Source organism: Nonomuraea polychroma (genome assembly GCF_004011505.1).
GTDB classification, from domain to species: Bacteria; Actinomycetota; Actinomycetes; order Streptosporangiales; family Streptosporangiaceae; genus Nonomuraea; species Nonomuraea polychroma.
Genome location: NZ_SAUN01000001.1, coordinates 5,986,392 through 6,042,932, shown reverse-complemented (window position 1 = coordinate 6,042,932; position 56,541 = coordinate 5,986,392). Strand labels below are relative to the sequence as shown.

Genomic DNA, 56,541 nt, shown 5'->3' with positions numbered 1-56,541 from the left:
GCGGGCCCAGCCTGACCGTCGTGTCGCCGACGGTCAGACTGAGGGGCCCGCCGCGGTGCCACAGCCACACCTCGTCCGACCTGACCATGTGCGGCACCGACTCCTCGCCCGGGTTCAGCAGGAAGTAGATGCCGGTGGCGCTGGCCCGCGGTCCGTCGTATCCGTCCGGGTGGAACGTCACCGCCGACCTCCACGTCTCCCGGAACCAGCCACCCTCGGGGTGGGGGAGCAGGTCGAGGGCGGCGGCGACGGGCGGCCGCTCGACGAACGCCACCGGGGCGCCCGTGACGTCCCGGCGCAGGAAGCGGGTGCCGTCGAGGACGAGTTGCCCCTCCAGCGGGCTGGCGAGGGCCGCGGCCTCGTCGGGCACCTCGATGGCCGGGCCGTCGGGATAGGTCTTCAGCTCCACTCAGCCGATTTTAGGGATAGAGATCGGGAAGGGTGGCACCTGCCCGTCTGCGGCGGCCGGCCGACGGTCAGAGCTTCACCGAGGGGATGTCCCCGACTTGCGGCGAAATGTCGGTCGGGCTGGTTAGTCTGCGGCAGGTGGTCGAACGGTGGAGCCGGGATCAGGTGCTCGCTCTCGCCCCCGACGCCTCCTCCCAGAAGGCTGCCCAAGGGGTCGCGGCGCCGGGGAAGTGGTCGTCGCGCGGCGCGACGGGCACGGTCGTGTACGGCGAGTGCAAGGGCAGCGGGGCCAGGCCTTACCTGGCGTGCGTCGACCTGACCGAGCCCGCCTACCGGTGCAGTTGCCCGAGCCGGAAGTTCCCCTGCAAGCATGCGCTCGGGCTGCTGCTCATGTGGTCCGCCGACGGGGTGCCGGAGGCGGAGGCGGCGCCGCAGTGGGTGACGGAGTGGCAGGAGGCGCGGGCGGAACGCGCGGACAAAGCGGCGGCCCGCCTCGATGCCGCCCGGGCCAAGGCCGCCGGCTCACCAGCGGACGCCGAGCCGGCACGTCAGGGCCAGGCCGGTTCGAGCGCCGAGCACGCACGTCAGGGGCGCGCCGAGTCCCCGCGCCACGCGCGGGTCGCCTCCGGGCTGGCCGAGGTGGAGCGGTGGCTGGCCGACCAGGTGCGCCAGGGGTTGGCCGGGGCCGCCGAGCATGACTGGGACGGCCTGGCCAAACGCCTCATCGACGCCCAGGCGCCCGGCGTCGCGGGCGCGGTCTCGCGCCTGGCGCAGGTGCGGGCGGAGGACGACTGGCCGGGGCGGCTCCTGGAGGAATACACCCTGATCAACCTGCTCGCCGTCGCCTACCGGCGGCGCTCCGAGCTGCCCGGCCCGCTGGCCCAGACCGTCCTCATCCGCACCGGCTTCCCGGTCACCAGGGAAGAGGTGCTGGCCGGTCCCGCGACACGCGACCAATGGGACGTGCTGGGCAGGCGGGACGAGGTGCAGGACCGGCTGACAGCCCGCCGCGTCTGGCTCCGTGGCCGCGCCACCGGCCGACCGGCGCTGATCCTGTCCTTCGCGCCGCAGGGCCAGCCCTTGGACGCCTCCCTGGTCACCGGCACCACCATCGACGCCGACGTGACCTTCTACCCCGGTGCCGCGCCGCTGCGCGCTCTGGTCGCCGCCCGCCATGACGCCGTCCCCGCGGCCGTACCGGCCGGGGTGTCGCCGGAGGAGGCGCTCGACGAGGTGGCGGGGGCGCTGGCCGAGGACCCGTGGACCGAGTCCTGGCCCCTCGTCCTGGCAGGAGTGGTTCCCGAGCGCACCACACTCGGAGGTCTCCCGCTGCACCCGCGGTCCCGTGACCCCTGGCGGCTGATCGCCGTCTCCGGAGGACACCCGCTCACGGTGGCCGCCGAATGGACGCCGCAGGGCCTGCGCCCCCTGACCACGTGGGACGACGAGGGAACGGCGGTGATCCTGTCATGAGCACGTGGGAGGAGCTGGCGTCGGCGGCGCTCGTGGGCACCGACCGCAGGCCTTACGACGGCGTGCTGCTGGAGGACGCGGCCGTCGAGGTGGCCAGGCGGCGGGCCGGGGGCGGGCTCCGGCGCCCGGGCGAGGTGGCGCCGCCGGCGCCCGCGCCCGAGGAGGAGCGCCCCGCCGTCGCCAGGCGCGGGGCCGAGCGCCTGGTCAGGATCCTGGGTGGCGAGCACGAAAGACTGCTGCCCGAATGGCTGGCCGCGGCGGCCGGGACCGGCCGCCGAGTGCCTCCTTATGTGCTGCCGGAGCTGCTCGAACGCGGCCGCCGCGACCGCTCCATCCGGGTCCATCTGGGCGTGCTGGCCGGGCAGCGCGGCAGGTGGCTGGCCGGGCAGAACCCGGCGTGGGCATACCTGCTGGAGGAGCCGACGGGGGAGACGTGGGAGCTGGGCGGCGCGGCTGACCGGCGAGCCCACCTGCGTGCACTCAGGGCGGCCGACCCCGCCCAGGCCAGGCGGCTGCTGGAGAGCACATGGGAACGCGAGACGCCTGACGACCGGGCCGAGTTCGTGGACGTGCTGGGCGACGGGCTGAGCATGGACGACGAGCCGTTCCTGGAGTCGGCGCTGGACGACCGCCGCAGGGAGGTGCGCCAGGCGGCCGCCAACCTGCTCGCCCGGCTTCCCGGCTCGCGCCTGTCCCGGCGGATGGCCGAGCGGGTGCGGGCGTGCGTCGCCATCAGCGGCAACCTCATCGCCATCGAGGCCCCTCGCGCGTGCGACAAGGCCATGGAACGCGACGGCGTCCGGCCCAAACCGCCCAGGGGCATCGGCGAGCGGGCCTGGTGGCTCCAGCAGGTCATCGCCCGCGCGCCGCTCGCGGTGTGGGGCCACCCGCCCGCCCAGTTGCTCCGGATGCGGATCCCGGACTGGGACGCCGACGTGAAGGCGGCCTGGGTACGCGCCGCCGTGCTGCAGAAGGATCCCGAGTGGGCGCGGGCGATGTTCGGATGGGACCCGATCGCGGACCTCCTGGAGTCCCTCCCGCCTGACGAGCAGCAGGAACTCGCCGCCGATTTCGTACGAAATCATGATCTGGACAGCCAGCTCATCATGGTCCTGGGCGGGGTGTCGTCCCACTGGCGCGAAGGCCTGGCCACGGCCGTGCTCCGCAAGATCGTGAAAGTGGCCACCACGCAGCCGTGGAACCTCGGCGAGCTGGTCAAGCTGGCCGGCGAGCGCATCGACCCGGCGCTGTTCCCGCTGGCCGAGAGCTACTCGCCGGTCGAGTCCATCCAGCAGGTCGCCGCGCTGCTGCGGTTCAGGGCCGACATGTACAGGGAACTCAAGGAGACTTCATGACCGTTCTGCGCCCGCACGCGGAGGACCAGTACGCCGAGGAGCTGGCCCTCCTGGCCAAGGACGACGACCGGCCCAGACCTCCGGGCTGGAAGTTGTCGCCGTGGGCCGTCACCACGTACATCCTGGGCGACGGCGACCGTGTCACCCCGAAATACGTGGGCGCGCGCCGCATCGTCGAGGTGGCCGTCGCCACGTTGGCGACCGACCGCGCATTGCTGCTGCTCGGCGTGCCCGGCACGGCCAAGACGTGGTTGTCGGAGCACCTGGCCGCCGCCATCAGCGGCGACTCGACGCTGCTCGTGCAGGGCACCGCCGGCACCGCGGAAGAGGCCATCAGGTACGGCTGGAACTACGCCAGACTGCTGGCCGAAGGCCCCTCGTTCGAGGCGCTGACCCCCTCGCCGGTGATGCGGGCGATGGCGGAGGGCCGCATCGCCAGGGTCGAGGAGCTGACCCGCATGCCGTCGGACGTACAGGACGCTCTGATCACCGTCCTGTCGGAGAAGACACTGCCGATCCCCGAGCTCAACCGCGAGGTGCAGGCCGAGCGCGGCTTCAACGTCATCGCCACCGCCAACGACCGCGACCGGGGCGTCAACGAGCTGTCGAGTGCGCTGCGCCGCCGGTTCAACACCGTGGTGCTGCCGGTGCCGGCCACCGCCGAGGAGGAGGTGGACATCGTGGCCCGCCGCGTCACCCAGCTCGGGCAGGCGTTGCAGCTGCCGGAGACGACGACGGGGCACGCCGAGATCCGGCGGGTGGTGACGGTGTTCCGTGAGCTGCGCATGGGCGTCACCGAGGACGGGCGCACCAAGCTCAAGTCGCCGAGCGGCACCCTGTCCACCGCCGAGGCCATCTCCGTCCTCACCAGCGGCATCGCGCTGGCCGCCCACTTCGGCGACGGCGTGCTGCGCCCGGCCGACGTGGCGGCCGGGATCGTGGGGGCGGTGGTGCAGGAGCCGGTGTCGGATCGGGTGGTGTGGCGCGAATACCTCGAGACCGTCGTGCGGGAGCGTTCGGACTGGCGTGACTTCTATCGCGCGTGCCGCGAGGTCTCATGAGTGTGCACGTTCTGGGCGTACGGCACCATGGGCCGGGGTCGGCGCGGGCCGTCCGGGCGGAGCTGGAGCGGCTGCGCCCCGACGCGATCCTCATCGAGGGCCCGCCCGAGGCGGACCCGCTCGTCTCGCTCGCCCCGGAGCTGGAGCCGCCCGTCGCGCTGCTCGCGCATGTGCCGGGCGCGCCGGCCAGGGCAGCCTTCTGGCCGTTCGCCGGGTTCTCGCCGGAGTGGCAGGCCATCCTGTACGGCACCGCCGCCGGCGTCCCCGTGCACTTCTGCGACCTGCCCGCGGCCCACTCCCTGGCCGATGACCGGGATGAGGAAATATCCGATATGCGCGCCGACCCGATCGGCTCCCTCGCCGCGGCCGCCGGATACGACGACCCCGAACGCTGGTGGGAGGACGTCGTCGAGCACCGCGGCGACACGCCTTTCGAGGTGATCGCCGACGCCATGGCGGCCGTACGCGAGGGCTACGAGCCGGACGAGCGGGAGGCCAGGCGCGAGGCGTACATGCGCAAGACCCTCCGCACGGCGCTCAAACAGGGCCACGGCCGGATCGCGGTGATCTGCGGGGCCTGGCATGTTCCGGCGCTGGCCGGGCCGCTGCCGCCCGCGACGGCGGACAACGCGCTGCTGCGCGGACTGCCGAAGGTGAAGGCCGAGCTGACCTGGGTGCCGTGGACGTACGGGCGGCTGGCCTCGTGGAGCGGCTACGGCGCGGGCATCACGTCGCCGGGCTGGTACCACCACCTGTTCACCGCGCCCGACCGGCCCGTGGAGCGGTGGCTGGCCCAGGCGGCCGCGGTGCTGCGCGACGAGGGGCTGGCGGTGTCGTCCGCGCACGTCATCGAGTCCGTACGCCTCGCCGGCAGCCTGGCCGCGCTGCGCGGCCGTCCGCTGGCCGGGTTGAGCGAGGTCACCGAGGCGGCCAGGGCCGTGTTGTGCGAAGGCGACGACCTGGCCGTGGAGCTGATCCAGCGGCGCATGGTCGTGGGCGACCGGCTGGGCCACGTCTCCGACGGCACGCCGATGGTGCCGCTGCAGCGGGATCTGCGCGACCAGCAGCGGCGGCTGAAGCTGAAACCGGAGGCCCTCGACCGCGAGATCGATCTCGACCTGCGCAAGCCCCTCGACCTCGATCGCAGCCACCTGCTGCACCGGCTGCGGCTGCTCGGCATCGGCTGGGGGACACCGGGGCAGGCGCGCGGGAGGGGAACGTTCAGGGAGACGTGGACGCTGCGGTGGCGCCCGGAGCACGATCTCGCCCTCATCGAGCACGCCGCGCTGGGCACCACCGTCGACGCCGCGGCCGCGCAGCGGGCCAGAGACGTGGCGGGGGCGCCGGTGGCGGCGCTGGCGGACCTGACGTCGCTGGTCGAGCAGTGCCTGCTCGCCCACCTGCCGCAGGCGCTGCCCGAGGTGCTGGCCGCGCTGTCGGCCAAGGCTGCCCTGGACACCGACGTCACCCACCTGATGGCGGCGCTGCCCGCGATGGTGCGCGCCCATCGGTACGGCGACGTGCGCGGCACCTCGGCCGAAGGGCTGGCGGCGATCGTGCGCTCGATGCTGGAGCGGATCTGCGTCGGGCTGCCGGTGGCGGTGACCGGGCTGGACGACGAGACGGCGGCCGACCTGCTCAAGCACGTCGACGCGGTCCACGCCGCCGTGGCCCTGCTCACGGAGTCGGATGCGGGCGCGGCACCGAGAGACCGGTGGCTGGTGACGCTCCGGGATCTCAGCGACCGGCAGGACCTGCACGGGCTCATCGAAGGCCGGCTGACCAGGATCCTCCTGGACTCGGGCGAGCTCCAGGACGCCGGTGACCGCATGTCCAGGGCCATGTCCAGAGGCCATACGCCATCCAGGGCGGCGGCCTGGGTCGAAGGCTTCCTGGCCGGGGGCGGGCTGCTGCTGGTGCACGACCCGCGCCTGCTGGGCCTGGTGGACGGCTGGCTCTCCGGGCTGTCCGGCGATCAGTTCACCGATGTGCTGCCGTTGCTGCGCCGCACGTTCGGGAGTTTCGCCGTACCGGAGCGCCGGGCCGTCGGGGAGCGCGTCCGCTCGGCCGGGCGCACGGAAGCGCACGGGGAGCAGGGCGTGGACGAGCGGCGCGCGGCGGCGGCCGTCGCCACCGTGCTGGCGATCCTCGGGAAGGCGGACGGATGAGCGCGGCAGACGATGAGCGGATGCGGCGGTGGCGGCTGGTGCTGGGCGGCGGGGACGCCGACGGCACCGGGTGCGGGCTGCAGGGCGTGGACGTGCGGATGGACGCGGCCCTCGCCGCCGTCTACGGCCAGGACGGCCGGGAGGGCGGGCTGGGCGCGTCGGCGCCGCGGGTAGCCCGCTGGCTGGGCGACATCAGGACCTACTTCCCCTCCACGGTCGTCCAGGTCATGCAGAAGGACGCGATCGAGAAGCTCAACCTCACCAGGCTGCTGCTGGAGCCGGAGATGCTCGAGGCGGTGGAGCCCGACGTGCACCTGGTCGGCACCTTGCTGGCGCTCAACAAGGTCATGCCCGACCAGGCGCGCGAGTCGGCCAGGGCCGTGGTGCGCAGGGTGGTGGACGAGCTCGAACGCAGGCTCGCGCAGAAGACCAGGGCGGCCGTGACGGGCGCACTCGACCGCGCGGCCAGGACACACCGGCCCAAACGCGTGGCCGACATTGACTGGGACCGGACGATCAGGGCGAACCTCAAGAACTACCTGCCGGAGCACAACACCATCGTCCCGTCGCGGCTCATCGGCTACGCCCGGAGGCAGCGGTCGGTGCAGCGCGAGGTGGTGCTGTGCATCGACCAGAGCGGGTCGATGGCGGCCTCGGTGGTGTATTCGAGCGTGTTCGGGGCAGTGCTGGCGTCGATGCGGTCGCTCAAGACGTCGCTGGTGGTGTTCGACACGGCTGTGGTGGATCTCACCGAGCGGCTGCACGATCCGGTCGAGCTGCTGTTCGGCACGCAGCTCGGCGGCGGCACCGACATCAACCGGGCCATCGCCTACTGCCAGGGGCTCATCACCAGGCCGGCCGACTCGATCTTCATCCTGATCAGCGATCTGTACGAGGGCGGCGTCCGGCAGGAGATGCTGCGCAGGGTGGCCGCGATGACGCAGGCCGGCGTACAGGTGATCGTGCTGCTGGCGTTGTCCGACGAGGGCGCGCCGTTCTACGACCACGACAACGCCGCCGCGCTGGCGGCGATGGGCGTGCCGGCGTTCGCGTGCACACCGGACGCGTTCCCCGACCTGATGGCGGCGGCCATCGAGCGGCGCGACATCGCCCAGTGGGCCGAGCGGCACATGAGCGCGTGAGACCGCGACCCCGCATCGGGGCCGCGGTCTCATGACGCTCAGTGGGCGGCCTGTTCCGGCCGGGCCCGGCGGGGCAGCAGGAACGACAGCGCCAGCGTCAGCATCAGCAGTCCGGCCTCGACCCAGACCGTGACCTGCATCGACGCCCCGAAGCTCCATTCCCTGGCGAGCAGGTTGAAGAACAGCGTCCCCAGCACGGCGGTGCCGAGCGCGCCGCCCAGTTGCTGGATCGCGGTCAGCGTGCCGTTGGCGGAGCCGGACTCGTGCGGCTCGACCCCGGCGAGCACGATGTCGAAGAACGGCGCCATGGTCAGGCCCATCCCGATGCCGACGAGGCCGAGACCGGGGGCGAGCTGCCAGCCGGTGACGTCGACCCCGGCCAGGTGGATGGTCAGGGCGAGCACGGCCGCGCCGGCCGCCATGACGACGGTGCCGATCTGCAGCAGGCCGCGGCCGAGCTTCTCCTGCAGGCCGGACATCGCCAGGCCGAAGCCGAGCACGCCCCCCACGGCCTGCGGCAGTCCAGCGAGACCGGCCTGCAGCGGCGTGAACCCGAGTCCCACCTGGGTGTAAAGGCTGAAGACCAGGCCGAAGCCCATCATGCCGGAGAAGAACGCCAGACCGGCCACCAGGCCGCCGGTGAAGGCCCGCTTGCGGAACAGCCCCGGCGTGACCAGCGGGTCCTTGCCCGCTTTGGCGCGACGCGACTCGTAGCGGCCGAACACCGCGAACAACACGATCGAGGCCGCTATCGAGGCGAACGTCCACGCGGGCCAGCCCAGCTCGCGGCCCTGGATGAGCGGGTAGATCAGCAGGAACGCGGCCACCGACACCAGTGCCACGCCGCCGAGGTCGAGCCTGGTGGCGTTCGAGAGGCGGAACTCCGGCAGGAACCGCATCGCGGCCAGCGCGGCGGCCAGTCCGATCGGCAGGTTGATGAGGAAGATCATGCGCCAGCCGGTGCCGAAGAAGTCGGCGTCGACCAGCCAGCCGGCCAGGATGGGGCCGCCTACCGACGAGATGGCCATGACCGGGCCGAACAGGCCGAACGCCTTGCCCAGCTCGCGCGGCGGGAACATCTCCTTGATCAGGCCCAGGCCCTGCGGGATCATCACGGCCCCGAACAGGCCCTGCAACACCCGGCTGCCGACCAGCATCGCCGGGCTGACCGCGACCCCGCACAGCAGCGAGGCGGCGGTGAAGCCGAAGGCGCCGATCAGGAACATGCGCTTCCTGCCGTACAGGTCGCCGAGCCGGCCGCCGGTGATCAGGCCGACGGCCATGGCCAGCGTGTAGCCGGCGCTCAGCCACTGCACGAGGCTGTCGGAGCCGCCGAGCTCCTTCTGGATGGTGGGGGCGGCGATCGTGGTCACGAGCGCGTCGAGTAAGTCCATGACCTCGGCGGCCAGGATCACGAAGAGCGCGACCCAGCGCCAGCGATATGGCTGCACCTCGGTGGCCGCCACGGAGGCGGTGGTCGTCATAGGGACTCCTTAGGTGGAAAACGGTGTTCTAGAGACGAACGCTGTTCGTTACGAACACCGTTTTAGTGACGAACCACGTTCGTGTCAAGTACGCTGTTCGTATGGATCGTGAGAGGACAGAAGGCGTGCCGGCGCCGCCATGGCGTAAGTCGCGCAGGTCGGCGCCGCCCAAGCGGCAGCTGAGCCAGGAGCTGATCGTCGAGGCCGGGCTCCGGATCCTGGACGCCGAAGGGCTCGACGCGCTCAGCATGAGACGCGTCGCCCAGGAGCTCGACACCGGTCCGGCCTCGCTCTACGCGCACGTGGCCAACAAGGACGAGCTGCTGGAGCTGGTCTATGACCGGGTGCTCGGCGAGATCCGGCTGCCCGAACGTGATCCGGCGCGATGGAAGGAGCAACTACGCGCTTACGCCATGGAGGTGCACCGCGTGCTCGCCGCCCACGCCGACGTGGCCAGGGCGGCGCTGGCCAACATCCCCACGGGGGAGAACTCGATCCGCAACGGCGAGTTCGTCTTCGGGCTGCTGATCGAGGCCGGCATGGCCCCGCGTCAGGCGTCCATGGCGATGGACCGGCTCTCCCTGTACGTCGTGGGCGACGCCTACGAGGGCTCCCTGCACTACGCGCGGATGCGGGAGGCCGGGCTGACCGATCCAGGGGAGTACTTCGAGCACTTCGCCGGGCAGATCGCCGCCTACTACCGGGAGTTGCCGGCGGAGCGGTTCCCCACCGTGAGCAAGTTCGTCGACGATCTCATCGCCGACGACGGCGAGGACCGTTTCTGTTACGGGCTGGAGCTGCTGCTCGACGGCATCGAGGCGCGCATGCCTTAGGGCGAAGGGCCCAGGACCGCCTAGGTCCCCCGCCCGATGTGCCGACCGGTGGCCCGGCCATAGCGTTCCCGCCATGACGACGACTGTTGAGAGATCGGAAACGGCGGGCGTGGTGTCCGCTCCCTACCGGGCACTGAGCTTCGGGCTCGTCGCGATCGTGACGTTGCTGGCGTTCGAGGCGATGGCGGTGGCCACGGCCATGCCCGTGGTGGCCCGCGAGCTGCGCGGCATGCACCTGTACAACCTGGCCTTCAGCGCCACCCTGGCGGCCAGCGTGATCGCGACGGTGCTCGGCGGGCGGTGGAGCGACCGGCGGGGCCCGGTGGAGCCGATCGCGGCCGGCGTGGCGACCTTCGTGGCCGGGCTGCTGCTGGCCGGGTTCGCGCCGAACATGGAGATGTTCGTCGCCGGCCGGTTCGTGCAGGGGCTCGGGGCCGGGGCGACCCAGGTCGCGTTGTACGTGCTGGTCGCCCGGGTCTATCCGGGCGCCCTGCATCCCAAGGTGTTCGCCCTGTTCTCGGCCGCGTGGGTGGTGCCGTCCATGGTCGGGCCCGCGATCGCCGGGTTCGTGGTCGAGAACGCCGACTGGCGGTGGATCTTCCTCGGCGTCTCACTGATCGTCGTGCCGTCGGCGCTGCTGCTCTGGCGCGGCATCACCGGACGGGACCTGCGAGGCGGCACCGCCGGGCGCGATCTGCAGGGCGGCACCGCCGAGCCGGCCCCCGCGCCCGGCCTTGGCCGCAAGCTCGTCTGGGCCTCGCTGACCGCCGTCGCCGCCGCCCTCATCCAGTACGGCAGCGCGCTGAAGCTCGCCGGCCTGCCCCTCCTCGCCGCCGGCGTCGTCCTGCTGGCCGTGGCCCTGCCCAAGCTGCTCCTGCCGGGTTCGCTCAGGGCCGCCCCCGGCCTGCCCACCGCGCCCGTGCTGCGCGGCCTCGCGTTCGGCTCGCTCACCGCGGCCCAGGTGCTCATCCCGCTCATGCTGATCAACGAACGCGGGCTCAGCGCCACGGGGGCGGGCGTCGTGCTCACCGTCGGCGCGCTCGGCTGGTCCACCGGCTCCTGGATCAAGGGCCGCGGCCGCATGAGCCATATGACCGCCATCCGCGGCGGCGCCGCCCTGCTCACGCTCGGGCTCGCACTGGTGACGCTCGTGCTGATCGACGCGGTTCCGCTCGCGCTCGCGTACGTGGCCATGCCCCTGGCCGGGCTCGGCATCGGCGCGCTGCACCCGACGGTGTCGGTCCTGGTGCTGGAGATGTCGCGAGAGGGCGAGGAAGGCCACAACAGCGCGGCCGTGGGCGTGGGGGAGTCGGTGTTCACCGTGGTGGCCGTCGCGGGCAGCGGCGCCCTGTTCACCGCCACCTCCGAGAACTACGCGATCGGCCTGGCCTCCACCGTCGCGCTCGCGTTCCTGGCCTTCCTTCTGGCCCCGCGTTTGGTGCGATCCGCGCGAGCAGGCACTATGGAATGAACGCGTCATAAAAGGGGGGTACATGCCGCGAGTGCGGGAGCTTGAGGTCTTCCGGCTGGTCCTGCCGTACGGCAAGAGGTCGGAGACCCTGCTCGTGAAGCTCACCGACCACGGCGGTATGACCGGCTGGGGTGAGGCGATATCCCCCCAGCCCAAGACCTGGTCGAGGCTTCAGGAAACGCTGGCCGCCCTGTTGATCGGCGTCGACTGGGAGCACCCCGACGCCGTGCCGAGCGGCGACTCCGCGGTGGACATGGCCTGCTGGGACCTGTGGACCAGGATGCGGGGGGTGCCGCTCGCGGAGGCGATCGGCGGCACCCGCACCTCGCTCATGGCCACCGTGCGCCTGGCGCCCGACCCGTCGCCCGAGAGCCTCGTCTCCCGGGTCAACCAGCAGGTCTGCGCCGGGTACGGGCACGTCACGCTGGACATCAGGCCCGGCTGGGACGTCGAGCCGGTGCGGGCGGTGCGGCAGGCGTACCCCGCGCTGACCCTCGCCGTCGACTGCGGCAACGCCTACACCGACCTCGGCCAGCTGGTCGCGCTCGACTCCTACGGCCTGGAGGTGATCGAGCGGCCCTTCGCCGCCGGCGACGCCTACACGCACGCCGCGCTGCAGGACCGGGTGGCCGCGTCGGTCGCCGTCGAGGTCGCCTCGACCGCCGAGCTGGACGACTACCTGACGTTGCGCGCCGGCCGCGTCCTGCTGCTGCGGCCGACGGCGTTCCCGTCGCTGACCGAGGCCCGCCGGGCGCACGACCGCGCCGCGGCCGCCGGCTGGGACATCCAGTGTGCGGGCGGCCAGGGGGCGGGGCTGGCCAGGGCGGCGACGGTGGCCGTCGCCAGCCTGCCGGGCTGCACCCTGCCCTGCGACGTGACGCAGCCGCCCCGCCAGAACCAGATCGTCACCCCGATCGTGGGCGCCAACGCCGGCGTCATCGCCGTCCCTCTGACCCAGTCCGGCCTCGGCCACGACGTCGACGATACGCGGCTACGGCGGATGGCCAAGGAGTCCTTCCACGCCTAAGGCTCCTACCCGGTCGATTGGCGGGTGAGCGGACCGCACGCGTCGGCTGCGGCTATCGGTTTTCTGTGGCGGACGCGCTGGAAAGCTCATCGATCCCATCAGCAAGATTCCAGCCGTCACCGTGTTCAGTGACATCAAGGACGACACCTATAGGACGATCTTCAAAGTGGACATGGGAACATCGATCAAGCTTCCCGCCCCGGTCGATTTCGAGCTGGACACCTCCATCTTCAAGGTCTGACCGCGAAGCTGCACCCTGCCCTGCGACGTGACGCAGTCGCCCCGCCAGAACCAGATCGTCACCCCGATCGTGGGCGCCGACGCCGGCGTCATCGCCGTCCCTCTGACCCGGTCCGGCCTCGGCCACGACGTTGACGAGATGCGGCTACAGCGGATGGCCAAGGAGTCGTTCAACGCGTAAGGTTCCTACCTGATCATTTCAAGCCGTACCGGGTCCTGCTGGGGGATGGATGACGGGGAAAGATCCGGACGAGGACGCCATCAGGCTGGCCGGCGAGTCGCTGGCCTCGGGGGATCCGGTGGGCTGGTTCGAGCGGCTTTACGCCGAGTCGGCGACCGGGGACGCGATCGTGCCGTGGGACTCGCGGTCACCGCACTTCCTGCTGACCGAATGGGGTGTGCCTGGGACCGGGCGGGCGCTGGTCGTGGGGGCCGGGCTGGGGGACGACGCCGAGTATGTGGCCGAGCTCGGCCACGAGACCGTGGCCTTCGACGTGAGCGAGACGGCGGTGCGGCTGGCGAAGGAACGTTTTCCGGACAGCGCGGTGCGGTATGAGGCCGCGGACCTGCTGAACCCGCCCGCCGAATGGCGGCAGGCCTTCGACCTGGTCGTCGAGATCATGACCGTGCAGGCGCTGCCCGAGGAGTTGCATGCCCCGGCCATCGCCCGAATCGCCGAGTTCGTCCGCCCTGGAGGTACGTTGCTGGTGATCGCCTCCGGGAGGGACGAAGGCGGCCCGGTGTTCGCGCCGCCATGGCCGCTGACCCCGTCGGAGATCGCGGCGTTCGCGACGGACGGGTTGAAGACGGGGACGATCGAGGACCTGCGTGACGGGGAACGGCACCGCTGGCGCGCCACCTTCCACCGCCCCGCGTGACGGGCTTCGCCCCAAATGGGCGCGCCGACACGCTGGCCGAGCTCACCCACAGCCACCGGCCGCTGCGGCACCTCTCGATAGCCTGAAGTACGAAGCGGGTCAGGCGCGTCGCTTCCGTCCGTCTCAAGATGCGAGGTGAGGATGTCCGTGCCGTCGCTCCGTAACCTTTTCCAGGCCAACCGCTATCCGGGCCGGAGTGTGGTGTGGGCGAGAACGCTCGACGGCGCGATGTGCGGCGGCTACCTGCTGACCGGCCGCAGCCAGGCATCGCGGGCGCGTGCCCTGCGTCTGCGCGATCACGAGCTCGTCGTCGGCCCCACCGAGCCGGCCGAGAACGATCCGCTGCGGCATTACGTCGCCGCCGCGCAACGTGACGGCTGGCTCGTGTTCGGCAACGGCGAACAGGTGGCCACGGTCGCAGATCGCCTGTTGGAAGGGCAACCGGCAGCGGTGGCGCTGGACGGCCTGAACTACGAGCCCGATCCGCCGATCTTCACGCCGCGCATCACCGTGATCGTGGACGTGAGCGCTCCGGCGAACGCGTGGTTCGGGGCGGCCCGCCGCAGTCTCGGCGACAGAACATCGACCAACGTGCTCACCCTCTCCGTCCGGGATCTGGCCCCCGGTGACGCCGTGTTGATGACCACGTACGTCTCCGACGGCCACCGCATCCTCACCGGAGAGCCTTTCCTCGAGGGCCTGACCACGGCCGCTGACCAGGAGGAGTTGCTGGACGAGCTCTGGGAGGCGCTCGATCCGTACTATCGGGTGGCGGCGGCGACCTTCACACCCCACGGCCTCGCCAAGGCGACCCTGCGCCACCAGGGTTGAGGCGCGTACGTCCCGCCCGGGCGGCCAGGAACGGCACCTCAGCCGGTGAGGACGGGGGCCTCCTCCTGGCCGAAAGTGATCACGATGTACCTGCCGTTGGCGTAGCTGACCACCGGTCGCCCGAGCATGTCACCCACCCTGCGGGCGACACCCTGGAACATCTCCACCATCTCCGGAGTGTCGGCGGACACCCTGAACCGTCCGTTGGCGAGGAGTTGCTCGGCGACCAAGGGGGAGAAGTTCATCTCGGCCCGGACCTTCTCCTCGGGGCTGAGAGGGGTGCGCCGGGGCGCGGGCTGCGTGCCGAAAGAGTGGGACATTGATGATCTCCTCTTGATCGCCGTCGTTCTAGGATGCCATCCGCTCCTCCCGCCTGGACCGCCATTCAGCAAGTAGTGAAAGGGTCTGGGAGAGCGGCAGGGTGGCCGCGACCGCGATGTGCCACCAGAACAGGCCGTCCAGGACGACCTTCGGCCAGTCGACCGTTTTCTCCAGCCGCCAGGGATTCGCGCGCAGCGCCTCGATCTGCTCCATGGTCTCCGCGGAGGCGCCGCTGTCCAGCCAGCCCCACGGATAGCCCATTCCGCGGTGGTAGCCGAACATGCAGCACACGGTTTCGCGTACCACCAGCAAGCTCAGGAACAAACCGGCCGTACCCAGAGCTGCCGTGACGGCCCAGGCCACCCAGCCGGCCCGGTGGCCGGTGAACCCGAGCCAGGCGAGCACCAACCCTCCCGCGCACGTCGACGCGCCGAACGCCAGATAGTGGCTCTGGCCGCCGGAGGCCGACAGTGCGAGGACGCCGAGGAGCATGCTTGCCGTGCCGAAGAATCCCACCACGTAGGGGCGCCGATTCGGTAAGGGCATGCCGCCGAGCATCGCACGGTTCACGGGCGTGCTCCATATCGCTCGATCTCTGCCCAGGATGAGAATGTCGGCATGTTTCGCGTATATCTACGCCTTTCAGCGTGAGGAAAGAACGATGGCATCGACCGTCTTCGGGATACTCGCCGTGCTCGCAGTGATCGTGGGCGTGGTGCTGTTCCTCGTGCTGAGGCGGCGGCCACACACCCGGGTCGGGGCGTACGCCACGGGGGTGTTCTCGCTCCTGGCCGCGGGGGTACTCACCATGGGCTACCTCTCGTTCGCGGGCCTGGAATCCGCCGCGCTGAACACCTTCACGCCGGCGGAGCGCGCGGCCGCGCTGCCGTGCGACGCGGCGGTCCTGCAGGCCGACAACACGGACAACAAGCTCAACGGACGCTACATCTGGTGGTTGCGGCTCCGGGTGACCCCTCGGGCCGGCAGCCCGTACGAGATCGAGCGTACGGCCCGGCTCACCTCGTCCATGGGGGAACGCCTGGAGCAGGGGAATATCGTCCTTCCCTGCCTGGTGGCCCCCACCGACCGCACCCGGATCGAGATCGCCGCACTCGCTGAGTGACACGAAGGCTGAGAACCGACATAGTTCCCATCGCGCGGAGCGCGCCCCTGCGGAGGACCATGCGGTCAGGGGTGGGTGAGGGCGGCCTCGAGGAGGAGGGCGCCGGCGCCCAGCAACGCGGCGTCGCGCCCTGCTCTCGCCGGGGCGATCTCCAGGTCTCTGGTGGCCAGGGGGAGGCAGCGTTCCCAGACGGCCGCGCGGATCGAGGTGATCAAGGGTTCAGCTGCCGACAGGCTGCCGCCCACCGCCACCACGTCCGGGTTGAAGAAGTTCACCAGGACCGTCAGCACCTCGCCTATGCGGCGGCCGGCGTTGCGGACCAGGCTCGTCGCCTCAGGGACGGCGTCATGCACCAGGCTTACGATGTCGGCCGGGCGGGTCACCTCGATGCCGGCCTCCGACAACGCCGTCATCAGGGCGGCGCCGCTCGCGTACGCCTCCAGGCAGTCCGGGTGGCCGCAGGCGCAGATGACGGAGGAGTCCGAGCGGACCCGGACGTGGCTGATGTCGCCGGCCGCGCCGCGGCCGCGATGCAGGCGGCCGTTGACGATCACGCCGCAGCCGATGCCGGTGCCGGCCTTCACGACCATGAGGTTCTCGTGGTCCGGCCACCAGCGGGCCTCGCCGGCCGCCATCAGGTTCGCGTCGTTCTCGACGAGGATGGGCAGGTCGTAGCGGGTGGCGAGGTGGTCGGCGACGGGGAAGTCGTTCCAGCCCGGCATGCGGGAGGGGGTGACGACGCGGCGGGTGGCGGGGTCCACCGGGCCGGGGATGCCGGTGCCGACCCCGCGGAGCGGCACTCCGGCCGGTACGTGCGCCGCCACCATCTCGTCGAAGCCGTCGGCGATGCGGTCGAGCGTGGCCCGCGGGCCGTCGGCGATCTCGCACGGCCGTTCCTCCACCACCAAAGGGGCGCCGCTCAGGTCGAGCAGGCCGAGCCGAACGTGGTGGGCGCCCAGGTCGGCGACGGCCAGCACGCCGGCCCTGGCGGACAGGCGCAGCAGGCGCGGGCGGCGGCCGCCGCGGGAGGCGCCGGAGCCCTCCTCGGCGAGCAGGCCCGCGTCGATGAGCTCCTCGACGCGGAGCGACACGCTGGACGCGGCCAGGCCGGATAAGCGTGCCAGGTCGGCGCGGGACTCCGCCTTGCCGGTGGCGACGAGTCGCAGCAGGTCGCCCTGTGCCCCCTGCACGGGCAGCCGCTGGTTCATGTGAGATACCTACCATGCAGGACTTCTGACGACAACGTATTGACTTGCTACGAAATATCCCACTACGGTCCGGACTATCTTCGAAATCGAAGGAAGTGACCGTTCATGAAGTGGTTTGTCGCTGCCGCCGCAGTCTCCCTGTTAGCCCTGTCGGCCTGCGGTGAGTCGAGCAGCCCAGCCGTCCCCGGGGCCACGTCCCCCCAGAGCGACATCCTGGCCAAGGCGCCGGTCGCGACGGCGGCCGAGATCCTGCCCGGCTCCACCATGGAGAAGATCAAGCAGCGCGGCGAGCTCCTCGTGGGCGGCTCGCTGGACGCGCCCCTGCTCTCCCAGCAGAACCCGGCCACCGGCGAGGTGGAGGGGTTCGACGCGCAGATGGGCAAGGCCCTGGCGAAGTACATCCTGGGCGAGCCCAAGGTGAAGATCGTCAACTCGGCGTCGGAGACCAGGGAGGCGTTGCTCGCCAACGGCACCGTCGACGTGGTGTTCCAGACGTACACGATCACGGAGGAGCGGGCGAAGCAGGTCGCGTTCGCGGGCCCGTACTACACCTCCGGTCTGACGATCGCGGTGAAGAAGGGCACGACGGGCATCACCAAGCCGGAGGACCTGAACGGCAAGAAGGTCCTCGCGGGCGCGAACACCCCGGCCATCCCGGCGATCAAGAAGCTGGCGCCGCAGGCCGAGATCATCACGTTCGGCAGCGACCCCGAGTGCATCCAGGCGCTCAAGCAGGACCGGGGTGTGGCGTACGTGCAGGACGAGACGATCCTCATCGCCGACGCCAAGAAGGACCCGTCGATCGAGATCGTGACGAAGCCGTTCACCACTGACCCGTACGGGATCGGCCTCAAGCACGGTGACGACCAGATGAAGAAGTTCGTCAACGACTGGCTCAAGAAGATGCAGGACGCCGGGGTCTGGCAGGAGATCTGGAAGACCTCCATCGGCACCGTCGTGACCGGCGATGCGCCGGCGCCGCCGCAGATCGGCTCCGTGCCGGGGTCCTGATGGGAGTCCTTCTCGAGCACCTGCCCGAGTTGTGGCAGGGGCTGATCGTGACGCTCCAGCTCACCGCCGCGTCCTTCGCGGGCGCGGCGGTGCTGGGCGTGCTGGTCTGCGCGCTGCGCGTCAGCCCGGTACGGGTGCTGCGCGCGCTGGGCACGGCCTACGTCGAGACGCTGCAGAACCTGCCGCTGCTGGTGCTGCTCGTGCTGGTGTTCTTCGGCCTGCCGGAGATCGGGATCAAGGCCGACCCGCTGGTGACGGCCATCGTGGTCATCGCCGTGTACGAGGCCGCCTACATCGGCGAGGCGCTGCGCTCGGGGGTGAACTCGGTGTCGAAGGGGCAGGGAGAGGCGGCGCGGGCCATCGGGCTGACGTTCGGCCAGTCGCTGCGGCACGTCGTCCTGCCGCAGGCGCTGCGCACCGTGGTGCAGCCGATCGGCAACATCTTCATCGCCACCACCATGAACACGGCGCTGGCCGGCGCTGTTAGCGTCGTCGACCTGACGGCGAGCGCCCAGCGGGTGAACCTGGTCGAGGCCCAGCCCATCCCGATCTTCGTGGGCGCGGGGATCGCGTACGGGCTGATCGCCGCCGCGGCCGGCTTCGTCACCGGCAGGCTGGAGCGCCGGCTGGTGATTCTCCGATGAGCACCGTCCTGTTCGACGAGCCGGGGCCCAAGGCACGCCGGCGCATCCGGGTCGCCACCGTGCTCGGCACGCTGGCCGCCCTGGCGCTGGCCGCGCTGGCCGTGCGGCAGTTCGCGGCGAACGGGCAGCTCGACGCCGCCCGGTGGCAGCCGTACGCGACCTGGCCCATGTGGCGGTACCTGCTGGACGGGCTGTGGTCGACGTTCCTGGCGGCCGTCGTGGCGGCGGCGTTGTCGATGGCGTTCGGGCTGCTGCTCGCGCTGGGGCGGGTGTCGCCGCGGGCATGGGTGCGCGGCCCGGCCGCCACCTACGTCGAGGTGGTCCGGACGATCCCGGCGTTGCTGCTGGTGTACGTAGTGCTGTTCGCGCTGCCGCGGTACGGGCTCGACCTGCCGTTGTTCTGGAAGCTGGTCGTGCCGCTGACGGTGTCCAACGCGGCCGCGTACGCGGAGATCTTCCGCGCCGGGATCAACTCGATCGAGCGCGGCCAGACCGAGGCGGGCCTGGCCGTCGGCCTCACACGGCTCCAGACGATGCGGCTGATCGTGCTGCCGCAGGCCGCCCGCCGGGTGCTGCCGTCGCTCGTCAGCCAGTCCGTCGGGCTGCTCAAGGACACCTCGCTCGGCTTCGTCGTCAGCTACGGCGAGCTGCTCTACAGCGGCAAGGTCCTGGCCGCCTACAACGGCCTGCTCATCCAGACGTACCTGGTCGTCGCGCTGATCTACCTGGTGGTCAACATGTCGCTGTCCAAGCTGGCCCGCACGCTGGAGGCCCGCCAGCCCGCGGGCTCCGTCACGTTGAGAAGGAGAACCGCACGTGCCTGAGCTCGCCGTCCTGGCCGAGGTGATCCGCTCGGGATTCGTCGAGAGCGTCCACTACGGCAGCGCCGTCGGGCTCGACCCGTCGGGGCGGGCCGAGGTGGCGCTGGGACTGGTGGACGCGCCGGTGCTGCCCCGCTCGTCGGCCAAGCCGTTCCAGGCGCTGGCCTGCCTCACCGCGAGCGCCGGAGCTCGCGCGCCGGCGGGGCCGCGCCTCGCGATCGCGGCCGGCAGTCACACGGGCGAGGACTTCCACGTGCGGGTGGTGCGCGAGGTGCTCGCCGACTACGGCCTGGACACCGAAGCGCTGCGCTGCCCGCCGTCCTGGCCGGAGGATCAGCCGACGATGCACGAGCTGATCAGGCAGGGCGCCGGCGTCTCCCGCGAGCGGATGAACTGCTCGGGCAAGCACGCCGCCATGCTCGCCGCCTCCGTCGCGAACGATTGGGACGTGCCCGGCTACCTGTCTCCCGAGCACCCCCTGCAGCTGCGGGTGCGGTCGGTCACCGAGGAGCTTGCGGGCGAGAAGGCCGTGCACGTGGCCGTGGACGGGTGCGGGGCGCCGCTGTTCGGGCTGTCGCTGACCGGGCTGGCGCGGGCCGTGCAATCCCTGGTGCTGGCCGCGCCGGGCAGCGCGCCGCGCCAGGTCGCCGACGCGATGCGCGCCCACCCCGAGTACGTCGGCGGCACCGGCCACCAGAACACCGAGCTGATGCGGGCCCTGCCGGGCGCTCTCGTCAAGGGCGGCGCCGAGGGCGTGCTGGTGGCGGCACTGGCGTCGGGGCACACGGCGGCGGTGAAGGTCATCGACGGCAGCCCGCGCGCCACGACGGCCATCGCGCTGGGCGTGCTGCGGCGGATGGGCTGCGACGTCACGTCCGCCGCGGCGTTCGAGCACGTGGACGTGCTGGGCGGCGGCGTCCCCGTGGGCCGGATCGCCATCACCTCGAGCCTGCCGGCTGAGACGGTCTGACGGGAGCGAGCAGGACTCGCGCGTGCACGACGCGCCGGGCCGGCGGGCGGCTCAGGCCGCCCGCGGCAGGTCGGCGGTCAGGGCGGCACGGAACTCCTCGTCGGCGTGCTCGATGGCCTGCAGTTGCACCGCCTCCCGCCGGAAGATCATCGACAGCCCCCAGTCCGTCAGCACCCGGGCCTTGTGGTGGAACGTCGGCACCCACGCCAGGTGGTACGCCCGATGCGCCAGCCACCCAAGGAACCCGGTCAACCGCAGCCGATACACCTGCGCGACCCCTTGGTGGTGCCCGAGCCCGGCGACCGACCCGAGATAGGCGTGACGGTACGCCTTGAGCCGCCGCCCCCTGACATAGGCGACGAGGTTCCGCCCGAGCAGCTTGGCCTGCCGGACTGCGTGCTGGGCGTTGGGCGCGGTGAACTCGCCCGGCCGCGTCAGGTCGGGCACCGCCGCGCCGTCGCCGGCCGCGAAGGCGTCCTCGATCCCCGCCACCGTCAGGTATTCGGTGGCCGCGATGCGCCCGAGCCGGTCCACCGGCAGCCCGCTGGCCGCCGCCAGCGGGTTGGGCCGGCCGCCCGCGGCCCACACCAGCGTGCCGGCGTCCAGCGAGGCCCCGTCGCTGAGCACCGCCACCCCGCCTGCGGCCGACTCCAGCCGGGTGCCGAGCCGGACGTCGACGCCGCGCTTGCGCAACGCGTCGGCGGTCCAGCGCCCGAGGTCCTCGTGCAGCTCGGGCAGGATCCGCCCGGTGGCCTCGACCAGCGTCCAGCTCAGGTCGGCGGGCTCGATGCCGTCGTAGTAGCGGGTGACCTCGTCGGCCAGACCCTGCATCTCGGCCAACGCCTCGACCCCGGAGAACCCGCCGCCGACCACCACGAACGCCAGCGCCCTCCGCCGCGTTCGCTCGTCGTCCGTCGAGGCCGCCGCGGCGAGCTGGGCCAGGACGTGGTTGCGCAGGTGCACGGCCTCGCCGACGGTCTTGAAGCCGGCCGCGTGCTCGGCCAGCCCGGGGATCGGCAGCGTACGGGTGATCGACCCGGCCGCCATCACGAGAATGTCGTACCCGATGGTCCTGGCGGGCCCCTGCACCGGCTGGAACTCGGCGCTGCGCGCCGCGTGGTCCACTCGCGTGACCCGCCCGGTCAGCACCCGCACACCCTTGAGCACCCGGCTCAGGGACGCGACCACGTGGCGCGGCTCGACCGTCCCGCCGACGGCTTCGGCCAGGAACGGCTGGTACGTCATATAGCCGCGCGGGTCCACCACGGTCACGGTCGCCTCACCCGAGCGGATCAGCTTACGCAGTCCCATAGCGGTGTACATGCCGACATATCCGCCACCGACGATCAGAATGTGTTTGCTCATTGCCCGTTTCCTTCCAGGTTCTTCACCTCAAGGACGGGTCAGCCCTCACGTTTGTGACATGAGTACGGGGCTAGAGCGTCTGCTCGCCGGTCTCCGGCAACGCCAGCAGGCAGAGCAGGCTCAGCAGCGCCATCGCCGACACGTACCCGCCGATCGCCATCACCCCGAGCCCGCTCGCCTGCATGCTGGTGGCGACCAGCGGCGGGACCGCGCCGCCGAGCACCCCGCCGAGGCTGTAGGCCACGGAGGCGCCGCTGTAGCGGTATTCGGTCTTGAAGAGCTCGGGCAGGTACGCCCCCATCGGCCCGAAGATCAATCCCATCAGGCCGAGCGCGCCTGCCAGCGCCAGCCCGACCAGCACCACTGACGCGGTCTCCATGAGCGGGAACATCACCAGCCCCCACCCGGTGGCCAGCGCCGTGCCGGTGATCAGGGTACGGCGGCGGCCCAGCCGGTCGGAGACCATCGCGGAGGCCACGGTGCCCGCCGCCATGAACAGCACTCCGATCATGGTCAGCGCCAGCATCGTGGTCCGCGGGATCTTCAGGGTCTCGGTGCCGTACGCCAGGCAGTAGGTGGTGGCGGTGTAGAACAACGTGTACGCGATCGTCATGGCCCCGGCGCCGAGCAGCACCCGCCGCCACTGGTGCCGCATGAGCCCGGCGAACGGCACCTTGGCGATGCGCCGCTGGTCCATGGCCGCTTGGAAGACCGGCGTCTCGGAGATCTTCAGCCGCACGTACAGGCCGACGATCACGAGCAGCAGGCTCGCCACGAACGGCAGCCGCCACCCCCACCCGTCGAACTCCGCGTCGCTGAGCACCTCACCGAGAATGAGGAACAGCCCGTTGGCCACGATGAACCCGACCGACGGCCCGAGCTGGGGGAACATCGCGTAGAGGCCGCGCTTGCCCGGCGGCGCGTGCTCGGTGGCCAGCAGCGCCGCGCCGCCCCATTCGCCGCCGAGCCCGATGCCCTGCGTGAAGCGCAGCAGCACCAGCAGCACGGGCGCCACGACGCCGATGGCCGCATACCCGGGCAGCAGCCCGATGGCGACCGTCGACAGCCCCATCACCAGCAGCGACACGACCAGCATGGACTTCCGCCCGATCCGGTCGCCCCAGTGCCCGAACACCGCCGAGCCGAGCGGCCGCGACACGAACGCCACGGCGAACGTCGAGAACGACGCCAGGGTGGCCGCCACCGGATCCATGCCGGGGAAGAACGCCGTGTTGAGCACCAGGGCCGCGGCGGTGCCGTAGATGTAGAAGTCGTAGAACTCGATCGCGGTGCCGATGAGGCTCGCGGCCGCGATCCTGGATCGGCTCGGCGCCGCGAGCTCGGGGGAGGTCGTCGTCATCTCGTCTCACTATGCGGACTTGCGTCTTGTGAAGCGATACGACGCTATCACCTGCGCTATGTCACATTGCTTCAGGCATCCCGATAGATTGCAGCAGCGGATCACTCGTGGAAAGGAATGACGGTTGCCTGTCGATCTGGTGATCTTCGACTGCGACGGGGTGCTCGTGGACAGCGAGCCCATCTCCGTACGGGTGGGCACGGCCGCGCTGCGCCGCCTCGGCTGGACGATCGACGAGGCGGCGTACGCCGAGCGGTTCGTGGGCTGCACCAACGAATACTGGGCCGAGCAGGTCGGCGAGGTGCCGCCGGGGTGGCGGGAGCAGGTCAACGCCGAGTATGCCGCCGCGATCAAGGCCGAGCTGTGCGCCGTCGAGGGCATCGAGGCGGCGCTCGACCGGCTGACCGTGCCCAGCTGCGTGGCCTCCAACGGCCGGCACACCACGATCCGCCGCAGCCTGGAGATCACAGGGCTGACGGAGCGGTTCGCGGGGCGGGTGTTCAGCGCCGAGGACGTGGCCGAGGGCAAGCCGGCGCCCGACCTTTTCCTGCACGCCGCCGCCACGATGGGGGTGACGCCCGAGCGGTGCGTGGTGGTGGAGGACAGCCCGTTCGGCGTGATGGCGGCGGTGAGCGCGGGCATGCGCTGCCTGGCGTACGCCGGCGGCCTGACCCCGGTCACCCGCCTGACCGGCCTGGGCGCGACCGCCCTCTTCCACGACGCCGCCACGCTGCCGGACCTGATCAGCTCCCTGGATTGACCTGCCCCGACCCTGACCCGGCGACGTACGGTGAGGTCATGGCGCAACGTCCGTATGTGGTGGTGCACGTGGGCATGTCCGTCGACGGAGCGACCACCGGGTTCCAGCCCGACGTGGCGAGGTTCTACCAGCTGGCCCAGACGTGGACGGAAGACCTCACCCTGGCCGGCGCCGACACCATCCTCGCCCAGGAGGAAGCTCTGGCGCAGGCCGAGGGGCCCGGCCCCGCCGAGGGCGGTCCGCTGCTGGCCGTCGTGGACGGCCGCGGCCGCGTCACCCAGTGGGAGGCGCTGCGTGACGCCGGCCACTGGTCCGACGTCGTCGCCCTGCACTGCGCGAGCACTCCTGAGCGTCCGCCCGGGCGGCAGGTGCGCGAGCTCGTCACCGGCGCCGACCGCGTCGACCTCGCCGAAGCCCTGCGGGCGCTGGGCCGGGACGACGGGGTCAGGGTGGTGCGCGTGGACAGCGGCGGCGGGCTCACCGGCGCGCTGATGACCGCCGGGCTGGTGGACGAGATCAGCCTGCTCGTCCACCCGTGCCTGGCCGGCGAACGGGCCACCCGCTTCTGGTACGGCTCCGCGCCGGCCGCCGCGCCGCTCATCCTCGCCACCGCCCAGAGCCTGCCCGACGGCTTGGTGTGGCTGCGCTATCACCGCTGACGGGCGCGCCCGTCGTCGTCCAGGTAGTCGCGCCACGACCGCTTCGGGTTCCAGCCCAGCATGCGGTGGGCCTTCGCGCACGAGATGCCCGACGCGTCCGGCCGGGCGAGCGGCCGCAGCTCGATCTGGTCGCCGAAGTACTGCCGCAACACCGCGGCGAAGTCGTGCCCGCCCACGTTGTCCGGCGAGGCGATGTAGAACACCTCGTGGCCGGGCAACCGCGACTCGACGGCCAGGACGATGGCGTCCGCGAGGTCGTACACGTCGATGTAGCTCCACAGGCCCGCACCGGCGAGCGAGGAATCGCGGACGATCGGGCCGAGGTTGCGCTCGTAGTTGCCCTCGTGCTGGACCCAGCTCGGCCGCAACGAGATGCACCTGATGTCGGAGCGGCGGACGGCGGCGTCCATGAGCTGCTCGCCGAAGTGTTTGGCCAGCGCGTACGGGTCCTGCGGCCGGATCGGATGATCCTCGTCCATCGGCGCGTAGTCCGGCAGGAACTTCCGCTCGGGGAAGAAGAACCCCGGGACGGTCTCGCTGGAGATGTTGACGAACCGCGGCACCCCGAACCGCACCGCCGCCTCGATCAGGTTGAACGTCGACATCAGGTTGTTCTGGAACACCACCTGCGGCGGGTTGTGCGTCGGGTCCGGGAGGGCGGCCGCGTGCACCACCGCATCGGCCCCGCGGACCACGGCGAACGCCTGTCCCGCATCGGTCAGGTCGGCTTGCAGGTAGTGCGGCTCACCCGGCTCGGGCCGCTCCCAGACCGGGCGGGTCAGGTCGACGGCGGTCACCTCGTGACCGGCCTCCATCAACGCCTTGACGGCCGCACGCCCGACCTTGCCGTGGGCTCCTGTGACGACGACGCGCATGGGTGACTCCTTCGGTGAGCGACGGGTCAAGGGTAGATCTCCGCGCCCCTGGCGTGACACCCGCCTCCCGGCTCATCCCACCCCGAGGATGGCGAGCGTGGAGCCGGTGCGCGTTTTGGTGACCTTGAGCTGGGCGGTGATCCGGGAACGCAGCTCGGCCACGTGGCTGACGATGCCCACGGCGCGTCCCCCGTCGCGCAGCCCGTCCAGGATGTCGAGCACGCCGTCCAGCGTGTCCTCGTCCAGCGTGCCGAAGCCCTCGTCCACGAAGAGCGTGCCGATCTCCGCGCCGCCCGCCTCCGCCGTGACCACGTCGGCCAGGCCCAGCGCCAGGGCCAGTGAGGTGATGAAGCTCTCGCCGCCCGACAGGGTCGCGGGGTCGCGCTCGACGCCGGTCCACCCGTCCGCCACGCGCAGGCCGAGCCCGCCGCCCGACCTGCCCCGCGAGCCGGCCGTCTTCCGCAGGTCGTGCCGCAGCAGGTAGCGGCCGGCCGACATGTGGTCCAGGCGCTCGTTCGCGGCGTCCACCACCTGCCGCAGCCGCTCGCCGAGCACATAGGAGGTCAGGCTCATGTTCCACTGGTTGTCGCTGGACGTGCCGCCGGCCAGGGCGGCCATCCGTTCGGCCAGCCGGTGCCGGTCGGCGGCCGGGCGCCACCGCTCGACGCACGCCGTCAGCTCGCCGTGCAGCTCCGCCAGGCGGCGCGCCCTGGCCCCCGCGCGGTCGCGGGCGCTGGCCAGCCTCGTGTACGCCGTCTCCGCCGCGTCCCGCTCTGCGCCGATCGCCGCCACGTCCGGCACGGGCTCGGCCGCGGCGGCGGCCAGCTCCGGATCGGCCAGCGTCCCGGTGACGGCGGCGTGCTCGTCGTCCAGCCGCCGCAGCCGCTCCGCTTTGTCCTCCCGCTCGGCCTGGCTCCGGTACGCGGCCTGCGCGTCCGGCACGTCCGCGAACCCCGCCTCGACCGCTGCCTCCTGAGCGTGCCGGCGGACTCTGTCCAGCTCGTCGGCGGCCGCCACCGCCGCCTGCGTGGCCTCCAGCGCCTCGCGCAGCAGCTCGGCCTCGTCGCCGAGCCGGGACAGGCGGGCGGTGATCGTCGTGTCGTCGCCGCGCGCGGCATCCAGCCTGGCACGGAGCCGCGCGGCGTCACCGCTCAGCTCCTCATGTCTGGTGCGGCACGCCGCCAGCCGCGCGGCCACCCTCCTGCCCTGCTCCTCCAGCTCCGAGCGCTCCCGGCCGAGCGCGGCCGCCTCAGCCGCCAGCCGCGGCTCCCGCCCGGCCGACTCCTGCAGCCTGCGCAGCTCCTGGCCGGCGGCGGCGAGCACACCCGCGCCGTCCAGCTCGCCGGCCCCACCCAGCAGGCCGGCGTCATCGAGCCGGCCCGCGCCGTCCAGCGCGCCGACGCCGTCCAGCGCGCCGGTGCCTTCCGGCTCGGCTGGGGCCGCCGCGGCCCTGGAGTGCCGGAAACCGGCCCGCGCGTCCTCAGCGTGGGTGGTCGTGAGGCGGGTGTGGAGGCGGGCCCGTTCGGTCTCCAGGCGGGTGCGGTGGGCGTGGTGGGCGGCGAGAGCCTCGGCGATCTCACCGGCCTGGTCCCTGACCCGCTCGCGGTCGGCTTCGACCCGCTCGAGCGCGGCGGCGAGGGCGGGCTCGCGGTCGGCCACCGCCTGTAGGCGGGCCAGCTCCTCCTCGGCCTGCCGGACGGCGTCCGCGGCGGACTCGGGGTCAAGGTCGCCGGCGGCCTCCGCGGCGGCGGCGTGCCGGGACTCGAGTGAGGCGAGGGCACGTTCGGATGTCTCCCGCTCGGCCAGGGCCGCCTCGTGCGCGTCTTCCGCTTCCCGCTCGTCGTCGGCCGACGGGGCGGCCGGGGCCGGCGAGGCCGGGTGAGGGTGGTGCTCGGACCCGCAGACCGAGCACGGGCGGCCGTCGGCCAGGTCGCGGGCCAGCTCCGCCGCCATGCCGTCCATGCGGGCCTGGCGCAGGTCGAGCCAGCGCTCCCGGAGCGTCTGTGCGTGGTCCACGAGCACCTGGTGTGCGGCGGCTGCCACGTCGAGCTCGGCGGCCAGGGCGTCGCGGCGGTGGGTCGCCTCCAGCGCGGCCCGCGCGGCGTCGAGGTCCGCGGCGGCCGCAGGGATGGCCGCCGCCTGCGCGCGTGCCTCCGCCAGAGCCGCGCCGGCGTCGGCGAGGCGTTCGGGCAGCTCGGCGCCGGCGGCGGACACCTCGGCCTCGCGCTGTGCCAGCGCGTCGAGCTCCACGGCCAGCCTGGCCAGCTCCCGGTCGACCTCGATCAGGTCCGCCGCCGCGTCGCGTACGGCCTGGACGGCCGGGATCCTGGCGGCGTCCATCCTGGCCTGGGCCAGCCTGCCCTCGGCCTGCTCGATGAGCCCGGGCAGGAGGGCGAGCCGGGTGGCCGCGGTCTCGTCGGCGGTGACGAGCTCGGCGAGCTCCGCCTCCACGCGCAGGAGGTCTCGGCGGACGACGGAGAGCCGGGCCTCCTCGGTGAGCAGCTCGGACAGCCGGGCGATCTCCGCCTGCCGCTGCCGCTCCAACGCCGCCAGCTCACCCACCTCGGGCGCCCCTAGGGCCGATGTCTCCGCCGCATCAGCGGTGCGGTGCCCTGGTGCCTGCTCGGCGCCGGGGTCCGTGAAGGTGCCGGACAGGAGGGGGCGCGCCTGGGAGTGGGGGCCGGCGGCCAAGGCGCCGGACAGGAGGGGCCGGGCGCGGGACAGGGCGTCGGCGGCCATGGTGCGGGCCTTGGCGGCTGCCTCCTCGCGTTGCCTGGCGGCGGTGATGAGGGGGATCACGCGGTCCGCTCGGGCGGCGTCGTCGAGGATGGCCTGCAGGTCGGCGCGTTCGTCGGCGCGCTCGTCGAGCATGCGGCGCGAGGTGAGCGCCTCGGCGTAGCGGCGCTGCCTGTCGGCGAGGGCGGCGGCCTGGTCGAAGCGCCGGCGTGCCGCCCGCAACGCCTGCCCCGCCGTCTCGTGCTCCTCTTCAGTCCGCGTCACGACGGCGCGCGCGGCGTCGAGCAACGCCCCGGCCCACCGCAACGGGTCGGAGCCGGGATCCGGCTGTGCCGCCACCGCCTCCGCAGCCTCCGACGGTGCGAGGGGAGCAGACGGCCCGGTGGGAGCATCGGTCTGCATGAGTGCCGCACGGAGGTCGTCGCCCGCCGCCTCCTCCACACGCTGAATGGCGAAGTCCACCTGCTGCCGCAGCTCCTGGGCCGCGCGCCCCGCGAGCTTGCGCTGCTCGGCCAGCCAGGACTCCGCCGCCGCGAAGACCTTGACCGTGAACAGCCGCTCCAGCAGCTTCGCCCGCTCCTCGCCGTCCGCCCGCAGGAACTTGGCGAAATCCCCCTGCGGCAACATGGCCACCTGCCAGAACTGGTCGGCGTTCATGCCGAGCAGCCCGCCGACCAGGTCTCCCGCCTCGTCCAGGCGGGTCGTCAGGCCATGCCAGCAGGAGCCGTGCCGCTCCGAGACGACGACCTTGGACTTCTCCTCCGTGAAGCCCGTGCCCCGCAGTTTGGGCCGGAGCCAGGCCGGCGAGCGCTGGATGCGCAATAAGCGGCCGCGGATCGACACCTCCAGGGTGACCGACGGCCCGGCCGAGGGCGGGGCGTGGTCGCAGCGCAGGCTGCGGGCGCTGTTGCGTTGCCCGGGGACCTGCCCGTAGAGGGCGAAGCAGAGCGCGTCGAGGATCGTGGTCTTGCCCGCCCCGGTGGGTCCGTGCACGAGGAAGAGGCCGGCCTCGGCGAGGGCGTCGAAATCGACCGTCTCGGTGCCGGGGAAGGACCCGAACGCCGTCAGCGTGAGCCGGTGCGGCCGCATCTACGCCATCGTCTCCTTCACCCTCGACGCCTCGATGGCCTGTCTTAGCAGGTCTTCCTCCTCAGGTGCGGCAGGCTCGCCGCGCACCTCCCTGACGAAATCGAGCGCGACCTCCGCCTCGGGCCGCCCGTTCAGGCGTACGGGCTGGGCCGAAGGCGCGGCGCCGACCGGGTCGAAGGAGAGGGCGAGGGTGTGGGGGAAGCGAGCACGCAACCGGTCCATGGCGGATTTGGGCCGGACGGCGTCGGTGAGGGTGACCTGCAGCCAATGCCCCTCGACGTCGGCATATTTCGGATGTGTCAGCAGCTCGTCCAGCTCCCCGCGCAGCCGCCCCACGGGCCGGGGCACGGGCGCCGGCACGAACTCCACCGACGAGCCCAGCTCCACCAGCCACGACCCCTTGACCTGCCCCGTCTCGGAGAAGGAGTAGGCCAGCGGCGACCCCGAGTAGCGCACGCTCTCCGACATGCGCTGCCGCCCGTGCAGGTGACCCAGCGCCACGTAGTCCACCCCGTCGAAGGCCGCCAGCGGCACGTGGGCCACCCCGCCCACGCTGATGTCCCGCTCGCTGTCGCTGGCCTGGCCTCCGGTCACGAAGCAATGGGCCAGCACGACCGACGCGCGCCGGTGTGCGGCATCGGCCCTGATCCGGTCCATCGCATACGTGATCGCGGCGGTGTGACTGCGGTCCGGCAGCTCCCATGGCGCGCGGACCAGCTCAGGCTCCAGGTAGGGGATGCCGTAGAAGGCCACCTCGTCCACCAGCACCGGCTCCCAGGAAAGATCCGGTGCTGTGCGCACGTGCACCCCGGCCGCCTCGAACAACGCCGACCCGAACCGCAGCCGCAGTGCCGAATCGTGGTTGCCGCTGATCAGCACCACCCGCGCCCCGGCCGACACCAGCCGGGCGAGCGCCTCGTCCAGCAGGGCGACGGCGTCGACCGGCGGCAGCGCCCGGTCGTAGACGTCACCGGCGACGGCCACCACGTCGATGTGCTCGGCCCGGACCGTCTCCACCAGGTGATCGACGAAGGCCGCCTGCCCGGCCAGCAGGCTCTCGCGGTGGAAGGTGCGCCCCAGATGCCAGTCGGAGGTGTGCAGGATCCGCATGTCGCAGCAAGCTAACAGTTCTCACCGACAAAAGCGGTCCCTGTAGCCCCACCCGCCAGGAGTAGGCTGGAAGATCGGAGCGGGCAAACCAACGCACATGGGGAGGCCGATGCGCACGGGCCGTGGCACCTTGAGCGTAGCCGCCGGTCTTGTGCTGGTGGCTCTTGCGACGGTCGGCTATGTGTTGCCGCCCGCGTTCGATCCGCCGCCGCTCAAGGTCGATCCAGCTTTCCAGGCGATCGCGCCGCAACCGGCGAGCGAGGTGCGGCCGGTGGTGTCGGTCGCCTCCGTCCGCAGGCAGGAGATCTCCGTCGCCGCCGAGGGGCAGCGGCTGGAGGGCACGCTGCGGGCGCCCATGACGCCCGGGCGGCACCCGGCGATGGTGTTCGTGTCGGGGTCGGGCAACGGCTCGCGTACCGAGTTCACACCGCAGGCGGAGTTCCTGGCCAAGGCGGGCGTGGTGACGATCGCGTTCGACAAGCGCACGATCGGCTACAACTTCCGCGAGCGCGACTTCGGGCTGCTCGCCGACGACGCGCTGCGCATGGTGGAGTATCTGCGCACGCTGCCCGAGGTGGATCCCACGCGGGTCGGGATCTGGGGCGTGAGCGAGGGCGGCTGGGTGATCCCGATCGCCGCAGCCAAGAGCACGGCGGTCGGGTTCGTGGTGCTGGTGTCCTCGCCGAACGTCTCCCCGCTGCGCCAGGTCGCCTGGGCGCTGAACGAGCAGCTGCTCAGGCTGCGTGCCCCGGTCGGCGCGCGCGACCTGCTGACCAGGGCGATGGGCGGGGTCGGCTTCAACTTCCTGCGTTACGACGCGATGCCCGCTTTAAGCCAGATCAAGCAGCCGGTCCTGGCGTTCTACGGCACCACCGACCCCTCGATCCCCTTCGTCGAGTCCACCAAGGCGCTCATCACGGCCATGGACAAGGCGGGCAACGACGACTACACGATCCGGTTCATGGCCGACGGCGACCACGCCATGCGCGTCCACGGCGGGCCGTTCACCAAGGGCTACCTGGAGACCCTCGCCAACTGGATCACCGGCCTGCCCGCCACCGCCAAGCCCGCGGTCCACATGGCGGGCGCCACCCCGGTGCAGCGGTTCGAGGCCAGCGACGTGCCCGAGGCCCCCTGGTACGCGGGCGGCACGATGCTGGGCCTGACGATCTGCCTGGCCGCGGTCGGCTACGTGGCCGGCCCGGTCGCCGCCGTCCTCGTACGGCTGCGCGGCCGGGGCCACCTGACCGTCGAAAGCAACGCCCGCCTGTGGCGGCCGATCAGGCGCCGGCTGGTCAGGATCGCGTGGACCAGCCTGGGCCTGCTGGCGTCGGTGGTGGCGTTCATCGCGCTGCTGGTGATGTTCTCGATCAACCAGGCGGGAGCCTGGCCGGCCGTGCTGGCCGGGTGGCTGGTCGTGCGGCTGCTGGCCGTGCTCATGCTGATCCAGGAGGTCACGGCGGTGGCGGCGTTCGTGTCGGCGCTGCGCGAGGGCATGGAGCCGAGCCGCTGGCAGCACGTCGCGGTCGCGGGCGTGCTGGGCGGCACCGGGCTGCTGATGGTGGCGGCGGCCTACTACGGGTTGTTCTCGTTCCCCTGGTAGACGAAGGCGGTCATCCAGCGGTCCAGTTCGGCGAACACCTGCTTGCGCACCGGCTCCGCCGACAGCACCAGGTCGTGCACGCCGTCCTGGATGCGGACGCACGTGACGTGCGGCCCGACCGAGGTGGCCCAGCGGGCGATCTGGCGCGGGTCCAGCACGATGTCGGCCGAGCGCGCCTCCGGGACGAAGTCGCGTACCCGCAGGCCCGCCGACGAGGCGAGCACGAGCACCGGCACGTCCACCGAGAGGCCCGCGTGCAGGCGCCGCTGTGCCCGCCGGATGGCGGCCAGCCACATGGCGTGCACCGCGAATCCGCCCAGCGGCTTGAGCTCCAGGTCGTAGTCCCATTCGCCGTGGTGGTCGCGGTGCAGGGCCTGCCCGTACGCGGTGCTGATCCCCAGCGGGAGCGCCCTGCGCGTGTACGACAGAGGCGTTTTGAGCAGGTCGGCGGTCACGCGGAGCGGCGCGGGCACGTTCAGGTCGAAGAACGGGCTGTTGAGCACGAGACCCTGCACCAGGCCGCGGCCGCGCACCCGGTCGGCCCACAGGGGAGCGATCAGGCCGCCGGTCGAGTGCGCGTTGATCGTCAGCTCGTCGTGGTCCTGCCTGATGATCCGTACGGCCTCGTCGATCTCGGGGAAGTAGTCGGTGACGCTCCTGATGAGGCCCCTGGTCTGGTGCGGCAGCAACGAGCGGCCGTATTTGCGCAGGTCGAGGGCGTAGAAGTCGATGCCGCGCTGGACGTAGTAGTCGGCCAGGTGGTCCTGGAAGAAGTAGTCGGTGAACCCGTGCAGGTAGAGCACCGCCCGGCGGGATCCGACCGTCCTGGAGATCAGCGTCGCGACGACCTCGCCCTCGAAGTCGTCCGGGAGCCGCAGCGTGGTGATCTCGTACATGCTAGCCACCATAAGGATTTTCCGGCCAGAAGGGCATCCCGGGCGGGAGATCCTTGCTCACCTTCATGGGGAAGTCCGCCTTCCTCTTCTCCAGGAACGCCGTGACACCTTCGACGGTGTCGGGCGCACCGCCGAGTTCGGCCATGAGCCGGGAGTCGGCCGCGTGCGCCTCCCAAGGGGACGCCGCCGACAGGCCGGACCACATGAGCCGGCGGACGGCGGCCACGGAGACGGCCGAGGTGTTGTCCGCGATCTCCCTGGCCAGCGCATAAGCGGCGGGGAGCAGCTCCCCGGCGGGATACACCCGGGAGACCAGCCGCCCGTCGAGCGCCTCGGCGGCGGGGAAGACCCGCCCGGTGGCGGCCCACTCCATGGCCTGGGCGATGCCGACGATCCTCGGCAGGAACCAGCTCGACGCGGCCTCGGTCACGATGCCCCGCCGGGCGAACACGAACCCGAACCGCGCCTCCTCCGAGGCGAGCCTGACGTCCATGGGCAACGTCATCGTGACCCCGACGCCCACCGCCGGGCCGTTGATCGCGCCGATGACCGGCTTGAGCGATCTGGCGATCCTGAGCGCCACCGTGCCGCCGCCGTCGCGCGGGACGCCGTCCACCAGTTCGGCGGGTTCCCGGTGGGCGAACGTGCCGCCGCCCCCGCCGAGATCGGCCCCGGCGCAGAAGGCCCGGCCCGCGCCCGTGACCACCACAGCGCGTACCTCGTCGTCGGCGTCGGCGAGGTCGAATGCCTCGATCAACTCTCCGCGCATGGCAAAGGTGAACGCGTTGAGGCGATCGGGGCGGTTCAATGTGATGGTGGCGACACGGTCGTCCACGTCGTAGTCGATCTCAGAGAAGGGCATACCCGAATTTTATTCGGTTACTGATGTTCACTCTCCGATAAAGACATATTTCGTATTCCATGCGTAGGCTGCCGACTCGATTCAGGCCTAGGGTCGGCTCTCGGGGAAACGGGGATGGCGTGCAGCAGGCGAAGGGGCCGGCGAGTGCCGGCGAGGTCCTCGGCTGGCTGGTGCTCGCGGCACTGGCGCCGGGGGCGGCTCACCTGCGCGCGGGCTGGCGCAAGACCGGCCTCACCCTGATCTCCTGCTACGCCGCGGGGCTGCTGGCGCTGCTCGCGGTGTGGCTGCTGAACGACTTCGACCAGCTCGTCGGCTCCTTCATCGAGAACTCCTGGCTGACCGCGATCATCATCGGCGCGGGGGTGCTGGGGATCGCGTGGTTCGTGCTGATCGTGCACTCGTTCATGGTGCTGCGGCCGGGGCGGCTGCCGCAGACCGGGCAGATCCTCACCGGCACGGTGGCGGGGCTGCTGGCCGTCATGGTGATGGTGCCGTTCGGGGTGGCCGGCCAGTTCGCTTGGACCTTCCAGGGCACGCTCCACGACATCTTCCAGGAGAACCCGCCCGACGGTGAGTCGCCGGTCGCGGCGCAGCCCAAGCCCGAGGACCCGTGGGCGGGGCGGCAGCGGGTCAACATCCTGCTCCTCGGCGGGGACGCCGACGATCACCGGGTCGGCGTGCGTACCGACAGCATGAACCTGGCCAGCGTGGACGTGAAGACCGGCAACACCGTGCTGTTCAGCCTGCCGCGCAACCTGGAGAACGTGCGGTTCCGGCCGGGCACGCCCATGGCCCAGCGTTTCCCCAACGGGTTCCGGCTGCCGGCCGACGCCGCCGGCGGGCGCAGCGACCTGCTCAACAGCGTCTGGGAGTACGCCGACGCGCACCCGGAGATCTTCGGTGGCAAGCAGCACCAGGGCCCCAAAGTCCTGATGGACACGATCGGCTACACCCTGGGCGTCAAGGTCGACTGGTACGCCCTGGTCAACATGTGGGGCTTCGCCCGCCTCATCGACGCCATCGGCGGCGTCACGATCAACGTCGAGACCGACGTCGTGTTCGGCAAGTACAACGAGGGCCTGGTCAAGGCCGGCACGCGCAAGCTGAAGGGCGCCGACGCCATGTGGTACGCCCGCTCGCGCACCAACAGCGACGACTACACCCGGATGCGCCGCCAGCGCTGCGTGCTGGGCGCGCTGCTCGACCAGGCGGACCCGGCGACGGTGCTGACCAGGTTCAACAGGATCGCGCTGGCCACCAAAGAGCTGATCAGGACCGACATCCCGCGCCGCATGCTCCCGCACCTGGTGCCGCTCGCGCTGAAGGTCAAGAACGCGAAGGTGACGAGCGTGCAGTTCGTGCCGCCGCTGATCAACACCGGCTACCCCGACTGGGAGAAGATCCGCACCGTCGCGGCCAAGGCCATCCGGGACTCGTCCGCGCCCAAGCCGGCCCTCGCCGCCACCGCCTCGCCCGGCGTGTCGTCCAGCCCGGCCCCGAAGAAGACCCCGAAGAAGAGCACCGGCACCAGCGCCAACCCGGCCAAGGGCCTCACGGAAGGGTGCGGCGGAGCGCTCTGAGCCCGCCGCGGAGAACCGCGGCGGTGCGCTCCAGGGGGGCGCCGGTGCGGATCCCGGTCGGCGCCGGAGTTCCGCACAGGCGGCCAGGGATCAGGCGGTGCCGAGGGCGGTGCGCAGTGTGCTGATGGCCTGGTTGACGGCGGCGCCGGCGGCGTGGGTCTCGCGCAGGGCGTTGAGCATGACGAAGTCGTGGATGATGCCCTGGTAGCGCACGGCCGTGACCGGGACGCCGGCCTGGCGCAGCTTGTTGGCGTACGCCTCGCCCTCGTCGCGGAGGACGTCGGCCTCAGCGGTGATGACCAGGGCCGGCGGCAGGCCGGCCAGGTCGTCCAGCGAGGCCCGCAGCGGGGAGGCGGTGATCTCGGCGCGCTGGGCCTCGTCGGTGGTGTACTGGTCCCAGAACCACTGCATGGCGTCGCGGCGCAGGAAGTAGCCGGTGGCGAACTGGTGGTAGGAGGCGGTGTCGAAGCTCGCGTCGGTGACCGGGTAGAAGAGCACCTGCTGCACCAGCGGCACGTCCCCGCGTTCCTTCGCCATGAGGGTGAGCGCGGCGGACATGTTGCCGCCCACGGAGTCGCCGGCCACGGCGATGCGGGTGGCGTCCAGGCCATGGGCGGCGCCGTCGGTGACGATCCAGCGGGCGACCGTGTAGTTCTGCTCGATGGCGATCGGGTAGCGAGTCTCGGGGGACAGGTCGTACTCGGGGAAGACGACGGCGGCCCGGGCGCCGACCGCCAGTTCGCGCACCAGCCGGTCGTGCGTGTGGGCGTTGCCGAACACCCAGCCGGCGCCGTGAATGTAGACGATCACCGGTAGCTGCCCGTCGGCGTCGGCCGGCCGGACGATGCGGGCCTGGACGGACCCCGTGGGCCCGCCCTGGACGGTCACCCACTCCTCGGCGACCTCGGGTTTGGCGATGTCGCCTGACTGCACCTCGTCCACGACCTTGCGGCCCTCGGCCGGGCCGAGGTCGAACAAGTACGGCGGATTGGCGGTGGCTTCGGCGAACGCGGCGGCGGCCGGCTCCAGCACGGGACTGATGGCGTGTTCGGACATGGCGTGCTCCTTGTGATGGGCGCCGAAGTGGCGACAGCCGAAACTGTAGCGCGCAATTAAGTCGTGCACAACTTATTTGGGTGCAACCTGGTCGTGCGCGCCTCAGGTCGGCTAGGATGACATCGTCATCGATCGTGTGCGCCAGGGAGGAACGGGTGGACCCGAACGTCACCGTCCAAGAGGGCTCGCTCCTGCTGGACGACCAGCTCTGCTTCGCCCTCTATGCCGCCTCACGGTCGGTCACCGCGCGATATCGCCCCCTGCTGGAGGAGCTCGGGCTGACCTATCCCCAATACCTGGTCATGCTCGTGCTGTGGGAGCAGGGCTCGGTCTCGGTGCGGGAGCTGGGCGCCGCACTCCAGCTGGAGTCCAGCACGCTGTCCCCCCTCCTCAAACGCCTGGAAGCCGGCAACCTGATCCGCCGCGAACGACGTGCCGACGATGAGCGCTCGGTGGCCATCACCCTCACCGAGGCAGGCGCGAGCCTTCGCGAACGAGCGCGTACGGTCCCCCTCGCCATCGGCGACGCCATGGGCCTGACCCCCGAACAGCACACCACCGTCAAACAGCTGCTCCGCGTGCTCATCGCCAACGTCAGCCGCGGTTAACGGCCTGCTCGCCCGCCCCGGCGGGGTGACGTCGCAGGGCACGCCGCGGCCGGCGGTGTCGTCAGTCGCCTTCGTAGCCGGGGAAGAGCAGGGACAGCTCGCGGGGATAGGTCGCGATCAGGCGCAGTTCGTCGTCGGTGAGCGGCCGGCCGGTCATCGCGTTGCAGAGCTGGACCAGCCGGAACGCCAGATCCTCCTCCTCTGCCACCTCGATCCCGAGCCCGTCCATGACGTGCCGGAACCCGGCCTTCCCGCCGTACTCGCCGGTCAGCACGACCCGCCCGCTCCTCGCGTGCCAGTCCTCGGGGAACGGGCCCAGCGTCGCCTCGTCGTACAACTCGTAGTTGCCGTGATCCTTCAGCGCGCCGTCGGCGTGGATGCCCGACTCGTGCGCGAACGCATTGCGCCCCACCCCCACCTGGTTGTACGGCAGCGGCTGCCCGAACGCGTGACTCGCCCACAACCCGAACCGGCGCGCCCAGGACAGGTCGAGCGCGTCACCGATCTCGGCGTTCAGTCCGAAGCCGTGCTCGAAGGCCAGGATGGTGGACAGCAGGTCGGCGTTGCCGGAACGTTCGCCGATGCCGTTCACGCACGTGTTGATCCACGCGTCCTGCCCGGCGTCGAGGTCGCCGAGCGCGCCGGAGACCGAGTTGGCCACGGCCATGCCCAGGTCGTTGTGGCAATGCGTCTCGACCGGCATCGCGGTGGCCGAGGCCAGCTTCGCGAAGCGCTCGCGGATCCTGTCGGGCGTGTCGCCGCCGATCGTGTCGCAGTATCGCACGCGGTCGGCGCCCGCCTGCTTGGCCGCCAGCGCGAACTCCAGCAGGAAGCCGTCATCGGTACGCGAGCCGTCCTCCGCGTTCACGCCCACGGTCAGCGCGCCCGCGTCCTTGGCCACGCGGACCGCCGCCGTCATCTCCCTGATGATCGCGCCCCTGTCCAGCCGGCCGCGGAACTTGTTCTGGATCATGTAGTCGGACGTCGAGATGGACAGGTTGTAGTGCTTGAGCCCGAGCGGCGCCGCCCGCTCCACGTCCTGCGGCACGCCCCGGCACCAGCCCGACAGCCGCAGCTCGCCGAACGCTCCCGCCTCGGCCAGCGCCAGCTGCGCCTTCACGTAGGGGACCTCGTGGAACAGGAACGGGAACCCGATCTCGGACTGCGCCACCCCGAGCCTGGCCAGATAGAAGTTGACCATGGTCTTGCCGAACTTCGACAGGCCGGTGCGCGCGGTCTGCACGCCGTCCCGGTTGGTCACATCGAGGAAATGAACCTTTGGCATGCCCTCACGTTGACATGTGTGCTCAACATGGATCAATATTGATTTTCATCAACATTGAGGAGGTCGCCGGGGTGGAGTGGATCGACGCGGCCACGGCGTCCGAACGTCTCGGGGTCAAGCCCGCCACGTTGTACGCGTACGTGAGCCGGGGCGTGCTGCAGCGGCGGCACAGCGACGACGGGCGGCGCAGCCTCTTCTCCGCCGAGGAGATCGAACGGCTCGCCCGGCGGGGGCGGCCTCGCAGCCAGCCGCCTGAGCTCGTCATCGAGTCGGCCGTCACCGCGCTCGGCGTCGACCGGCACTACTACCGCGGGCTCGACGCGCTGGAGCTCGCCAGGACGGACGACTTCGAAACGGTCGCGGACTGGCTCTGGACCGGCGACCCCGGCGTGCTGCAGGGCTCGCGCCGATCCCGGCCCGGACCGGGCTCGGACGCGGTGCGTCCGGATGCCAGGGTGGTGGCGTGGCGGTGTGAGGCGGAGGCGTTGCGGGCGGCCGTCGCCGCCCAGCGGGGGCTGCCGGACGACCTGCTGCCTCTCGACCGCCTGCAAGTGATCACCACGGTCCTCGGCGCGTCCGACTCCCTCCGCTACCAGCTCGACTCCGCCTCGGTCGCCGACACGGGCCGCCGCTTGATCGCCGGCCTGGTCGATGCCCTGCCCGAGCTCAGCGAGCCGCAGGGGGACTCGATCGCCGAGCGGCTGTGGTCCCGCCTGTGCCCGCACCCCGCCCCGCCCGCCCTGCTCGACGCGGTGAGCGCCGCGCTGGTGCTGCTCGCCGACCACGAGCTGGCCGCCTCGACGCTGGCCGCCAGGGTCGCCGCCTCCGCGAAAGCCGACCCGTACGCCGTGGTCCTGACGGGGTTCGGCGTGCTGGGCGGCCCGTTGCACGGCGGGGCGTCGTACGGGGCCGAGCGCCTGCTCGCCGAGATCGCCGAGCCCGGCCAGGCCGCGCGGGCGATCGCGGAGCGGGTACGCCGCGGCGAGCGCATCCCGGGGTTCGGCCACAGCATCTACAAGAACGGCGACGGCCGCGGCGGCCTCCTGCTCGACCTGGTCAAAGAGGCGGCGCCAGGACACGAGAGGATCGCCGCGGGCACGGCCGTGCTCGAGGAGATGCGCAGGCGCCGGCTCCCCGAACGCAACGTCGACTTCGCCCTCGCCATCCTCGCCGCCGTGAGCGGCATGGTGAGCGGCGCGGGCGAGGCCATCTTCGCGGTGGCCAGGGTGGCGGGCTGGCTGGCGCACGCGATGGAGGAGTACGAGCGAGGCTCCCTCCTCCGCCTGCGCGCCTCCTACACAGGCCCGCCGATCCGCGGCGCGTGACCTCTATCGGCGCGGCACGGGAACCGGCTGACCGCGCCGCGCCGCCTCACCGGCCGGCCGCGACCGGGGGACTGCGTCAGCTCCGGTCGACGTACGCCGCCAGCGCTCGCACCCGCTCCGCGTGCTGGTCGTGCCCGACGATCACTGGAGGCTCGTTGTACGGCATCGCGTCCGACGAGCGCCGCAGCTTGACGTATTGCCCGCAGGCGTCGATCGCGTACGGCTCCATGTCGTCCTGCAACGCCCCGATCACGGTGATCCCGTACGTCTCGCCGATCCTCCTGAACAGCGCCACCGCCTCCCTGCGGTGCTCCTTGCCCAGGTTGCGGCCCAGCTCGTCGAGCACCAGGCACAGATGCCCGCCCCCGGACGAGGCGATGGCCGCCGCGCACACCAGCTTGACGGCCTTCTCGTCCATGAGCGCGGTGTTGGCCCGCCGGTTGTACGGCACGAACCCCTGACCCTCGCCGCGCCGCCACTTCGGCGTCACGCGCCACTGCCAGCGCTGCTCGGGATCGGCAGGCGCGGGCGGCACCGGGAACTCCAGCGTCGCGCCGTAACCGCCGTAGGACGTGTCGAGCTTCTCGAATTCCTCCGCCACCCGCGTCAGCCGCGCCTTGATCGCCGCCGTGAGCGCCGCCCGGTGGACGGCCGTCGACTGCGCCGCCTCCTCCGCGCCCCTGGCCGCCGCCGCCAGGTCGCGCTGCCGGGAGACGATCTGCGCCTCGATCTGCCGGCGCTGGTGGCGCTCGTACTCCTCCTGCCCCCGCAGGTACGACGCCAGCGCCCCGCACACCGCCGCGAACGTCGCCTGCTCCCGCGCCGTGCTCCCGCCCCGCTCGTCCAGCAGGTAGCGCAGCTCCTCGGGGATCTCCGCGTCCTCCTCCGGGAACGTGTCACGCAATGCCTGGTCGAAGTGGCGCTCGGCGATCCGCCACCATTCGTCGGCCGTACGCGGCCGCTCCTCCTCCGGCAGCGCCTCCAGCCAGGCGCGGGCGGTCTCCACCGTGCCGCCCCAGTCGGCGGCCAGCGCGTCGAGCCTCAGCGCCTCCCGTTCCGCGGAGACCTTCGCCTCCTGGTCGCGGGCCTGCGCCCGCTCGGCCTCGTGCCGCTGCCGCCGGCCCTCCAGCCGTTCGATCTCCATGTCCCGCGTACGGGCCCGGAAGTCGAGCGTCCCGGCCAGCCGCTCGGCCTCGGCGACCTTGGGAGCCAGCTCCTCGATCGCCGCGTTCAGCTCGCCGAGCCGGGTCCGCCGCTCGCTCAGCTTCGCCTCGACCTCGGCCAGCCGCAGCCCGGCCCTGGCGCCCTCCAGCCGCCGCTGCGCCTCCGCGACGGCCTCCTCCCCATCGCGTACGGCCTGCGCCGCCGTCTCCTGAACGTCCTTGGCCCGGTGCAGCCGCTGCTCGGCCGCCTTGATCCGGGCCTCCCGTCCGGTCGCCACCCCGTCGAACGCCCCCACGACGCTCACCCCGGCCGCGCTGACCAGCACCGACCCGGGCAACGCCGCGAGGGCGTCGGCCGCCGAGGAGAGCTGGGCGGCATCCACGATCACGGCGTGCTCGTGCGGCCACCCGCGCAGGCCGCCCGGCTGCGCGGCCTCACGCGCCTGCTCGGCCACGTCCAGCGCGTCCAGCAGACCGGTCGCGCCGATGCCCGCCGCCGCGAGCGCGTTGAGCTGGGCCGCCGCCGGGCCGCCCTCCGCGTCGTCCAGCGCCGCCTGGGCGGAGTGCATCTCCTGGTCGGCCACGCCCAGCGCCTTGAGCGCCTCGTTGAGACGGAGCCGGACCTCCCCCAGCTCCCGCTCCGCCGTGGGCACGTCACGCCCGTCGGCGAACCTGCGCATCTCCTCGAGGGCCTGGGTCTGGCCGCGCAGCTCGTCGGCGGAGTTCTCGGCCACGGCCCGGTCCGCGTCCAGTTTGGCGGCTCTGGCCTGCAGCGCCGCCAGCTCCTTGCGGGCCTGCGACACCTGCCGGTCGAGCGTGTCCTCCCGCAGCGTGGCGATCTCCGCCTTCACCATGGCGATCGCCTCCGCCGCCGTCTCGCCGGCCGCGCGCCGCCGTTCGAGCTCGGCGGCCAGGGACTCGTCCTTCGCCGCCGCGTCGGCCAGCCGGCGCGCCTGCCTGCCACGCCAGCACCGCAACGCGTCCGCGAGGCGTATCCTCGCCTGGTCGCGCCGGTCGAACGTCGTCAGCAACGCCTTCGACTCCGACTCGAACTCCGCCAGCCGGTCGGCCGCCTGCGCTGCCCGCACCCGCTTGGCGTGCTCGTCCCTGCGGGCCTCCCGCTCCTGCTCCAGCTCGGCGTCCAGGCCTGTCAGGGCGGCGATGGCCTCGAAGACCCGCTCGGGGGAGATCTCGTTGAGCGGCTGGGAGAGCAGGTTGGTGGCGACCTTGCTGCGGACGGACGTCGACAGGAACGACACGCACCTGACCCTGTCGCCGTAGAGGACCTTGGTGAGGTCGCGGGCCACCACATCACGTCGCCCGGCCGACTTCGGCAGCGACGCCCAGATCTCGTCGGCGCGCGCCACCCGCTCGGCCTCGGACGGGGATGCCGCCAGGTGCACGCCCTCCCGCCAGCGGATCTCCAGGTGCGGCGCCTCCTGGTTGACCTTCAGCCACACGGTGAGCGCGCCGCCCGAGGTGTCCGGCACCTCGAACAACTCCCCGCTCGCCTCCTCGCCGTCGGCCCCGCCGAGGACCAGCTCGCCGGCCCCCTCCGCCCGCGGATCCGCGACCGCACCGGCCCCCTTCACGCCCTCTGCCACCCCATACACGCCGCCCGCGCCGCCTGCGGAGCCCGCGCCCCCGCGCCGGCCGCCCGTGCCGGTGCCATCACCATCTGCGGCGGCCGTTCTCGATACTGCCTGTGCCAAGCCGGCAAGAGCGGCGTCGGCACTGTGCGCGGTGGCGGCCGGCGGCACCAGGCTGTCCGCCGGTTGCGCGGTTTCCGGGCCGCCGGAGAAGCCCTCCATGCCGGGCGGGGCGAAGACGCCCACGATGTAGCCGTGGTCGGCGCTCGCCCACTGGCGGGCGCCCGCGCCGCTGGCCAGCTCGGCGTTGAACAGCAGCTCCGACACCGCCTTGGCGCCCGAGGCGAAGCGCCACTGCTCGTCCCCGAGCAGCGCCGTGATCGAGGCGATGAACGACGACTTACCGGCGCCGTTGGAGTCCTTCGGCCCGGCGCCCGCGACGACGATGAGCGTGCCGGGGACGGTGGGCACCGGATGGGTGGAGAGCCGCGAAATGTTGACCGCCTGCACAGCGATCAGCACCCGGTCCCCGACGACGTTCTCCACCTGCGACACCTGCGACCCCCGTATTCCTTCCATCCACATGTCCGTAGCGCGTGCTCATCACGCGGACCTCCGCGCACGTACGGCCGCCGCCAGCGGCGTGTTCGGCCCCGCCGCCAGGATCAGCTCCTCCTGCAGCCGCCGCCGCGCCGCCGGGGTGAGCCGGTGGAACTGCGGGCCCGGGACATAGCCGCCCGCCTCCTCACCGGCCTTGACCTGGCTCAACAGCCCGGCGTGCCGCAGCGTGCGCAACGCCGACTCCAGCTCGCCGATCGGGAGCTGCGTGTGGCGGCGCAGCTCGTCGGCCGGGGTGGGGTGCGGCGACAGCCACGAGTCCTCGGGCAGCAGACCTTCGGCCCGCGGAATGGCCACCGAGTGCACCAGCACCAGCGTCAGCACCGCCCGCTCGCTCATCCCCAGCCGGGTTGCGCCGGGCTCCAAGGCGGTGAGGGCGTCGTCGTAGCCGGAGGTCCAGCGGTCCCGGTGCTGGATGAGGATGCGGCCGCGCCGGCCCAGCATCTCGCCCAGCGTGCGGCGCAGCGCCGGATCGCGCAGGGCGGCGAACCGCACCTCCTGGACGGGCTCGGCGGCATGCTCCACCACCATGAACGCCGCCACCAGCTCCGCCCGCCGCCGCTCGTCGTAACCGCCCAGCAGATCGTCGAACTCGGCCGCACCGCCCTCGACCCGCACTCCGATGTCCGGAGAAGGGGCTTCGGCGGGGCGGGCGGCGGCCACGATGTCGGCGTCGCCCACCACGGTGAGATCGGGCCGCTCCGGCTCGGGCAGGCGCCGCACCAGCTCCTGGAGCTGCGCGTGCGACTCCACCGGCCACAGGGCACACCGCGGGCCCAGCACGACCACGCCGTCGTCCATGGCGATCCACGCCGAGTCGTGCAGCCGGCGCAGCGCCCCGACCGCCCAATTGCGCATCAGATCGTCGGTACGGCCGATCAACGCCCGGTAGGTGTCCAGCACCAGCTCCACGGGCGCCGGATCCCCCGGCCACGGGTCCACGGACAGGTCCGTCCAGCAACACTTCAGCACGGCTGCCAGAACCCGCCTCGTTTCCCCGGCCCGCTCCACGGGGACGCCCGTCACCTGGTATTCGTCCAGCAACGACGGCGTCACCCCGTCGGGCCACACCGGCACGGCATGTCCGGTGGAGTCCGGCCACGTCAGGCGCACCATTCCGGCCGGCGCGGCCACCCCTGCCCCCAGCGGCAACGGCCCTCCCGAACGCGCCCGCACATGCGCGACCCGCCCCTCGACCACCTCAGGCGACCCCTCCACCGGGGCCCCGACCCGCCCGGCTGCTCCCGGCCGAGCAGAACCCCGGGCGCTGCCGGTCTCCTCCACGCGATCGGATCCGGAGCGTGCCGGATCCGGGGCGCCGTCAGCCACCTTTGGGCGGTCGGACGCCGGGCGGCCGGACCTGGAGTCGGACGTCGGGCGGCCGGACCTCGGGTCGGACGTCGGGCGGTCGGATCTCGGGTCGGACGTCGGGCGGTCGGACCTCGGCTGGTCGGACCCCGGGGCGGGGCCGAGGGTGTCGGAGGTGCTCATGACGTGCGCTCCAGCCAGCCGTGCGACAACCACGCCGGCTCCCGCCCGGGATCGATCGTCAGCTCATCGGACCAGGTCAGCCGGTAGGGCAGCTCAGGACGGAGATCCACGGTGGTCAGGTCGGCGAGGAGGCGGCGGGCCGACGGCCAGTCGGGCCCGAGCACATCGGCAAGCGCCACCCGCGAGGCGTCGCCCAGCAGCGTCTCGGCCACCGATCTCAGCCGCTCCATCGCCGCCCCAGGCGAGGAGTCGAGCGCGTCGGAAGGCCCGGGGTCGGGCAGGTTGGACCGCGGGGGAGTGGGCTGCGCAGGCGCCGGCCGCGGTGCTTCGTCCACGGCGCGGGCGATGGCGGCCGGGTCGTGCCACGGCGCGGGCGCGTCGAACAACAACCCGTCGAGCACGGCGGCCAGCCGTTCCTTCGAGGCGGTCTGCGCGAACGTCCGCCACGTCTCCGTCGGCAGCAACGTCAGGTTGCGGGTGGTGCCCGCCGAATCGGCCAGGCGCCCCGCGGCCCGGCGGGAGGCGTCGCTGTAGGCGTAGATCGCCGCCCGCAGATCAGTGCACACCCGGTCGAGCTCAGGCCAGCGGGTCAGGATCGTGCCGTGCAGCCCTTGCGCGCGCCGGGCGATCTCCTCGGTGCCCCAGAGCTTGGGCGCCTGTTCGCGCAATTCCTCGATCGTGCCCGTGGAGAGCGTGATCAGCTCCAGCGCCCACAGCCGGAACGCCCGCGCGAGGTTGACCGCGCTCTGCCTGGCCTCGTCCATCGTGGTGCGCGGATCGGCGACATTGAGGTCTTCGAGGGCCAGCAGCCGGTGCATCTCCGACTGCCCGCCGTCGTCCATCATCCGCCGGATGAACATCAGCCCGACCACGCTCGTGAACGAGGCCCGATATCGCAGCTGATTGGGCTTGGGGAACACCTCTCGGATCGCGCCCAGCCCCTTGAGCACTCGCAGCCGGTTGTCGAACTGATCGCTCGGATAGGCCCGGCAGGCGAAGCGCATCTGCTCGTGCGTCAGCCACTCCTCGCCCGCCTCGGCGAACGCCGCGAACAACGTCTCGGCGATGTCCACCAGGGCAGGGTCGTCCACCACGGCGCCGCTGTCGCGGGCCAGCGCGGCGAACATCCGGCGGTAGGTGGACAGGACCGCCTCGTCGGTGAGGACGGTGTCGAGGGTCAGGGGCTGTTCGGGCACGCGCACTAAGGTACGGCGTCCCACCGACACTCGCGGAACCAACGCGCTCAGGGGTGGCTCTCCTCCGGCATACCGCTCGGCATTGGGGCACGCCCGCACCCCCGCACCCCGCTCACCGCTCGGCATTGGGGCACGCCCGCACCCCGCTCACCGCTCGCCTGCCCGGACGCCTGCTCTACGATGACCCACGCGATGAGAAGCATCGAGGCACAACTCCTGCACCGCCCGGCCGGCCTGACCGCGGGCGAGATCGTCCGCCGTCTGGGGGCGATGCAGGCCCAGGACGTGCCCGCCGCCCTCCTCGCCTTTCGCGCCCGCTCGGCCACCCTGACCCCGGCCGACGTCGAGGCCGCGTGGCACGACCGCGAGATCGTCAGGACCTGGGGCCCGCGCGGCACCCTGCACTTCGCCCACAGCGACGACCTCTCCTGGATTCACGCGCTGACCAGGAGCGACACCCATGCCCTGCGCCGACTCCGGGAGGAAGGCGTCACCGCCGACGATCCTCTCGGCCTCATCGCGGGAACGCTCGAAGGCCAAGGCCCGCTCACCAAGGCCGACCTGGATGACCGTCTGGCCGGCCGGGCCCGAGGCCAGGGGATCGTGGCCCTGGTGGCGCTGGCCGCGTACCACGGCCTCGCCGTGCTGGGCCCGCTCCGCGCCGGCAAGCCCACCTACGTGCACGCGGCCGACTGGCTGGGCGCTCCCATCGTCCCCGAGCCGGACCGCGAACGCGCGCTCAAAGAGCTGGCCCTCCGCTACCGCCGTGCCCACCACCCCGCCGAGCCGGAGGATCTGGCCGCCTGGTCGGGCCTGCCGCTCGGGCAGGCCCGCGTGGCCTGGGGCCTGAGCGGGGACGAGCCGCCGCCCGCCCGGGTAGGGCCGGTGCTACGGCTGTTGCCCGCGTTCGACGAATACGTGATGGGCTGGCGGAGCAGGGACCTGATCCTGGCCGCCGAGCACGCCAAGCAGGTGTTCCCCGGCGGCGGCGTCCTGCGGCCCGTCGTGCTGGTGGACGGCGCGATCAGAGGCGTCTGGGGGAGGAAGGTCGCGCAGGTGAGCGTGCGGCCGTTCGAGAAGCTGCCGGAGGACCTGCTCGACGACGAGATCGCCGACGTGGGCCGCTTCCTCAGGGGACGGCCGTGAAAGCAAACCGGTGTGCCGGGAGATAACAGACGGCCACTGATACATCGGAAGGTTGCACATGACGGGGGAGACCATCGCGACGGTCCCGTTCCGCTGCCGTACCACCAGCCGACGTAGGCGCACGCTCAGCGATGGCGGCGTGCCGTGTTCACCAGTTCCCCGACCCCGGAGATCCGCGTCACGACCTTGCTGCCGTCCGCCAGGTACCGGGGCGGCTTGCGCGCGTGCCCGACGCCCCCGGGCGTGCCGGTGGCGATGACGTCGCCCGGCCGCAGGGTGAGGATCTCCGACAGGTACGCGATCAGCTCGGCGGGCGAGAACACCAGGTCGCCGGCGTCCGCCTGCTGCATCCCCTCCCCGTCCACCTCGCACACCAGGGTCATCGAAGCCCCCTCCACCTCGTCGGGCGTCACGAGATAGGGCCCGAAGGGCGTGCTGGCCTCGAACGTCTTGCCTTGGAGCCACTGCAACGTGCGGTTCTGGTAGTCCCGGGCCGTCACGTCGTTGAGCACCGAATAACCCGCGATGCACGCCGGCGCCTGCTCGGCCGGGACGTGCCGCGCCGTCGTACCGATGATCACGGCCAGCTCGGCCTCCCAGTCCATGGCCTGGGAGACGGCGGGCAGCACGATGTCGTCGTAGGGCCCGGTCAGCGCCTCGGCGAACTTCGCGAACACCGTCGGATGCTCGGGCAGCTCCCGCCCCATCTCGAGGATGTGGTTGCGGTAGTTGAGCCCCACACAGATGATCTTGCCCGGCCTGGGCACCACGGGCGCGAGATCGGCCGTGGACAGCGGATGCCGGGGCCCGTCGGCGGCGGCCGCGATCTCCCGCCACCGGGGATCGGCCAGCAACGCCCCGACGTCGGGCGCGCCGATCTCCACCGCGTGCTCGCCGTCGATGCGGGCGGCCGTCGTCCGGCGCGGCAACCTCAGCGTCGCGAGCCTCACGCGAACCCTCCTGGGCGAACATTCTCGTGTACGAGCGTCATGCGAGCTCCTCCGGGTTGTGGGCCCCCACGCTAGAAGATCAGCTTGGCCTGCAGCACGGAGATTCTGCTGTGACGAACGCAACCGCAACCTTGAGATGTAACCCCTAAGGGGTTATGGTGGGGTCATGCCTAAAATCAACGTCTACCTGCCCGACGAACTCGCCGAGGCGGTCAAGCAGGCCGGCGTGCCGGTGTCGGCGGTCTGCCAGCGAGCCCTGGAACAGGCGGTGCGCCGGGTGACCGCCATCAGGCAAACCGTGCTCACCGACCTCGACCTGTCCACGCCCACCGGCGCGCTGACCCACCTGACGGACAGAGCGCGTACGGTCCTCAAACTCGCCGCCGACCAGGCCCGCGCCGAGGGCTCCGCGAGCGTCGGGACCGAGCACCTCCTCAGCGGCCTGCTCACCGAGGGCGGCAACCTGGCCCTGCACGTGCTGCGCGCCATGGAAATCAGCCTGGACCAGGTCCAACGCGACCTGGCCGCCCACCATCGGCCCCCCGCGACCGGCTCGGGTGAGGACGCGACGCGGACCTTCAGCGGGCCCGCCACCAACGCTCTGGAGTTCGCCGTCACCGAGGCCACCTCACTCGGCCACAACTACGTCGGCTGTGAGCACCTCCTGCTGGGCCTCGTCGCCGAGCCCGACGGCACCGCCGGCCAGGTCCTGCGCGCCCTGGGCGCCGAGCCCCGCCTCACCCGCCGCGCCGTGGCCGCCGCCCTGGCCGGCTACGTGCACCTGCGCGCCCAGACCCAGCAGGGTGCGCCAGGACAAGGCCAAGGCCAGGCCGCCGCGATGCTGACGACCGCCATCAGGACCGAGCTCCAGCCGCTCGTCCAGCGCCTCGAGCGCCTGGAGGAGCACCTGGGCCTGAGTTCCTGAGGATTCCCCATGGACCCCGTCGCCCGGCGGCGCACGTGGGCCGCCTTCCGCGTCGTCCTCGTGGCCACACTCGTCGTCGGCCTGCTGATCGGGGCCCTGTGGTGAGCTACCGCGCGAGGTGGAAGTGGAGCGCGGCCGTCACGCCGCGCTCCACCGGCCAGTCAGAAGTCTGGCCGCAGTGAGCGCTAGAGCCAGTCCCGTCGTTTGAAGACCACGTAGAGGACCAGGCAGACGACGGCCATCAGCAGGATGGCGAACGGATAACCGAACGCCCAGTGCGTCTCCGGCATGAAGTCGAAATTCATCCCGTAAATGGTGCCCACCAAAGTCGGCGCGAACAGGATGGCCGCCCACGCGGAGATCTTCTTGACCTCCTCGCCCTGCTGGATGCTCGCCTCCGTCATCCGCGCCATCTCCGCGTTCTGCGCCTGGGTCACCAACGTCGAGTTGACGACGAGAATGTTCTGCAGCATCTGGCGGAAGGCCGAGATCCGCTCCGCGACGGTGATCGCGTGGTCGGCCACATCGCGCAGGTAACTCTGCAGCTCGTCGTTCAGCCCATACTTCGGAGCCCCGGCGATGAACCCGTGGATCATCCCGACCAACGGTGACGTGGCTCGCTGGAACTCGATGACCTCGCCGGACAACTCGTACACGCGCCGTGACACCGACGGGTCGCCGCCGAAGACCTGGACCTCGATCTCCTCGATGTCCTTCTGGAGTCCGGCCACCACCGGCGCGTAGCCGTCGACCACGGCGTCGAGTATCGCGTAGAGCACGGCCTGGGGGCCCTGCCGGAGCAGGTCGGGGTCGGACTCCATGCGCTTGCGCACCGCCTGGAGATCGGGCGCCTCGGCGTGCCGTACCGTGATCACGAAGTTGGGGCCGACGAAGACGTGCACCTCGCCGAACGCGACCTCCTCCACGTCGTCCAGGTAACGGGCGGCACGCAGCACCACGAACAGCGTGTCGCCGTACCGGTCGGCCTTCGGCCGCTGGGAGCCGACGATCGCGTCCTCCAGCGCCAGCTCGTGCAGCTCGAACTCCTCGCCGAGCTTGACCAGCTCCCACTCCTTGGGCCGGTACAGCCCGATCCAGGCCATGCTGCCCGGCATCTCCTTGAGGCGCTCGAAGGCGTCGGCCAGGGAGCCGGGGTTGTCGACGCGCTCGCCGTCCTGGTAGATCGCGTTGTCGATGACCGTCGGCCGGTAGGGGGGCTCCTCGGTGGCGCGCGGGTCCATCGAGTGCTCGGGCGCCTCCTCGCGGGCCGCGCCGCTGCGCCGGAAACCTCTGACCCTGGCCATGCTCACTCCAGAACGACTGCTATGCGGGGCCGAGCGCGTCAAGCCGCCGGGCGGCCCGGTCCCCGATGGTCTTGCGCCACGTGCCGATCGTTCACCTTCCCATCAGATCACGACCGCAGCGCTGCGCCGCCGCACGCTGCGCATAGGCCACGACGCCAGATTCGGGGAAAAAGGTCGCAAATTGGGGACATTCAGGTATACAACGGGCGAAATCATGGGTCCTGGTGGTGAGCTCGGCCGCCATCGCCCCGATCAGAATGTTGTTCGGTGGGCGCGGCGAAGACTTTACCTGGATAGGGTTTCTCCTCGATGGACAAGTTCTGGGCCCACCTGATCAAGGTTCAGCCTGACCCCGACCCATGGGTCGTGGTCGTCTCGGCTCTGGTCGCGCTCGTGATCGTCGGCTTCCGCATGTCCTGGCAGCTGTCCCGGGGCCTGATCACGATCGCGCACGAGGGCGGCCACGCGCTGATGGCGCTGGTCACCCGGCGCAAGCTCGAAGGCATCCGCCTGCACTCCGACACCTCGGGCGTGACGCTCACCAGGGGAAGGCCCACCGGGCCCGGGATGGTCCTGACCGCGATGGCGGGCTATCTCGCGCCGCCGCTGCTCGGGCTCGCCGCCGCGTGGCTCACCGAGCAGGGGCACATCACGCTGCTGATCTGGACCGTGCTGCTGTTCCTGGTCTGCATGCTGCTGCTGATCCGCAACCTGTACGGCGCGCTGATCCTCCTGGCCACGGGTGGCGCCGTGTTCGCCCTGATCATGTATGCCCCCGCCGAGATCCAGCAGGGCGTCGCCCTGGTCGCGGTCTGGTTCCTGCTGCTGGGCGGGATCCGGCCGATCATCGAGCTGCAGCAGAAGCGGCGCAGGCGGCAGGCCAGGGACTCCGACGCCGACCAGCTGGCCAGGCTGACGTTCCTGCCGGGCGGCTTCTACGTGTTCTTCTTCTTCATGGTGTCGGTCGCCGCCGCGGTTTTCGGCGGGTATCTCATGAATCCGCTCTAGCCGCGAGATCAACGGGGACAGGCCTCAGCTGAGGAGCTTGCGCGCCGCCTGCTCGATCTCCTCCTCCGACAGCAGCACATGATCGGCCGCCGTCCCCAGCGGGATGAAGCTGTCGGCCGAGGTCACCCGCGCCACGGAACCGGTGAACCCGGCGTCGGTCAGCTCCGCGATGATGCCTTCGGAGACGCCTCCGGTGTGCCGGGTCTCGTCGGCGATCAGCACCTTGCCCGTCAGCTCGGCCGCCCGCAGCAGGTCGTCCAGCGGCAGCGGCGCCAGCCAGCGCAGGTCGAGGACGCGGCAGCCGTACCCCTCCTGGGTCAGCCGCACGGCGGCCCGCAGGCTCATCCGCAGCCCGTTGCCGAACGTCACGATCGTCAGGTCGCGCCCGTCGCCGTACGAGCGTGCCCGGCCGATCGGCACGTGCGTCTCCGCCCAGCGCCCGGGCGGCACGTACGGCGCCAGCCACCCCCCGTCGCCCTCGTCGAACAGGTCTTTGGTGTGGTAGAGCGCGATCGGCTCCAGGAACACGCACACCGATCCGGACGTCTGAGCCGCCGCCAGGCACGTGCGCAGCATCGCGGCCGCGTCGTCCGGCCGCGCCGGCGAGGCGATGACCAGCCCAGGGATGTCGCGGAGCGCGCCGATCGCGTTGTCGTTGTGGAAGTGCCCGCCGAACCCCTTCTGGTACGCGTACCCGGCCACCCGCACCACCATCGGATTGCGGTAGGCGTGGCGTGAGAAGAACGACAACGTGGCCGCTTCGCCGCGGATCTGGTCGAGCGCGTTGTGCAGGTAGGCCAGGTATTGGATCTCCGGCACCGGCAGCAGCCCGGACACGCCGGCGCCGAGCGCCAGCCCCAGGATGGCCTGCTCGTCCAGCAGCGTGTCGAACACCCGCGCCGCCCCGAACCGCTTCTGCAGCCCGCGGGTCACGCCGTACACGCCGCCCTTCTTGGCGACGTCCTCGCCGAACACCGTCATCTCGGGGTAGACGGTCAGCGCGTCGGCCAGCGTACGGTTGATCGCCATCGAGAGCGTCATCGGCTTGTCGTCCTCCGGCAGCGACCCGGCGAACGCCTTCTCCCTGGCCTGACCGGACGCCGCCATCGGGCTGATCTTGGCGATCAGCTCGGGACTGCGTGGCGCGATCGGCTCCATGATCTCCTTGGCGGTGCCGAGTCGCGGGCTGCGCGTGGTCTCCAGCGCGATGCGCATCACGTGCTCGCGCGTGGACTCGTATGTCTTGAGCAGGTCCTCCGGGGTCTCCAGCCCGGCCTCGACCAGGAGCGCCGCCGTGCGTACCAGCGGGTCGCGCTCGAGGTCGGCCTTGATCTCGCGCTGGGTGCGGTAGGCCACCTCGACGTCGGAGCCGGCGTGCCCCATCAGCCGCACCATGGACAGGTGCAGGAACGCGGGAGACCGGTGCGTGCGTACGTGCTCGACGGCGCGTACGGCGGCGTCATAGGCGTCGGCCAGGTCGCAGCCGTCGGCGGCGAAGTATTCGATGCCCGGCCGCCGCGCGGCCGCCTCGACCCAGCCCTTGGGCGTGCGGACGCTGATGCCGATGCCGTTGTCCTCGCACACGAACAGTATCGGCAGCGGCTGCCCCTGGTACGTCGCGTAGGAGACGGTGTTGAAGCCGGACAACGCGCTGGCGTGGTTGATCGAGGCGTCGCCGAAGCTGCACACCGCGATCGCGTCCTCCTGCTTCCACCGCGAAGCCGCCTCGAGGGCCTTGGCCCGCTCGATGGCGAAGGCCACGCCCACCGCACGGGGCAGATGGCTGGCGATCGTGGAGGTCTGCGGGATGACGGCCAGGTCAGGGTGGCCGAACACCTTGTGCCTGCCGCCCGCGATGGGCTCGTCCGCCGCCGCGGTCAGGCCCATCAGCACGTCCCTGATGCCCTGCTCGGGGACTCGTCCCGCCTTTTCCGAGCGCGTCAGGTAGAACGCGCCGGAACGGTAGTGGAGCAACGCGGGATCGCCGGGCCGCAGCGCGGCGGCGACGGCGGCGTTGCCCTCGTGGCCGGCCGAGCCGATCGTGTAGAAGCCCTCGTCCTGCTCGCGCAGCCAGCGGGCGGCGATGTCGAGCAGCCGGCTTTCGAGCTGGCGGCGGAACAGCACTCTGCAGTGCTCGCCGGTCAGCGTCGTGCCCTCGCGGACCGGCAGGCCGGGATCTCGGGCCGGACCTGCCGCCAGCGTTGCAACCGCCTGGGCGAAATGAGTCTCAACAGTGTCGCGCGCCACACCATCGATTATGTCTTTCATCGGCGCTGCCGTCTGCTGGACGCCGGTGACATGTTTTGTGGACCGGTGTTATTGACCCCGATCTATAACCGTTTGTCAGAATCCACAACCTTCTCGTCCGTGTGCACGTCTACTGAGAAGACACACGTGGCACCCTCAATGCCGCGTTGAACCACTGGGGTCTCCAGAAAGGAACCCGCATGTTACAACGCATCCGTGTCGCCGCCCTCGCCGTCATAGTCGGCGCAGGGGCCTTGGTAGCCCTCGCACCGACTGCCGCGACGGCGGCCCCGACACCCATCCTCACTCCCGTGGGCATCAGTCCCAGCCCGCCGATCGACGTCACCAAAGGCGCGGTCACGGCGACGTTCAGCTTCGCCACGAAGAACGCGGAGAAGGCCGAGCTCATGCTCAAGCCGCCCGGCGAGGTGAGCGTCGAGACACCCGTCACGCTGACGCCCACCAAGCGCGGCGACTGGACGAGGTGGACCGGCACCAAGTCCTTCGACTCCACGAACGTCGGCAAGTGGAGCTGGCGCGCCTCCGCCCAGGGCGATGGCGACGTTTCGCGTAGCGGCACGTTCGAGGTCGTCGTCAAGAAGGTGCTCGACACCAAGATCGTCGACTTCGACGCCAGCCCCGACCTCGTCGACAAGGGTGACCTGATCAAGGTCTCCGGACGGCTCCTGGCCGACGGCCAGGGGTACCCGGGTCAGACCGTCTCGATCACCTTCCGCGAGCGCGGCTCCGACACCTACCGCGAGGTCGCCAAGGTGACCACCGGACGCGGCGGGTGGTTCGGCGCCAACGTGCGGGTGAACGCCACCGGCTGGTGGCGGGCCGAGTTCGCGGGCACGTCCGCGGCCAAGCCCTCCGTCAGCGACGCCGACCGGGTCGACGTCAAGCGCCGCAATCTGGACAGCAAGATCGTCGGCTTCGACGCCCGCCCCGAGCCCGTGGACAAGGGCGACAAGCTGTCCTTCACCGGCGCCCTGCTGGCCGAGGGCCGCGGCGGAGTGGCCGGCGAGCGCGTGTCGATCTTCTTCAAGGCCGGCGGTTCGTCCCGGTGGGAGTACGTCACCAGCGACGTGACCGGCCGCCACGGCCGCTTCTGGGCCTCCGCCGAGGCCGTCACCTCGGGCTGGTGGCGCGCCGAGTACGCGGGCACGCGCGGCGTCAACGGCTCGGTCAGCGCCGCCGACTGGGTCACGGTCAACCAGCCCGCCCCGCCCCCCGTGGAGAAGGCGGACACGCGGCTGATCAAGTTCAACGCCTACCCTGAGCCGATCAAGCGCGGCAGGTACCTGAAGTTCACGGGCAAGCTGCAGATCGACGACGAGGGGTCCTGGGAGGGCTACTCGGGCAAGGTGGCGCTGTTCTTCAAGCCGCTCAAGTCGAAGAAATGGCAGTACGTGAAGTCGTTCTGGGCCAGTGACAGCGGGCGGCTTTACACGAAGGTCAAGGCCTGGAACTCCGGGCACTGGAGGTTCGTGTTCAGCGGTGACGAGGACACCTACGGCTCCGGCAGCCGCAAGGACTATGTCCGCGTGAAGCGCTGAATGTCATGAAATGAGCCGAGGCCCGGGGCACACCACCCGGGCCTTTGGCCGTGTGGTGCGCTATACGGGCTGCTCGTTCGTGACGGGTTGCGGGTCGGGGAGCTTTGCGTCGATGCGGACGAGGATGGATTCGAGGCGGTCGAATCGCCCGTCATGTGCCTCGAGCCGCTTTTCGATCTTGTCGATTCGCAGGTCCCTGCGTGTGCTGTCCTTGTTGATGTTCGCTACGGCGTCCATCAAACCGTTGATGTTCGTTTGCATGATGTCGAGGCGACCGTCGATCAGCGAGAGACGATGGTCCACCTCGCCGAAGCGCTCATCGACTTGGGCGAAGCGCGCATCCACCTGGGTGAAGCGTGTGTCGATGGCGTCGAAGCGTTCGTCGACTTGGGTGAAGCGTGTGTCGATGGCGTCGAAGCGTTCGTCGACTTGGGTGAAGCGTGTGTCGATGGCGTCGAAGCGTTCGTCGACTTGGGTGAAGCGTGTGTCGATGGCGTCGAAGCGTTCGTCGACTTGGGTGAAGCGTGTGTCGATGGCGTCGAAGCGTTCGTCGACTTGGGTGAAGCGTGCATCGATGGCGTCGAAGCGTTCATCGACCGTTGCGAAGCGGGCGTCGACTGCGTCGAAGCCCGCCTTCATCATGATCTTGACTTCGCCGACCTCTTGGTCGATCTTCTCGAGGATGTTCTTCGAGACGGCGGTGACACGATCGCCGAGCGTGTGGATGCGGGTAGCGATGCTCATGCCAGGCACGCCACTCACAGTAGCTTGCTCGAGTGCGGTGACCCTGACTTCCAGGTCATGACACTTCCCTTGGCATTCCAGCATGGGTGCGCTCCTTTGGCGGAGGAGGATCGGAAGGGGCCGCGCGGCACATCGGGAAAGTTACCCTCCGTGCATGGTCAACCGCAGCCTGAATCCGAAAGCCCCTGCTATTCCGCCCGCCGGAACTCCGCGATCCCGACCCCCAGCAACACGGCCCCCAGCGCCGCCACGACCCCCAGCTCCAGCAGCACCGGCACCTGGAAGCCGAACCACTGCACCCCGGGGTTGAGCATCGCGTTGACCTGCGGCGGCACGTCCAGATGGGCGAAGACCGCCTGCCGCATCGGATCCACCGCGTACGTCATCGGATTCACCACGGTGAGCACGTGCAGCCACGAAGGCAGGTTGGCCAGCGGGAACATCGCCCCCGACAGGAACATCATCGGCATGATCGCCATCTGCATGAGCCCGAAGAAGGTCTGCATGTTCTTCATCCGCGCGGCCAGCATCACCCCGAAAGCCGTGATCGTGAACGCCGCCAGAAACATCTCGGCCAGCAGCGTCACCATCAGCACGGGCGAGTACGGCACCCCCACCAGCCCTGCCATGGCGAGGATGATGACGCCCTGCGCCGTGGCCACGAGTGCGCCGCCCAGGCACTTGCCGACCACGATCGCCCCGCGTGAGACCGGCGCGACCAGCATCTCCCGCAGGAAGCCGAACTCGCGGTCCCACACGATGGACCCGGCGGAGAACATGCCCGTCATGATCACGGTCATGGAGATCATGCCGGGATACATGAACGTGCGGAAGTCGATCCCGGGGATCGAGCCCTGCACCAACGACCCCAGACCCGTGCCCATGACGAACAACCACAACACGGGCTGCACCAGCATCGACAACATGCGAGTGCGGTCGTTGACGAAACGCAGGATCTCCCGG

The 56,541-nt window shown here is 71.3% G+C and carries 48 protein-coding genes (2 of these 48 running past the window's edge); 26 read left to right on the top strand and 22 right to left on the bottom strand.

Going from position 1 to position 56,541, the window contains the following annotated elements; all coding sequences use genetic code 11:
- Positions 1-409, bottom strand: the 5' portion of a protein-coding gene (locus EDD27_RS27495; protein WP_241564284.1) for a cupin domain-containing protein. 137 nt of this gene lie to the left of the window's left edge; only the first 409 of its 546 coding nucleotides appear in the window; it begins with the start codon at positions 407-409; its stop codon lies off the left edge, out of view.
- 137 nt (positions 410-546) lie between these two features.
- Here EDD27_RS27495 and EDD27_RS27490 point away from each other — a divergent pair, with 137 nt between their 5' ends.
- Genes EDD27_RS27490 through EDD27_RS27470 form a run of 5 tightly spaced genes read left to right on the top strand, consistent with a single transcriptional unit; the run spans position 547 to position 7,607 of the window.
- Positions 547-1,881, top strand: a complete 1,335-nt coding sequence (locus EDD27_RS27490) for an SWIM zinc finger family protein (protein ID WP_241564283.1) — start codon at positions 547-549, stop codon at positions 1,879-1,881.
- A complete protein-coding gene (locus tag EDD27_RS27485; RefSeq protein WP_241564282.1) occupies positions 1,878-3,236 on the top strand; it encodes a DUF5691 domain-containing protein in 1,359 nt (452 codons plus the stop codon). The genes EDD27_RS27490 and EDD27_RS27485 overlap by 4 nt, the downstream gene beginning before the upstream one ends.
- Positions 3,233-4,297, top strand: a complete 1,065-nt coding sequence (locus tag EDD27_RS27480) for an ATP-binding protein (RefSeq protein ID WP_127934943.1) — start codon at positions 3,233-3,235, stop codon at positions 4,295-4,297. Before EDD27_RS27485 ends, EDD27_RS27480 begins: the two co-directional genes overlap by 4 nt.
- On the top strand, positions 4,294-6,465 hold the full coding sequence (locus tag EDD27_RS27475; protein ID WP_127934942.1) for a DUF5682 family protein: 2,172 nt from the start codon (positions 4,294-4,296) through the stop codon (positions 6,463-6,465). Before EDD27_RS27480 ends, EDD27_RS27475 begins: the two co-directional genes overlap by 4 nt.
- Positions 6,462-7,607: a VWA domain-containing protein gene (locus tag EDD27_RS27470; RefSeq protein ID WP_127934941.1), complete on the top strand. Its 1,146-nt coding sequence runs from the start codon at positions 6,462-6,464 to the stop codon at positions 7,605-7,607. Before EDD27_RS27475 ends, EDD27_RS27470 begins: the two co-directional genes overlap by 4 nt.
- Positions 7,608-7,645: 38 nt before the next feature.
- Here EDD27_RS27470 and EDD27_RS27465 read toward each other — a convergent pair whose 3' ends face one another.
- Entirely contained in the window at positions 7,646-9,091 is a 1,446-nt protein-coding gene (locus tag EDD27_RS27465) for an MFS transporter (RefSeq protein ID WP_127934940.1), read from the bottom strand.
- Between the two features lie 101 nt (positions 9,092-9,192).
- Here EDD27_RS27465 and EDD27_RS27460 point away from each other — a divergent pair, with 101 nt between their 5' ends.
- The 6 genes from EDD27_RS27460 (at position 9,193) to EDD27_RS27435 (ending at position 14,371) form a co-directional block, all read left to right on the top strand.
- Positions 9,193-9,924 (top strand): TetR/AcrR family transcriptional regulator C-terminal domain-containing protein, encoded by a 732-nt coding sequence (locus EDD27_RS27460; protein ID WP_127934939.1) that lies wholly within the window; start codon positions 9,193-9,195, stop codon positions 9,922-9,924.
- Between the two features lie 73 nt (positions 9,925-9,997).
- Positions 9,998-11,395, top strand: coding sequence for an MFS transporter (locus EDD27_RS27455; protein WP_241564281.1), 1,398 nt, complete (start codon positions 9,998-10,000; stop codon positions 11,393-11,395).
- Positions 11,396-11,417: 22 nt separating this feature from the next.
- Positions 11,418-12,422: an enolase C-terminal domain-like protein gene (locus EDD27_RS27450; RefSeq protein ID WP_164903812.1), complete on the top strand. Its 1,005-nt coding sequence runs from the start codon at positions 11,418-11,420 to the stop codon at positions 12,420-12,422.
- 268 nt (positions 12,423-12,690) lie between these two features.
- On the top strand, positions 12,691-12,843 hold the full coding sequence (locus EDD27_RS27445) for a hypothetical protein (protein ID WP_206641680.1): 153 nt from the start codon (positions 12,691-12,693) through the stop codon (positions 12,841-12,843).
- 49 nt (positions 12,844-12,892) lie between these two features.
- Entirely contained in the window at positions 12,893-13,540 is a 648-nt protein-coding gene (locus tag EDD27_RS27440) for a class I SAM-dependent methyltransferase (protein WP_127934938.1), read from the top strand.
- Positions 13,541-13,687: 147 nt separating this feature from the next.
- Positions 13,688-14,371 carry an IMP cyclohydrolase gene (locus tag EDD27_RS27435; RefSeq protein WP_206641679.1) on the top strand — a complete coding sequence of 228 codons (684 nt, stop codon included), beginning with the start codon at positions 13,688-13,690 and terminating at the stop codon, positions 14,369-14,371.
- Positions 14,372-14,409: 38 nt separating this feature from the next.
- Here the strand turns inward: EDD27_RS27435 and EDD27_RS27430 are convergent, their stop codons facing one another.
- Together EDD27_RS27430 and EDD27_RS27425 are read right to left on the bottom strand one after the other, a co-directional pair.
- Positions 14,410-14,691 carry a hypothetical protein gene (locus EDD27_RS27430; RefSeq protein ID WP_127934936.1) on the bottom strand — a complete coding sequence of 94 codons (282 nt, stop codon included), beginning with the start codon at positions 14,689-14,691 and terminating at the stop codon, positions 14,410-14,412.
- A 28-nt stretch (positions 14,692-14,719) separates the two neighbouring features.
- Complete coding sequence (locus tag EDD27_RS27425) at positions 14,720-15,238, bottom strand: hypothetical protein (protein WP_127934935.1); 519 nt, start codon at positions 15,236-15,238, stop codon at positions 14,720-14,722.
- A 115-nt stretch (positions 15,239-15,353) separates the two neighbouring features.
- Between EDD27_RS27425 and EDD27_RS27420 the strand changes: the two genes are divergently transcribed.
- Entirely contained in the window at positions 15,354-15,815 is a 462-nt protein-coding gene (locus tag EDD27_RS27420) for a hypothetical protein (protein WP_127934934.1), read from the top strand.
- A gap of 65 nt (positions 15,816-15,880) precedes the next feature.
- On the opposite strand, the gene EDD27_RS27415 is transcribed toward EDD27_RS27420, so the two are convergent.
- On the bottom strand, positions 15,881-17,023 hold the full coding sequence (locus EDD27_RS27415; RefSeq protein WP_164903811.1) for an ROK family transcriptional regulator: 1,143 nt from the start codon (positions 17,021-17,023) through the stop codon (positions 15,881-15,883).
- 105 nt (positions 17,024-17,128) lie between these two features.
- Here EDD27_RS27415 and EDD27_RS27410 point away from each other — a divergent pair, with 105 nt between their 5' ends.
- The 4 genes from EDD27_RS27410 to EDD27_RS27395 are packed head-to-tail and all read left to right on the top strand — an operon-like array spanning position 17,129 to position 20,469.
- Positions 17,129-18,034: a glutamate ABC transporter substrate-binding protein gene (locus tag EDD27_RS27410; RefSeq protein WP_127934933.1), complete on the top strand. Its 906-nt coding sequence runs from the start codon at positions 17,129-17,131 to the stop codon at positions 18,032-18,034.
- Positions 18,034-18,678: an amino acid ABC transporter permease gene (locus EDD27_RS27405; protein ID WP_127934932.1), complete on the top strand. Its 645-nt coding sequence runs from the start codon at positions 18,034-18,036 to the stop codon at positions 18,676-18,678. Before EDD27_RS27410 ends, EDD27_RS27405 begins: the two co-directional genes overlap by 1 nt.
- Positions 18,675-19,502, top strand: coding sequence for an amino acid ABC transporter permease (locus tag EDD27_RS27400; protein ID WP_127934931.1), 828 nt, complete (start codon positions 18,675-18,677; stop codon positions 19,500-19,502). The genes EDD27_RS27405 and EDD27_RS27400 overlap by 4 nt, the downstream gene beginning before the upstream one ends.
- The gene (locus EDD27_RS27395; protein WP_127934930.1) at positions 19,495-20,469 is read left to right on the top strand and encodes an asparaginase; all 975 of its coding nucleotides are present in this window, start codon (positions 19,495-19,497) and stop codon (positions 20,467-20,469) included. The genes EDD27_RS27400 and EDD27_RS27395 overlap by 8 nt, the downstream gene beginning before the upstream one ends.
- Before the next feature lie 51 nt (positions 20,470-20,520).
- Here EDD27_RS27395 and EDD27_RS27390 read toward each other — a convergent pair whose 3' ends face one another.
- Entirely contained in the window at positions 20,521-21,834 is a 1,314-nt protein-coding gene (locus tag EDD27_RS27390) for an NAD(P)/FAD-dependent oxidoreductase (protein ID WP_127934929.1), read from the bottom strand.
- Positions 21,835-21,904: 70 nt separating this feature from the next.
- On the bottom strand, positions 21,905-23,194 hold the full coding sequence (locus EDD27_RS27385; protein WP_127934928.1) for an MFS transporter: 1,290 nt from the start codon (positions 23,192-23,194) through the stop codon (positions 21,905-21,907).
- A gap of 124 nt (positions 23,195-23,318) precedes the next feature.
- On the opposite strand from EDD27_RS27385, the gene EDD27_RS27380 reads away from it, so the two are divergent.
- Positions 23,319-23,954, top strand: a complete 636-nt coding sequence (locus tag EDD27_RS27380) for an HAD family hydrolase (protein WP_127934927.1) — start codon at positions 23,319-23,321, stop codon at positions 23,952-23,954.
- A 38-nt stretch (positions 23,955-23,992) separates the two neighbouring features.
- The gene (locus EDD27_RS27375; protein ID WP_127934926.1) at positions 23,993-24,613 is read left to right on the top strand and encodes a dihydrofolate reductase family protein; all 621 of its coding nucleotides are present in this window, start codon (positions 23,993-23,995) and stop codon (positions 24,611-24,613) included.
- Here EDD27_RS27375 and EDD27_RS27370 read toward each other — a convergent pair.
- The 3 genes from EDD27_RS27370 to EDD27_RS27360 form a co-directional block, all read right to left on the bottom strand.
- Positions 24,604-25,488 carry an NAD-dependent epimerase/dehydratase family protein gene (locus EDD27_RS27370; protein WP_127934925.1) on the bottom strand — a complete coding sequence of 295 codons (885 nt, stop codon included), beginning with the start codon at positions 25,486-25,488 and terminating at the stop codon, positions 24,604-24,606. The two genes, EDD27_RS27375 and EDD27_RS27370, sit on opposite strands and share 10 nt — an antisense overlap.
- Before the next feature lie 72 nt (positions 25,489-25,560).
- The gene (locus EDD27_RS57935) at positions 25,561-29,313 is read right to left on the bottom strand and encodes an AAA family ATPase (RefSeq protein WP_127934924.1); all 3,753 of its coding nucleotides are present in this window, start codon (positions 29,311-29,313) and stop codon (positions 25,561-25,563) included.
- Entirely contained in the window at positions 29,314-30,423 is a 1,110-nt protein-coding gene (locus EDD27_RS27360; protein ID WP_127934923.1) for an exonuclease SbcCD subunit D, read from the bottom strand.
- 109 nt (positions 30,424-30,532) lie between these two features.
- Between EDD27_RS27360 and EDD27_RS27355 the strand changes: the two genes are divergently transcribed.
- Positions 30,533-32,026, top strand: a complete 1,494-nt coding sequence (locus EDD27_RS27355) for an alpha/beta hydrolase family protein (RefSeq protein WP_127934922.1) — start codon at positions 30,533-30,535, stop codon at positions 32,024-32,026.
- Here EDD27_RS27355 and EDD27_RS27350 read toward each other — a convergent pair.
- Together EDD27_RS27350 and EDD27_RS27345 are read right to left on the bottom strand one after the other, a co-directional pair.
- Positions 31,999-32,922: an alpha/beta hydrolase gene (locus EDD27_RS27350; protein ID WP_127934921.1), complete on the bottom strand. Its 924-nt coding sequence runs from the start codon at positions 32,920-32,922 to the stop codon at positions 31,999-32,001. The two genes, EDD27_RS27355 and EDD27_RS27350, sit on opposite strands and share 28 nt — an antisense overlap.
- Position 32,923: 1 nt before the next feature.
- Complete coding sequence (locus tag EDD27_RS27345) at positions 32,924-33,784, bottom strand: crotonase/enoyl-CoA hydratase family protein (RefSeq protein WP_127934920.1); 861 nt, start codon at positions 33,782-33,784, stop codon at positions 32,924-32,926.
- 119 nt (positions 33,785-33,903) lie between these two features.
- Here EDD27_RS27345 and EDD27_RS27340 point away from each other — a divergent pair, with 119 nt between their 5' ends.
- Entirely contained in the window at positions 33,904-35,364 is a 1,461-nt protein-coding gene (locus tag EDD27_RS27340) for an LCP family protein (RefSeq protein ID WP_241564280.1), read from the top strand.
- Between the two features lie 90 nt (positions 35,365-35,454).
- Here EDD27_RS27340 and EDD27_RS27335 read toward each other — a convergent pair whose 3' ends face one another.
- On the bottom strand, positions 35,455-36,420 hold the full coding sequence (locus EDD27_RS27335) for an alpha/beta hydrolase (RefSeq protein WP_127934918.1): 966 nt from the start codon (positions 36,418-36,420) through the stop codon (positions 35,455-35,457).
- 116 nt (positions 36,421-36,536) lie between these two features.
- On the opposite strand from EDD27_RS27335, the gene EDD27_RS27330 reads away from it, so the two are divergent.
- Positions 36,537-37,028 carry a MarR family winged helix-turn-helix transcriptional regulator gene (locus EDD27_RS27330; protein WP_127934917.1) on the top strand — a complete coding sequence of 164 codons (492 nt, stop codon included), beginning with the start codon at positions 36,537-36,539 and terminating at the stop codon, positions 37,026-37,028.
- A gap of 61 nt (positions 37,029-37,089) precedes the next feature.
- Here the strand turns inward: EDD27_RS27330 and EDD27_RS27325 are convergent, their stop codons facing one another.
- On the bottom strand, positions 37,090-38,313 hold the full coding sequence (locus tag EDD27_RS27325; protein WP_127934916.1) for a LeuA family protein: 1,224 nt from the start codon (positions 38,311-38,313) through the stop codon (positions 37,090-37,092).
- Positions 38,314-38,351: 38 nt separating this feature from the next.
- On the opposite strand from EDD27_RS27325, the gene EDD27_RS27320 reads away from it, so the two are divergent.
- Entirely contained in the window at positions 38,352-39,638 is a 1,287-nt protein-coding gene (locus EDD27_RS27320) for a citrate synthase (protein WP_241564279.1), read from the top strand.
- A gap of 76 nt (positions 39,639-39,714) precedes the next feature.
- Here EDD27_RS27320 and EDD27_RS27315 read toward each other — a convergent pair whose 3' ends face one another.
- Genes EDD27_RS27315 through EDD27_RS27290 form a run of 3 tightly spaced genes read right to left on the bottom strand, consistent with a single transcriptional unit; the run spans position 39,715 to position 45,695 of the window.
- On the bottom strand, positions 39,715-42,969 hold the full coding sequence (locus tag EDD27_RS27315; protein WP_241564278.1) for a coiled-coil domain-containing protein: 3,255 nt from the start codon (positions 42,967-42,969) through the stop codon (positions 39,715-39,717).
- Positions 42,970-42,993: 24 nt separating this feature from the next.
- Complete coding sequence (locus tag EDD27_RS56950; RefSeq protein ID WP_277750756.1) at positions 42,994-44,499, bottom strand: hypothetical protein; 1,506 nt, start codon at positions 44,497-44,499, stop codon at positions 42,994-42,996.
- Entirely contained in the window at positions 44,496-45,695 is a 1,200-nt protein-coding gene (locus EDD27_RS27290; RefSeq protein WP_127934914.1) for a hypothetical protein, read from the bottom strand. The genes EDD27_RS56950 and EDD27_RS27290 overlap by 4 nt, the downstream gene beginning before the upstream one ends.
- Positions 45,696-45,887: 192 nt before the next feature.
- Here EDD27_RS27290 and EDD27_RS27285 point away from each other — a divergent pair, with 192 nt between their 5' ends.
- Positions 45,888-46,841, top strand: coding sequence for a winged helix DNA-binding domain-containing protein (locus tag EDD27_RS27285; RefSeq protein ID WP_164903810.1), 954 nt, complete (start codon positions 45,888-45,890; stop codon positions 46,839-46,841).
- 125 nt (positions 46,842-46,966) lie between these two features.
- On the opposite strand, the gene EDD27_RS27280 is transcribed toward EDD27_RS27285, so the two are convergent.
- The gene (locus tag EDD27_RS27280; protein ID WP_127934912.1) at positions 46,967-47,791 is read right to left on the bottom strand and encodes a fumarylacetoacetate hydrolase family protein; all 825 of its coding nucleotides are present in this window, start codon (positions 47,789-47,791) and stop codon (positions 46,967-46,969) included.
- A gap of 166 nt (positions 47,792-47,957) precedes the next feature.
- On the opposite strand from EDD27_RS27280, the gene EDD27_RS27275 reads away from it, so the two are divergent.
- Positions 47,958-48,716: a Clp protease N-terminal domain-containing protein gene (locus EDD27_RS27275; protein ID WP_127934911.1), complete on the top strand. Its 759-nt coding sequence runs from the start codon at positions 47,958-47,960 to the stop codon at positions 48,714-48,716.
- Positions 48,717-48,901: 185 nt separating this feature from the next.
- Here EDD27_RS27275 and EDD27_RS27270 read toward each other — a convergent pair whose 3' ends face one another.
- Positions 48,902-50,020, bottom strand: coding sequence for a magnesium and cobalt transport protein CorA (locus tag EDD27_RS27270; protein WP_127934910.1), 1,119 nt, complete (start codon positions 50,018-50,020; stop codon positions 48,902-48,904).
- 309 nt (positions 50,021-50,329) lie between these two features.
- Here EDD27_RS27270 and EDD27_RS27265 point away from each other — a divergent pair, with 309 nt between their 5' ends.
- Positions 50,330-51,028, top strand: a complete 699-nt coding sequence (locus EDD27_RS27265; protein ID WP_127934909.1) for a M50 family metallopeptidase — start codon at positions 50,330-50,332, stop codon at positions 51,026-51,028.
- Between the two features lie 24 nt (positions 51,029-51,052).
- Here EDD27_RS27265 and EDD27_RS27260 read toward each other — a convergent pair whose 3' ends face one another.
- Positions 51,053-53,275 (bottom strand): thiamine pyrophosphate-dependent enzyme, encoded by a 2,223-nt coding sequence (locus EDD27_RS27260; protein WP_206641677.1) that lies wholly within the window; start codon positions 53,273-53,275, stop codon positions 51,053-51,055.
- A 311-nt stretch (positions 53,276-53,586) separates the two neighbouring features.
- On the opposite strand from EDD27_RS27260, the gene EDD27_RS27255 reads away from it, so the two are divergent.
- Positions 53,587-54,834, top strand: a complete 1,248-nt coding sequence (locus tag EDD27_RS27255) for a hypothetical protein (protein WP_127934907.1) — start codon at positions 53,587-53,589, stop codon at positions 54,832-54,834.
- Positions 54,835-54,894: 60 nt separating this feature from the next.
- Here EDD27_RS27255 and EDD27_RS27250 read toward each other — a convergent pair whose 3' ends face one another.
- Both EDD27_RS27250 and EDD27_RS27245 read right to left on the bottom strand, forming a co-directional pair.
- A complete protein-coding gene (locus tag EDD27_RS27250) occupies positions 54,895-55,578 on the bottom strand; it encodes a hypothetical protein (RefSeq protein ID WP_127934906.1) in 684 nt (227 codons plus the stop codon).
- Between the two features lie 188 nt (positions 55,579-55,766).
- Positions 55,767-56,541, bottom strand: partial view of an ABC transporter permease gene (locus EDD27_RS27245; protein ID WP_127934905.1) — the 3' portion only. 80 nt of this gene lie beyond the right edge of the window; the window shows 775 of its 855 coding nt (coding positions 81-855); its start codon lies beyond the right edge, outside the window; the stop codon is at positions 55,767-55,769.

What these genes read in the sequence shown, in the direction of transcription:
- EDD27_RS27485 (WP_241564282.1), top strand. Translation starts at nt 1,878, where the DNA reads ATGAGCACGTGGGAGGAGCTGGCGTCGGCGGCGCTCGTGGGCACCGAC.
- EDD27_RS27480 (WP_127934943.1), top strand. Translation starts at nt 3,233, where the DNA reads ATGACCGTTCTGCGCCCGCACGCGGAGGACCAGTACGCCGAGGAGCTG.
- EDD27_RS27475 (WP_127934942.1), top strand. Translation starts at nt 4,294, where the DNA reads ATGAGTGTGCACGTTCTGGGCGTACGGCACCATGGGCCGGGGTCGGCG.
- EDD27_RS27470 (WP_127934941.1), top strand. Translation starts at nt 6,462, where the DNA reads ATGAGCGCGGCAGACGATGAGCGGATGCGGCGGTGGCGGCTGGTGCTG.
- EDD27_RS27465 (WP_127934940.1), bottom strand. Translation starts at nt 9,091, where the DNA reads ATGACGACCACCGCCTCCGTGGCGGCCACCGAGGTGCAGCCATATCGC.
- EDD27_RS27460 (WP_127934939.1), top strand. Translation starts at nt 9,193, where the DNA reads ATGGATCGTGAGAGGACAGAAGGCGTGCCGGCGCCGCCATGGCGTAAG.
- EDD27_RS27455 (WP_241564281.1), top strand. Translation starts at nt 9,998, where the DNA reads ATGACGACGACTGTTGAGAGATCGGAAACGGCGGGCGTGGTGTCCGCT.
- EDD27_RS27450 (WP_164903812.1), top strand. Translation starts at nt 11,418, where the DNA reads ATGCCGCGAGTGCGGGAGCTTGAGGTCTTCCGGCTGGTCCTGCCGTAC.
- EDD27_RS27440 (WP_127934938.1), top strand. Translation starts at nt 12,893, where the DNA reads ATGACGGGGAAAGATCCGGACGAGGACGCCATCAGGCTGGCCGGCGAG.
- EDD27_RS27430 (WP_127934936.1), bottom strand. Translation starts at nt 14,691, where the DNA reads ATGTCCCACTCTTTCGGCACGCAGCCCGCGCCCCGGCGCACCCCTCTC.
- EDD27_RS27425 (WP_127934935.1), bottom strand. Translation starts at nt 15,238, where the DNA reads ATGCCCTTACCGAATCGGCGCCCCTACGTGGTGGGATTCTTCGGCACG.
- EDD27_RS27420 (WP_127934934.1), top strand. Translation starts at nt 15,354, where the DNA reads ATGGCATCGACCGTCTTCGGGATACTCGCCGTGCTCGCAGTGATCGTG.
- EDD27_RS27415 (WP_164903811.1), bottom strand. Translation starts at nt 17,023, where the DNA reads ATGAACCAGCGGCTGCCCGTGCAGGGGGCACAGGGCGACCTGCTGCGA.
- EDD27_RS27410 (WP_127934933.1), top strand. Translation starts at nt 17,129, where the DNA reads ATGAAGTGGTTTGTCGCTGCCGCCGCAGTCTCCCTGTTAGCCCTGTCG.
- EDD27_RS27405 (WP_127934932.1), top strand. Translation starts at nt 18,034, where the DNA reads ATGGGAGTCCTTCTCGAGCACCTGCCCGAGTTGTGGCAGGGGCTGATC.
- EDD27_RS27400 (WP_127934931.1), top strand. Translation starts at nt 18,675, where the DNA reads ATGAGCACCGTCCTGTTCGACGAGCCGGGGCCCAAGGCACGCCGGCGC.
- EDD27_RS27390 (WP_127934929.1), bottom strand. Translation starts at nt 21,834, where the DNA reads ATGAGCAAACACATTCTGATCGTCGGTGGCGGATATGTCGGCATGTAC.
- EDD27_RS27385 (WP_127934928.1), bottom strand. Translation starts at nt 23,194, where the DNA reads ATGACGACGACCTCCCCCGAGCTCGCGGCGCCGAGCCGATCCAGGATC.
- EDD27_RS27375 (WP_127934926.1), top strand. Translation starts at nt 23,993, where the DNA reads ATGGCGCAACGTCCGTATGTGGTGGTGCACGTGGGCATGTCCGTCGAC.
- EDD27_RS27370 (WP_127934925.1), bottom strand. Translation starts at nt 25,488, where the DNA reads ATGCGCGTCGTCGTCACAGGAGCCCACGGCAAGGTCGGGCGTGCGGCC.
- EDD27_RS57935 (WP_127934924.1), bottom strand. Translation starts at nt 29,313, where the DNA reads ATGCGGCCGCACCGGCTCACGCTGACGGCGTTCGGGTCCTTCCCCGGC.
- EDD27_RS27360 (WP_127934923.1), bottom strand. Translation starts at nt 30,423, where the DNA reads ATGCGGATCCTGCACACCTCCGACTGGCATCTGGGGCGCACCTTCCAC.
- EDD27_RS27355 (WP_127934922.1), top strand. Translation starts at nt 30,533, where the DNA reads ATGCGCACGGGCCGTGGCACCTTGAGCGTAGCCGCCGGTCTTGTGCTG.
- EDD27_RS27350 (WP_127934921.1), bottom strand. Translation starts at nt 32,922, where the DNA reads ATGTACGAGATCACCACGCTGCGGCTCCCGGACGACTTCGAGGGCGAG.
- EDD27_RS27345 (WP_127934920.1), bottom strand. Translation starts at nt 33,784, where the DNA reads ATGCCCTTCTCTGAGATCGACTACGACGTGGACGACCGTGTCGCCACC.
- EDD27_RS27335 (WP_127934918.1), bottom strand. Translation starts at nt 36,420, where the DNA reads ATGTCCGAACACGCCATCAGTCCCGTGCTGGAGCCGGCCGCCGCCGCG.
- EDD27_RS27330 (WP_127934917.1), top strand. Translation starts at nt 36,537, where the DNA reads ATGACATCGTCATCGATCGTGTGCGCCAGGGAGGAACGGGTGGACCCG.
- EDD27_RS27325 (WP_127934916.1), bottom strand. Translation starts at nt 38,313, where the DNA reads ATGCCAAAGGTTCATTTCCTCGATGTGACCAACCGGGACGGCGTGCAG.
- EDD27_RS27315 (WP_241564278.1), bottom strand. Translation starts at nt 42,969, where the DNA reads ATGGAAGGAATACGGGGGTCGCAGGTGTCGCAGGTGGAGAACGTCGTC.
- EDD27_RS56950 (WP_277750756.1), bottom strand. Translation starts at nt 44,499, where the DNA reads ATGAGCACCTCCGACACCCTCGGCCCCGCCCCGGGGTCCGACCAGCCG.
- EDD27_RS27285 (WP_164903810.1), top strand. Translation starts at nt 45,888, where the DNA reads ATGAGAAGCATCGAGGCACAACTCCTGCACCGCCCGGCCGGCCTGACC.
- EDD27_RS27275 (WP_127934911.1), top strand. Translation starts at nt 47,958, where the DNA reads ATGCCTAAAATCAACGTCTACCTGCCCGACGAACTCGCCGAGGCGGTC.
- EDD27_RS27270 (WP_127934910.1), bottom strand. Translation starts at nt 50,020, where the DNA reads ATGGCCAGGGTCAGAGGTTTCCGGCGCAGCGGCGCGGCCCGCGAGGAG.
- EDD27_RS27265 (WP_127934909.1), top strand. Translation starts at nt 50,330, where the DNA reads ATGGACAAGTTCTGGGCCCACCTGATCAAGGTTCAGCCTGACCCCGAC.
- EDD27_RS27250 (WP_127934906.1), bottom strand. Translation starts at nt 55,578, where the DNA reads ATGAGCATCGCTACCCGCATCCACACGCTCGGCGATCGTGTCACCGCC.